The organism is Bdellovibrio sp. BIS2, from assembly GCF_055398295.1.
This window is the reverse complement of the sequence record NZ_AP035879.1, coordinates 3,666,552-3,721,898: the sequence shown is the minus strand read 5'-3', so window position 1 is coordinate 3,721,898 and position 55,347 is coordinate 3,666,552. Positions and strand designations below refer to the sequence as shown.

57 protein-coding genes, 1 tRNA gene and 1 other RNA gene (1 of these 59 cut by a window edge) are annotated in these 55,347 nt (G+C 49.8%); 32 read left to right on the top strand and 27 right to left on the bottom strand.

What is annotated here, in order from left to right:
* Positions 1 to 107: 107 nt before the first annotated feature.
* Together ACZ520_RS17800 and tig are read right to left on the bottom strand one after the other, a co-directional pair.
* On the bottom strand, positions 108 to 1,970 hold the full coding sequence (locus tag ACZ520_RS17800; protein ID WP_464126852.1) for a tetratricopeptide repeat-containing diguanylate cyclase: 1,863 nt from the start codon (positions 1,968 to 1,970) through the stop codon (positions 108 to 110).
* Positions 1,971 to 2,099: 129 nt separating this feature from the next.
* Entirely contained in the window at positions 2,100 to 3,413 is a 1,314-nt protein-coding gene (tig, locus tag ACZ520_RS17795; RefSeq protein WP_088563873.1) for a trigger factor, read from the bottom strand.
* A 128-nt stretch (positions 3,414 to 3,541) separates the two neighbouring features.
* Between tig and ACZ520_RS17790 the strand changes: the two genes are divergently transcribed.
* The 4 genes from ACZ520_RS17790 to gshA are packed head-to-tail and all read left to right on the top strand — an operon-like array spanning position 3,542 to position 7,877.
* Entirely contained in the window at positions 3,542 to 4,411 is an 870-nt protein-coding gene (locus tag ACZ520_RS17790) for an ArsA family ATPase (protein WP_374034354.1), read from the top strand.
* Positions 4,408 to 5,481: an ArsA family ATPase gene (locus ACZ520_RS17785; RefSeq protein WP_464126849.1), complete on the top strand. Its 1,074-nt coding sequence runs from the start codon at positions 4,408 to 4,410 to the stop codon at positions 5,479 to 5,481. Before ACZ520_RS17790 ends, ACZ520_RS17785 begins: the two co-directional genes overlap by 4 nt.
* A complete protein-coding gene (locus ACZ520_RS17780) occupies positions 5,478 to 6,590 on the top strand; it encodes a tetratricopeptide repeat protein (protein ID WP_464126847.1) in 1,113 nt (370 codons plus the stop codon). The genes ACZ520_RS17785 and ACZ520_RS17780 overlap by 4 nt, the downstream gene beginning before the upstream one ends.
* 30 nt (positions 6,591 to 6,620) lie before the next feature.
* A complete protein-coding gene (gshA, locus tag ACZ520_RS17775) occupies positions 6,621 to 7,877 on the top strand; it encodes a glutamate--cysteine ligase (protein ID WP_416479776.1) in 1,257 nt (418 codons plus the stop codon).
* 74 nt (positions 7,878 to 7,951) lie between these two features.
* Here the strand turns inward: gshA and ACZ520_RS17770 are convergent, their stop codons facing one another.
* The gene (locus ACZ520_RS17770) at positions 7,952 to 9,196 is read right to left on the bottom strand and encodes a hypothetical protein (RefSeq protein WP_464126845.1); all 1,245 of its coding nucleotides are present in this window, start codon (positions 9,194 to 9,196) and stop codon (positions 7,952 to 7,954) included.
* Positions 9,193 to 9,942, bottom strand: coding sequence for a TIGR02147 family protein (locus ACZ520_RS17765; protein ID WP_011166063.1), 750 nt, complete (start codon positions 9,940 to 9,942; stop codon positions 9,193 to 9,195). The genes ACZ520_RS17770 and ACZ520_RS17765 overlap by 4 nt, the downstream gene beginning before the upstream one ends.
* Before the next feature lie 269 nt (positions 9,943 to 10,211).
* Here ACZ520_RS17765 and ACZ520_RS17760 point away from each other — a divergent pair, with 269 nt between their 5' ends.
* On the top strand, positions 10,212 to 10,844 hold the full coding sequence (locus ACZ520_RS17760) for a hypothetical protein (protein WP_232468957.1): 633 nt from the start codon (positions 10,212 to 10,214) through the stop codon (positions 10,842 to 10,844).
* A 28-nt stretch (positions 10,845 to 10,872) separates the two neighbouring features.
* Here ACZ520_RS17760 and ACZ520_RS17755 read toward each other — a convergent pair whose 3' ends face one another.
* Positions 10,873 to 11,508 carry a hypothetical protein gene (locus ACZ520_RS17755; RefSeq protein WP_464126842.1) on the bottom strand — a complete coding sequence of 212 codons (636 nt, stop codon included), beginning with the start codon at positions 11,506 to 11,508 and terminating at the stop codon, positions 10,873 to 10,875.
* Between the two features lie 229 nt (positions 11,509 to 11,737).
* On the bottom strand, positions 11,738 to 13,240 hold the full coding sequence (locus ACZ520_RS17750; protein WP_416479777.1) for a leucyl aminopeptidase: 1,503 nt from the start codon (positions 13,238 to 13,240) through the stop codon (positions 11,738 to 11,740).
* A gap of 117 nt (positions 13,241 to 13,357) precedes the next feature.
* Here ACZ520_RS17750 and ACZ520_RS17745 point away from each other — a divergent pair, with 117 nt between their 5' ends.
* The 3 genes from ACZ520_RS17745 (at position 13,358) to ACZ520_RS17735 (ending at position 16,234) form a co-directional block, all read left to right on the top strand.
* A complete protein-coding gene (locus tag ACZ520_RS17745) occupies positions 13,358 to 13,996 on the top strand; it encodes an ATP-dependent Clp protease proteolytic subunit (RefSeq protein ID WP_011166059.1) in 639 nt (212 codons plus the stop codon).
* 6 nt (positions 13,997 to 14,002) lie between these two features.
* Entirely contained in the window at positions 14,003 to 15,298 is a 1,296-nt protein-coding gene (gene clpX / locus ACZ520_RS17740; RefSeq protein WP_088563881.1) for an ATP-dependent Clp protease ATP-binding subunit ClpX, read from the top strand.
* A gap of 78 nt (positions 15,299 to 15,376) precedes the next feature.
* Positions 15,377 to 16,234, top strand: coding sequence for a hypothetical protein (locus tag ACZ520_RS17735; RefSeq protein ID WP_464126839.1), 858 nt, complete (start codon positions 15,377 to 15,379; stop codon positions 16,232 to 16,234).
* Here the strand turns inward: ACZ520_RS17735 and ACZ520_RS17730 are convergent.
* Together ACZ520_RS17730 and ACZ520_RS17725 are read right to left on the bottom strand one after the other, a co-directional pair.
* A complete protein-coding gene (locus tag ACZ520_RS17730) occupies positions 16,223 to 16,621 on the bottom strand; it encodes a response regulator (protein WP_374034346.1) in 399 nt (132 codons plus the stop codon). The two genes, ACZ520_RS17735 and ACZ520_RS17730, sit on opposite strands and share 12 nt — an antisense overlap.
* Entirely contained in the window at positions 16,618 to 18,027 is a 1,410-nt protein-coding gene (locus tag ACZ520_RS17725; protein ID WP_464126837.1) for a sensor histidine kinase, read from the bottom strand. The genes ACZ520_RS17730 and ACZ520_RS17725 overlap by 4 nt, the downstream gene beginning before the upstream one ends.
* Before the next feature lie 457 nt (positions 18,028 to 18,484).
* Between ACZ520_RS17725 and lon the strand changes: the two genes are divergently transcribed.
* Positions 18,485 to 20,980: an endopeptidase La gene (gene lon / locus ACZ520_RS17720; protein ID WP_416479779.1), complete on the top strand. Its 2,496-nt coding sequence runs from the start codon at positions 18,485 to 18,487 to the stop codon at positions 20,978 to 20,980.
* 93 nt (positions 20,981 to 21,073) lie between these two features.
* Here lon and ACZ520_RS17715 read toward each other — a convergent pair whose 3' ends face one another.
* On the bottom strand, positions 21,074 to 21,883 hold the full coding sequence (locus ACZ520_RS17715) for a hypothetical protein (RefSeq protein ID WP_464126835.1): 810 nt from the start codon (positions 21,881 to 21,883) through the stop codon (positions 21,074 to 21,076).
* Between the two features lie 145 nt (positions 21,884 to 22,028).
* Positions 22,029 to 22,856: an SUMF1/EgtB/PvdO family nonheme iron enzyme gene (locus ACZ520_RS17710; protein ID WP_464126833.1), complete on the bottom strand. Its 828-nt coding sequence runs from the start codon at positions 22,854 to 22,856 to the stop codon at positions 22,029 to 22,031.
* A 20-nt stretch (positions 22,857 to 22,876) separates the two neighbouring features.
* On the opposite strand from ACZ520_RS17710, the gene ACZ520_RS17705 reads away from it, so the two are divergent.
* The 7 genes from ACZ520_RS17705 (at position 22,877) to ACZ520_RS17675 (ending at position 27,418) form a co-directional block, all read left to right on the top strand.
* Entirely contained in the window at positions 22,877 to 23,167 is a 291-nt protein-coding gene (locus ACZ520_RS17705) for a hypothetical protein (protein WP_464126831.1), read from the top strand.
* 233 nt (positions 23,168 to 23,400) lie between these two features.
* Entirely contained in the window at positions 23,401 to 23,664 is a 264-nt protein-coding gene (locus ACZ520_RS17700) for a YheU family protein (protein ID WP_416479782.1), read from the top strand.
* Positions 23,665 to 23,871: 207 nt separating this feature from the next.
* A complete protein-coding gene (locus ACZ520_RS17695) occupies positions 23,872 to 24,975 on the top strand; it encodes a winged helix-turn-helix domain-containing protein (RefSeq protein ID WP_011166050.1) in 1,104 nt (367 codons plus the stop codon).
* Between the two features lie 9 nt (positions 24,976 to 24,984).
* Positions 24,985 to 25,557 (top strand): hypothetical protein, encoded by a 573-nt coding sequence (locus ACZ520_RS17690; RefSeq protein ID WP_374034339.1) that lies wholly within the window; start codon positions 24,985 to 24,987, stop codon positions 25,555 to 25,557.
* Between the two features lie 62 nt (positions 25,558 to 25,619).
* A tRNA-Val gene (locus ACZ520_RS17685) sits at positions 25,620 to 25,695 on the top strand.
* 230 nt (positions 25,696 to 25,925) lie between these two features.
* Complete coding sequence (locus tag ACZ520_RS17680) at positions 25,926 to 26,663, top strand: L,D-transpeptidase (RefSeq protein ID WP_088563890.1); 738 nt, start codon at positions 25,926 to 25,928, stop codon at positions 26,661 to 26,663.
* Positions 26,664 to 26,782: 119 nt separating this feature from the next.
* A complete protein-coding gene (locus ACZ520_RS17675; RefSeq protein ID WP_464126828.1) occupies positions 26,783 to 27,418 on the top strand; it encodes a hypothetical protein in 636 nt (211 codons plus the stop codon).
* A gap of 81 nt (positions 27,419 to 27,499) precedes the next feature.
* On the opposite strand, the gene ACZ520_RS17670 is transcribed toward ACZ520_RS17675, so the two are convergent.
* The 10 genes from ACZ520_RS17670 to ffs form a co-directional block, all read right to left on the bottom strand.
* Positions 27,500 to 27,988 (bottom strand): hypothetical protein, encoded by a 489-nt coding sequence (locus ACZ520_RS17670; protein ID WP_416479783.1) that lies wholly within the window; start codon positions 27,986 to 27,988, stop codon positions 27,500 to 27,502.
* Positions 27,989 to 28,106: 118 nt separating this feature from the next.
* Positions 28,107 to 28,856 carry a hypothetical protein gene (locus ACZ520_RS17665; protein WP_464126826.1) on the bottom strand — a complete coding sequence of 250 codons (750 nt, stop codon included), beginning with the start codon at positions 28,854 to 28,856 and terminating at the stop codon, positions 28,107 to 28,109.
* Between the two features lie 118 nt (positions 28,857 to 28,974).
* A complete protein-coding gene (locus ACZ520_RS17660) occupies positions 28,975 to 29,367 on the bottom strand; it encodes a hypothetical protein (RefSeq protein WP_088563894.1) in 393 nt (130 codons plus the stop codon).
* 70 nt (positions 29,368 to 29,437) lie between these two features.
* Positions 29,438 to 29,974 (bottom strand): 4'-phosphopantetheinyl transferase family protein, encoded by a 537-nt coding sequence (locus ACZ520_RS17655; RefSeq protein WP_464126823.1) that lies wholly within the window; start codon positions 29,972 to 29,974, stop codon positions 29,438 to 29,440.
* Between the two features lie 6 nt (positions 29,975 to 29,980).
* Complete coding sequence (gene nadA, locus ACZ520_RS17650; RefSeq protein ID WP_011166042.1) at positions 29,981 to 30,946, bottom strand: quinolinate synthase NadA; 966 nt, start codon at positions 30,944 to 30,946, stop codon at positions 29,981 to 29,983.
* Between the two features lie 105 nt (positions 30,947 to 31,051).
* Positions 31,052 to 31,645, bottom strand: a complete 594-nt coding sequence (gene mglA, locus ACZ520_RS17645) for a GTPase MglA (RefSeq protein ID WP_011166041.1) — start codon at positions 31,643 to 31,645, stop codon at positions 31,052 to 31,054.
* Positions 31,645 to 32,259, bottom strand: coding sequence for a recombination mediator RecR (gene recR, locus ACZ520_RS17640; protein ID WP_088563896.1), 615 nt, complete (start codon positions 32,257 to 32,259; stop codon positions 31,645 to 31,647). The genes mglA and recR overlap by 1 nt, the downstream gene beginning before the upstream one ends.
* 5 nt (positions 32,260 to 32,264) lie before the next feature.
* The gene (locus ACZ520_RS17635) at positions 32,265 to 32,588 is read right to left on the bottom strand and encodes a YbaB/EbfC family nucleoid-associated protein (protein WP_011166039.1); all 324 of its coding nucleotides are present in this window, start codon (positions 32,586 to 32,588) and stop codon (positions 32,265 to 32,267) included.
* Between the two features lie 13 nt (positions 32,589 to 32,601).
* Positions 32,602 to 34,419, bottom strand: coding sequence for a DNA polymerase III subunit gamma/tau (gene dnaX / locus ACZ520_RS17630; protein ID WP_464126820.1), 1,818 nt, complete (start codon positions 34,417 to 34,419; stop codon positions 32,602 to 32,604).
* Positions 34,420 to 34,449: 30 nt separating this feature from the next.
* An RNA gene (gene ffs / locus ACZ520_RS17625) (signal recognition particle sRNA small type) lies at positions 34,450 to 34,548 on the bottom strand.
* Positions 34,549 to 34,996: 448 nt separating this feature from the next.
* On the opposite strand from ffs, the gene ACZ520_RS17620 reads away from it, so the two are divergent.
* Positions 34,997 to 35,362: a hypothetical protein gene (locus ACZ520_RS17620; protein ID WP_038450262.1), complete on the top strand. Its 366-nt coding sequence runs from the start codon at positions 34,997 to 34,999 to the stop codon at positions 35,360 to 35,362.
* A gap of 56 nt (positions 35,363 to 35,418) precedes the next feature.
* A complete protein-coding gene (locus ACZ520_RS17615; RefSeq protein ID WP_464126818.1) occupies positions 35,419 to 36,357 on the top strand; it encodes a hypothetical protein in 939 nt (312 codons plus the stop codon).
* Here the strand turns inward: ACZ520_RS17615 and ACZ520_RS17610 are convergent.
* On the bottom strand, positions 36,326 to 36,895 hold the full coding sequence (locus tag ACZ520_RS17610; RefSeq protein WP_088563899.1) for a lipocalin family protein: 570 nt from the start codon (positions 36,893 to 36,895) through the stop codon (positions 36,326 to 36,328). The genes ACZ520_RS17615 and ACZ520_RS17610 overlap by 32 nt on opposite strands.
* A gap of 228 nt (positions 36,896 to 37,123) precedes the next feature.
* Between ACZ520_RS17610 and ACZ520_RS17605 the strand changes: the two genes are divergently transcribed.
* From ACZ520_RS17605 to ACZ520_RS17590, 4 genes are all read left to right on the top strand, one after another.
* Entirely contained in the window at positions 37,124 to 37,879 is a 756-nt protein-coding gene (locus ACZ520_RS17605) for a hypothetical protein (protein ID WP_088563900.1), read from the top strand.
* Positions 37,880 to 38,025: 146 nt separating this feature from the next.
* Positions 38,026 to 39,243, top strand: coding sequence for a hypothetical protein (locus tag ACZ520_RS17600; protein WP_464126816.1), 1,218 nt, complete (start codon positions 38,026 to 38,028; stop codon positions 39,241 to 39,243).
* Positions 39,243 to 40,568 carry a hypothetical protein gene (locus ACZ520_RS17595; protein WP_464126814.1) on the top strand — a complete coding sequence of 442 codons (1,326 nt, stop codon included), beginning with the start codon at positions 39,243 to 39,245 and terminating at the stop codon, positions 40,566 to 40,568. Before ACZ520_RS17600 ends, ACZ520_RS17595 begins: the two co-directional genes overlap by 1 nt.
* The gene (locus tag ACZ520_RS17590) at positions 40,453 to 41,964 is read left to right on the top strand and encodes a hypothetical protein (RefSeq protein ID WP_464126812.1); all 1,512 of its coding nucleotides are present in this window, start codon (positions 40,453 to 40,455) and stop codon (positions 41,962 to 41,964) included. The genes ACZ520_RS17595 and ACZ520_RS17590 overlap by 116 nt, the downstream gene beginning before the upstream one ends.
* 55 nt (positions 41,965 to 42,019) lie before the next feature.
* Here the strand turns inward: ACZ520_RS17590 and ACZ520_RS17585 are convergent, their stop codons facing one another.
* On the bottom strand, positions 42,020 to 43,249 hold the full coding sequence (locus ACZ520_RS17585) for an NADP-dependent isocitrate dehydrogenase (protein ID WP_011166031.1): 1,230 nt from the start codon (positions 43,247 to 43,249) through the stop codon (positions 42,020 to 42,022).
* A 222-nt stretch (positions 43,250 to 43,471) separates the two neighbouring features.
* A complete protein-coding gene (locus tag ACZ520_RS17580; protein WP_464126810.1) occupies positions 43,472 to 44,074 on the bottom strand; it encodes a TetR/AcrR family transcriptional regulator in 603 nt (200 codons plus the stop codon).
* 64 nt (positions 44,075 to 44,138) lie between these two features.
* Between ACZ520_RS17580 and ACZ520_RS17575 the strand changes: the two genes are divergently transcribed.
* Together ACZ520_RS17575 and ACZ520_RS17570 are read left to right on the top strand one after the other, a co-directional pair.
* Positions 44,139 to 44,585: a DoxX family protein gene (locus tag ACZ520_RS17575; protein WP_464126808.1), complete on the top strand. Its 447-nt coding sequence runs from the start codon at positions 44,139 to 44,141 to the stop codon at positions 44,583 to 44,585.
* Complete coding sequence (locus tag ACZ520_RS17570) at positions 44,582 to 45,160, top strand: NAD(P)H-dependent oxidoreductase (protein WP_464126806.1); 579 nt, start codon at positions 44,582 to 44,584, stop codon at positions 45,158 to 45,160. The genes ACZ520_RS17575 and ACZ520_RS17570 overlap by 4 nt, the downstream gene beginning before the upstream one ends.
* 15 nt (positions 45,161 to 45,175) lie before the next feature.
* On the opposite strand, the gene ACZ520_RS17565 is transcribed toward ACZ520_RS17570, so the two are convergent.
* Together ACZ520_RS17565 and ACZ520_RS17560 are read right to left on the bottom strand one after the other, a co-directional pair.
* Positions 45,176 to 45,478 carry a hypothetical protein gene (locus tag ACZ520_RS17565; RefSeq protein WP_088563906.1) on the bottom strand — a complete coding sequence of 101 codons (303 nt, stop codon included), beginning with the start codon at positions 45,476 to 45,478 and terminating at the stop codon, positions 45,176 to 45,178.
* A gap of 431 nt (positions 45,479 to 45,909) precedes the next feature.
* Positions 45,910 to 46,782, bottom strand: a complete 873-nt coding sequence (locus tag ACZ520_RS17560; protein ID WP_417868058.1) for a LysR family transcriptional regulator — start codon at positions 46,780 to 46,782, stop codon at positions 45,910 to 45,912.
* A gap of 86 nt (positions 46,783 to 46,868) precedes the next feature.
* On the opposite strand from ACZ520_RS17560, the gene ACZ520_RS17555 reads away from it, so the two are divergent.
* The 4 genes from ACZ520_RS17555 (at position 46,869) to ACZ520_RS17540 (ending at position 50,011) form a co-directional block, all read left to right on the top strand.
* On the top strand, positions 46,869 to 47,363 hold the full coding sequence (locus ACZ520_RS17555) for a hypothetical protein (protein WP_416479797.1): 495 nt from the start codon (positions 46,869 to 46,871) through the stop codon (positions 47,361 to 47,363).
* Positions 47,364 to 47,534: 171 nt separating this feature from the next.
* Complete coding sequence (locus ACZ520_RS17550) at positions 47,535 to 48,350, top strand: extracellular medium-chain-length polyhydroxyalkanoate depolymerase (protein ID WP_464126803.1); 816 nt, start codon at positions 47,535 to 47,537, stop codon at positions 48,348 to 48,350.
* A gap of 218 nt (positions 48,351 to 48,568) precedes the next feature.
* Positions 48,569 to 49,087, top strand: a complete 519-nt coding sequence (locus ACZ520_RS17545; RefSeq protein WP_464126801.1) for a hypothetical protein — start codon at positions 48,569 to 48,571, stop codon at positions 49,085 to 49,087.
* Between the two features lie 135 nt (positions 49,088 to 49,222).
* The gene (locus ACZ520_RS17540; RefSeq protein WP_464126799.1) at positions 49,223 to 50,011 is read left to right on the top strand and encodes a hypothetical protein; all 789 of its coding nucleotides are present in this window, start codon (positions 49,223 to 49,225) and stop codon (positions 50,009 to 50,011) included.
* A gap of 54 nt (positions 50,012 to 50,065) precedes the next feature.
* On the opposite strand, the gene ACZ520_RS17535 is transcribed toward ACZ520_RS17540, so the two are convergent.
* The gene (locus ACZ520_RS17535) at positions 50,066 to 51,040 is read right to left on the bottom strand and encodes a serine/threonine protein kinase (RefSeq protein ID WP_374031471.1); all 975 of its coding nucleotides are present in this window, start codon (positions 51,038 to 51,040) and stop codon (positions 50,066 to 50,068) included.
* Between the two features lie 45 nt (positions 51,041 to 51,085).
* Between ACZ520_RS17535 and ACZ520_RS17530 the strand changes: the two genes are divergently transcribed.
* Complete coding sequence (locus ACZ520_RS17530; RefSeq protein ID WP_088563913.1) at positions 51,086 to 51,838, top strand: M48 family metallopeptidase; 753 nt, start codon at positions 51,086 to 51,088, stop codon at positions 51,836 to 51,838.
* Here the strand turns inward: ACZ520_RS17530 and ACZ520_RS17525 are convergent, their stop codons facing one another.
* Positions 51,839 to 52,531: a phosphatase PAP2 family protein gene (locus tag ACZ520_RS17525; protein WP_416479799.1), complete on the bottom strand. Its 693-nt coding sequence runs from the start codon at positions 52,529 to 52,531 to the stop codon at positions 51,839 to 51,841.
* A gap of 138 nt (positions 52,532 to 52,669) precedes the next feature.
* Here ACZ520_RS17525 and ACZ520_RS17520 point away from each other — a divergent pair, with 138 nt between their 5' ends.
* From ACZ520_RS17520 to ACZ520_RS17510, 3 genes are all read left to right on the top strand, one after another.
* Positions 52,670 to 54,031 carry a hypothetical protein gene (locus ACZ520_RS17520; protein ID WP_232468964.1) on the top strand — a complete coding sequence of 454 codons (1,362 nt, stop codon included), beginning with the start codon at positions 52,670 to 52,672 and terminating at the stop codon, positions 54,029 to 54,031.
* A 167-nt stretch (positions 54,032 to 54,198) separates the two neighbouring features.
* The gene (locus ACZ520_RS17515) at positions 54,199 to 55,095 is read left to right on the top strand and encodes a hypothetical protein (protein ID WP_464126796.1); all 897 of its coding nucleotides are present in this window, start codon (positions 54,199 to 54,201) and stop codon (positions 55,093 to 55,095) included.
* 157 nt (positions 55,096 to 55,252) lie between these two features.
* On the top strand, positions 55,253 to 55,347 hold the start of the coding sequence (locus ACZ520_RS17510; RefSeq protein WP_464126794.1) for a DUF4423 domain-containing protein. Its footprint extends 1,048 nt past the window's final position; the window shows 95 of its 1,143 coding nt (coding positions 1–95); it begins with the start codon at positions 55,253 to 55,255; its stop codon lies off the right edge, out of view.

Sequence of the window (55,347 nt, the reverse complement as noted above, 5' to 3'; positions counted from 1 at the left end):
GAGTGCATTATCAATTCCCGGGCCACCCCTGCTGGGGCTGGTTTGCAGCTCGGGGGTGGTGGGCCTGTACTTATTTCAGGGGTGTTAGGGCGATTGTCAGTAAATAACTAAGATACCAACCGCAAGCTCACACCGTTACGGCCATTCTGTTTGACGGAATAAAGGGCTTCGTCGGCCTGTTGAATCAGGCTGTCGATACTGTTTTGTTTGTCGGTGGCGGTATAACAGGAAACTCCCGCACTGACCGTCACAGTCAGGTTTGGCGCCAGATCTGTAAAGTCACAAAGGGAAATCTCGCGACGAATGCGTTCGGCGACTTCTTTTGCCGGCAGCGGATCGGTGAATGGTAAAATCGACAGAAACTCTTCGCCGCCAATGCGTCCGATCATGTCGCCCTTGCGCAAAGCTTTCTTGCCAATATCAGCAACACGTTTGATCACCTCATCACCCACGGCATGTCCGAAGGTGTCGTTGATGCGTTTGAAGTGATCGATATCAAAGATAATCACCGACATGCCTTTGCCCTGTCGTTGCGAGGTGCTGAGGCTTTGTGCGCCGTATTCCAGCACATGACGACGGTTCGGGATGCGGGTCAGCTCGTCCGTCATCGCCAGTTCGCGCATGCGACGGGCGGTGCGCACCTGACGGATGGTGAAGATCGCCGTCACACTGAGCAGCAACACCACCAGACTAAGAGACATCAGTTGCAGGCGTTGAATGCGATGAGCATCCTTTAGCTGTCTTTCCTGGGACTGGTTCTGCGCCTTCAAAATCCTGTTAGCCTCTTCCTTTTTGCTCAGATCAAATTTGAAATTCAACTGGCGCAGTTGCTCATCGGCGCGGATCAAGTGCATCTGGTCTGAATACTTTTTAAAGCCTTCCAAAGCTGCATAGGCCTGCTTCCACTGACCCGAGCTTTGATAGATGCGGCTTTCTTCCGAGAAAATATCCGCCGCCAACTGCACTGAATTAGGGTTGCTGTTCAGGCCGTGGGCCTTTTTCAAATTCAACAATGCTTGTTTGTTGTCGCCCAGCTTTGCATAAGTTCGACCCAACTCAAAATACAACTGCCCCAGAGATTTGGGCAGGTTCATGCCTTCCAGAGTAGTCACCGCTGTCTTCAGATGCTCCAGCGCCTTCAGCGGCTGGTTCATGCTGTTGTAAAGGCTTCCCAGGGCGCGCTCGACAACGGCGATGGACTTGGTATTGCCAAGTTCGCGATGAATCTTCAGGGACTCTGTGAAGTGCTCGCGTGATTTTTCAAACTGGTTCAGGTCTTCATAGCGGCGGCCCATGTTGTAAAGAACGACGGCGACGTTGCGGGTTTTGTTCAGGTCGCGATTTTTTTGCAGAACTTCAGCGAAGTATTCCAAAGCGCGTTCGTGTTCCCCCATGCGTCCGTAAAGCACCGCGATCGAGTTCAAAGTGATGCGCTCTTCGTTTGAGTCCTGCAGCTTTTTGAAGATTTCTTTGGCTTGCAACAGATGCTTCAGACTTTCCGAAAACTGATTTTGATAGGATAGCAACTGACCCATGTTCAGGTGTGCCTTGCCTTGCTGGGCGGGCAGGTTCAGCTTGCGGCTTTTTTCCAGCAGATAGGTCAGGCCTTCCATCGCCTTGGTCGCCTGGCCCGAGGCCTCCAGCGCTGAAAAATGACAAAGCTCCAGATTCATCAGCACATTAGGTGGCAAAGAAGCGTGACCCAGATAAGGGCTGGTGGATTTTAATGCTTCTTTCGGATCGTCATTGTCGACCAGGATCTCGCATTTCAGCAGATCCTTTTCGGCCAGCAGCAGGGGTTCGTTTTTCGCAGCCGAGTTTTCAATCAGTGAAAGCAAATGCAGCGCTTTGCGAGGATCAGTCCCCGCAAGGGATTTGGCTTCGTCGATCAAAGATGTCGTCGAAGTTGCAAAAACGGAGGAACTGAAGAGCAGTCCCAGAATGATACAGCCGGCTGCCAGTACGTGCATACTTCCAGATTCATCGGACAAAGCCGGGCTGGACTAAAGTGTTTGCCGGTTCGGGAATAAAAAAAGCCCGTCAAGAATCAGCCTGACGGGCTTTGGAAGTTTTAAACTTCAGTTCTGAGGTTCAGCAGACTAGTGGTTTTCTTCTTTCAAAGAACCCGCTGGAACTTCTTTCACTTTCACGGACTTGTTCAGGAAAGCGATCACTTTCTCTTCAGTCAGCATGTAAGTCAGGCGGGAAGCCTGCTCTGGACGACCGTAGAATTCCTTGATGCGGGATTCTTCGATACCAGTTTGTTGAGCGTACTCAGCAAATTTAGCATCCAGGTCTTCTTTTTTGCAGAACAAATCATGTTTCTTGGCAATAGCATCAACCAGGAAAGAAGACTGAATCATTTCAGCAGCCGTCTTTTCGAAATCGCCATCCCATTTTTCAACGTAAGAAGCGAAGTCATCTGGACCCATGCCTTGTTCAGACATGCGTTTTTTGAAGTCTTCAACCAAAGACGCTTTTTGTTCTTTCATCAAAGATGGAGGAACTTCAACCGGGTTTTCTTTAACCAAAGTTTTCAAAAGACGGTTTTTGAAAGCGTCTTCGATGCGTTTGGTTTCAGTTTGCTCAAGGTCTTCCTGGATGGACTTTTTCAAAGTCTCTAGATCAGAAGGACCGCCCAGAGTCGCCAGGAATTCGTTAGTCAGTTCCGGCAAAACTTTGGCTTTGATCTGGTTCAAAGTCACTTTGAACTCTACTGGTTTACCAGCAAGCTCTGCAGAGTGGTATGGATCCGGGAATTTCAAAGAAAGAGTTTTAGTCTCGCCTTTTTTCATGCCCACGATACCGTCTTCGAAACCTTCGATGAATTGTTTCGCGCCCAGTTCAAGGTGGTGATCTGTGCCGGAACCGTTTTCAAGAGGCTGGCCGCCCATGAAACCTTCAAAGTTGATAACAGCGATATCGCCCATTTTTACGGCGCGGTCTTCAGCAACAACTTCGAAAGTTGCGCGGGAAGCACGGATGTTTTCAAGAACCTGATCGATCTTCTTTGGATCGAATTCAGCTTTTTCTTTTTCAACTTCCAGGCCTTCGTATTTTTTCAGAGTGATCTCTGGACGAACATCGAATGCTGCAGAGAAAGAGAAGTCTTTGTTCTCTGTTGGATCTGCAAATTCGAATTCTGGGTAGCTGATAGGCTCAAGCTTGTGCTCATTCAATGCTTCAGCGTAGTGCTTCTGGATAAGATCCTGAACCACGTCTTGTTTTACACGGTCACCGTAAAGGCTTTTTACAGTCGCCAAAGGAGCTTTACCTTTGCGGAAGCCTTTGATGGTCACTTCTTTTTGGATGCCATTGAAGATCTTTTGGAAAGCTGTCTGAACTGCCGCAGCAGGAACTTCGATGTTCAACTTTCTGGAAAGGTTAGAGACCTTTTCTACGTTTGATTTCATGTCTATTTCTCCTAGATTACGCCAACGCGTTATAAACTGGTGGATACTAAAAGACGGGCCGACTTTAGGCAACTGTAATGCTATGCGTAATGCCTATAAATCAGAGGTCAGCGACACTCTTAGAACCTATGAAGCAAGAGATTCACTTTGTGACCGGAAAAGGGGGCGTGGGGAAGTCGGTTTTAGCCGCAGCCCTGGCGCTTAAAAAGAGCCAAGAGGGTAAAAACACCCTCCTTGTCGAGCTTGGAGATCAAAGTTTCTTTAAGGATTTCTTTAATTTACCTCAAGTTGGATTCCAGCCAGTTTCTATCAGACCCAACCTTTCCCTTGCGCTTTGGACGGGGGAGGCCTGTTTACAGGAATACGCCCGCCATTTCATCAAGGTGGAAAGTCTGGCGAAGCTCTTCTTTGAAAATGCTGTGATGAAGGCCTTTATCAACGTGGCTCCGGCACTGCCGGAACTTGCGATCCTGGGAAAAGTCACCAGCGGCCCCCGCAAACACGGTCCGCCGCTGCCGTTTGATTGCATCGTGGTGGATGCCTTCGCCACAGGGCACTTCATTGCTTTGCTTGAAGCCCCAAAGGGCATGGCCGAGGCGGTGCAGTTTGGTCCGATGGGGGAGCAAAGCCGCAGCATTGATGCTCATATTCGCAATCCTGAAATCTGCAAGTACCACGTGGTCACGCTTCCGGAAGAGCTTCCGCTGAAAGAAGCCTCCGAACTGATCGCGCGATTGAAAAATGAATTCGGTGTCACCGCAGAGTTGATCATGAACAAGATGATCGAAGCCCCGGTGTCCGAGCAGACTCTGCAGGAAGTGCAGGCGGAAAATTCCGATCTTTCAAAATTTGCCGAGTATCTGGACGGTCACATTCGCCGCCAGAATCAGATGTGGCATCAGGCGCAAGGTTTAAGTTCGCAGGTCACACGCGTGCCTTTGTATTTTGAATCCAGCGCTTGGGCCCTGGTGGAAAAAACGGCGGAGGTGTTGAAGTGAGCCTGTTTAAAGACACCAAAGTTTTAGTCTGCGTGGGAAGTGGCGGCGTCGGGAAGACCACGATTGCAGCATCATTGGCCGTGCTTGCAGCCCAGGAAGGCAAACGCGTCTTGGTACTGACCATCGATCCGGCGAAGCGTCTGGCGCAAACCCTAGGGATCGAAGGCACCAAAGACATCACCAAAGTTCCGGGACAGAATTTCAAGGGCGAACTTTATGCCTCGGTGATTGATCATAAGAAAACTTTTGATGACTTCGTGGCCCGCGCGGCAAAAAAGACCGAATCCGCACAGAAGATTTTCAACAACAGTCTGTACAAGCAGCTTTCAACCAATCTTAGCGGATCACAAGAGTTCACAGCGCTGGAAAAACTGTATTCTTGTTACGAATCCGGGCAGTTTGACCTGATCGTGCTGGATACGCCGCCGACAAAGCATGCGATTGATTTTTTGAATGCTCCCCAAAAGCTTTCAGCCTTGTTCAATGAAGGCGTGGCGAAGTGGTTCCGCGATCCGGAAGGAAAAAAAGGGGGCTTCTTCGGTCACCTGTTGCAGACCGGAACCCGTCAGGTTTTGAAAGTTCTGGAGTCATTGACTGGCTCGAACTTCATTCGTGAACTGGGTGACTTTTTCATCAATATTGAACAGTGGCAGGGAAAACTTCAGGCCCGCACTATTGATGTGCACCGAATGCTGGTGGCGCCTACCACGCAGTTTTGTCTGGTGACGGCCTTTGATCAGGCCAAGCTGAAGGAAGCAGAGTATTTCTCAAGGGAAATCAATAAAGGCGGCTACCATCTCGGAACGGTGGTTTTGAACCGCGTCTTCCCTTACTGGCTGGACCTCCGTTCGGCTCAAGAGGTTGGAAAAGGTCATGAGGATCTTGTGAAGTTGTATTCTCAGATGAGGTCCTACTACAATCAAAGGGATCAACTGTATCAGCAGTTTGAGTCGGGCATGAAGAGTCAGGCCCGCATCTTCCGCATCCCTGATCTGGTGAAGGATATTTCCGACCTCGGGGGGCTTGAAGAGCTCAGCGCCCTGATCGTCGAAGGAGAAAAGAAAGCATGAGACTGATTCTGTCCGCCGCCCTGGTTCTGCTTTCAGGATGTTCCTTGCTGGGTCAACGAAGTCAGCCGGATGAAACTCAAGCGGTGCGAGCTACCGAGCTTGCGCAGATCACCAATGCGGAAAAAGTTCTGAACAACGGAAGCTTTGATCAGTCATTGATTCTGTATAAGGAATTTCAGGGCCTGCATCCCCAGTCCACCTTCTTCCAGGCGGCCCGCCTTGGGGAAGCGCAGTCTTTGGCCGGTCTTGAGCGCTGGCAGGAGGCTTTGGAGCTTTATCGCGACATCACAGTGAAAACGCGCAACTATCAGCCCGAAATTGCTGCCCAGGCTCTGTATCGGATGTCTTTTGCTTATGAGGCCCAAGGTGATGATCTGCGCACGGTTTCAACCTTGCTGGATGCAAAGAAACTGGGTCAGTATCTGCCGCTTGAAACTGCACTGGCAGAAATTCCAGCCCGTCTGGCCATCGTTTATGGTCGTCAGGATCGAGAAGACGACGCCGTGGCGTATTTGAACGAGGCCGAGCGTGGAATTGAAAAAGTTCAGACGGAAAAAGGCACCGAACTTCCGAAAGAGTGGCTGGCAAAAACTTATGTGCAGATGGGTGGAGTTTCCACCAATCAGCTGGGTGTTCAGAACTTTTCAGCCTTCGTGCGCGGACAGAAGCTGGTGCAGATTTATTTGTTCCGCGCTGTGCGTTTGAATGACACGAACTGGTCCACTCGGGCAAAAACCCGTTTGCAGGAAACCTACCGAGATCTGTTCACCGTGGTGGAATCCCAGCGTGAGCAGCGTCGCTTGCAGTCTGCTTTGGGTGCCGAACTTTTGGGTTTGATTGATCAGGCTGAATTGTACCGGCCACCCACGGGTCAGAAAATGAATTCTCATGAAACAGAATTCTTCGCGTTTCTGGCTGATGTAAGAAAGAAAACTGAGAATATTGTATATACCAACGATGAAGTCATGGGGTTGACCGAGGAATCCCAGCGACTGAACAGTCTGCGCAGGTCCGGTCGAGTCAAAGCCGACTCGCTCTTGCCTGCTGAAGAGAAAGCCACTATACCTCTTCCTCCCAAAGTGGTTCCCTCGGAAGATCCTAATCTGTAATTTCTGTCGCTTTGGCCTTAAGGAGATACTATGGCGAAACTTATTCTGCACAAACAAACCCTCGCCAACATGAACGAGATCTGTGCCTGGTTTGCTTCCAAAACCGCAAACATGTCTTACCCGATCTATTCCAGCTATGACATCCGTGATTCGGGCTACAAGATTTCCAATGTGGATGCGAATATTTTTCCGGCAGGCTTTAACAATATCTGCCCAACCGACAAAGATTCAGCGCCGGCTCTGGTCGACAAGTACCTCACCAAACACTATGGCGCTGGCATCAAGAACATCATGCTGGTGACCGAAGAGCATACCAACAACGCTTTTTACTGGGAAAACGTTCACACCATCCGCAAGCTGATTGAAGCCACCGGTCGCGTGGTGAAGGTCGCGATCCCTCGCGATCTGCCAGAGCCCTTGAAACTGACCAGTTCTGCTGGCAACGAAGTGATCGTTCATTCCGCCTTGAAGGGTGGAGAGCTTTTGAAAAGCTTCACTCCGGATCTGATCATCAGTAACAACGACTTTTCTGAAGCTTACGAGGAATGGGCGCCGACCATGAGCGAATTCCCGATGAATCCACCAAGGGAGCTTGGCTGGTATCAGCGCAAGAAAAGCACATACTTCAAATATTACAACCAGTTGGCCAGCGAATTTGCGGAAGTGGCCCAAATCGACCCGTTCCTGCTCAGAGTTGAAACCGAACTGTTTGAACACTTCGATATCGGAGACGAAAACAGCCGCAATGCCTTGGCGGAAAAAGTCGATCAGATGCTCGCGCGTCTGCGTGAAGACTATAAAAAACGCGGCATCAACCAAGAGCCCTTCGTGTTTGTGAAAAACAATGCCGGCACTTATGGTTTGGCGGTGATTCGTGTGGGTTCGGGCGAAGAAGTGAAAGCCTGGTCTTACAAGTCCCGCAAAAAAATGAAAGCGGCCAAGGGCGGTCGTGATGTGGAAGAAGTTATCATCCAGGAAGGCATTCCTTCCATCGTGGAAGCCGACGGGGCCAGCGCCGAGCCGGTGATCTATATGGTGGGCTGCGAGCTTGTTGGGGGCTTCCTGCGCACGCATGCCGAGAAAAGCTCCACCGAAAGCCTGAACAGTCCGGGAGCGGTTTATAAGCGTTTGTGTGTGTCAGACCTGGCAATCAATACTCCGGGCTGCCCGCAGGAAAACGTGTACGGCTGGACTGCTAAATTGGGTCTTTTGGCGATTGCCATGGAGGCGCAGGAAATGGGTGCGGTCTTTAAGGGCTACACACCGGTTGGTTGCGGCAAGCAATAATTTGATTCTCTGAAAAACAAAAAAGGCCCCTCTGAAAAGAGTGGGCCTTTTTCTTTTGTCGTACCGAAGTCAGACTAGCGACAGGCGGGAAGTTCCTGTGGATTTCCAGAGGCGGAAATGGCCACGGTGCCGTCACCATTGGCAAGGTTCTGGATAAACTGAACGTTGCCGTCATCGTTCATGCAAGGGGTGCCCCCCAAGCCCACTTCGATCAGGTTCATTTTTTTGTCGAATGTGAACGTCGTGTTGTAAACGCCTGTTTTGAACAGATCCGGAACCAGTTCGTAGGTGACGCCTTTGTAGTTCAGCTCAGTTTTCTTGTTCACAGTCCCATCAACGCGAATCACATTTTTGGCACGGTCAAAGAACCACAGATTGCCAAACACAGCGTATCCGTTGCTTTCCGGAATAATCAGCATAGGCAGGTTGCAGGCCCCCTCACGGGCAAAGTCAGCGTTCACTCGCAAGGTACGGATGTTTCCTTCATCCAGGGTCACACGGCCCATTTCGGCCACTTTGCTGTCGACACAAGCGTATTCCATGCCGCCGTGACCGAAGTACTGGTTGGCAGAAAGGGAGGCGGACAGAATGCGGCCCAATTGATCTATGAACAATTCGGAATTCGTCCAGAAACCTTCCGGCGTGGTGTATCCCAAAGAAAGCTTCAGGCCGTTTTCCTCGTAAGTGGTCAGATGCAGTTCCTGCAGCATTTTCAGATAATCTTTTTTCAGAAGGCTGCGCACGTGCTGGGCATGAATAACGCCGTTGAAGATGCGCACGCGTTCAGAGAACATCTCATTTGCAGGGCTGTTTATGACTTCGCGGTAGATAGCCTCGTGAAGGATCAAAGCGGCCTGATTGTCGGCATCAAGTTGATTCCACAAGTTGGCGTTTACCACGTAGCGGGCTTTGTTCAGAATGGACGGATTTCTTTGGAAGATGACCTGCTCAAGAGCGCAGTCCTGCGGCACTGTCACCAGGCCCAGGTCCGGAGTCTGGCGAATTCCCAGATCAGTCACAAATTGCGCCGAGTTCATGAAGTCCAAAGCGCTTTCTTTGTACTGGCGCATGCGAGCCGGATCCACAACTTCCAGGCGGGAAGCAAGATCCACGGCTTTATCCACAGCCGTGTCTGCCTTGGAGTATTTCACGACACCCAGATCACGAGTGGTGACTTCGTAAAGATCCAGCACGATCGGCGCTTTGCCGGTGCAGAACAGGGCAAAGCCGGCGTTGCCACGGTCATACCAGTTGTTGGCGTGAGCAGACACCGCGATCAGGGACAGCAGGGATGTGATGACTAGTTGGCTGAATCTCATTTTTGCACCTTCGTTACCGGGAACAGTTGCACGTTCAGATTGTAAACATCCGTTTTTGGTCCCTGAGTCATCAGGGTGGCCATTTTGCGGCGGAAGTTTCTGATCAGGCGTTTTGCTTCAGGGATTTTCTTGCGGTTCATTGGGAATGTGATTGAAGTCACATCACGCAAATCCAGCGGCACGCGGTCCATGTTGTCCAGAACCTGAACCAGAGATTGTTTGTGAGAGCGGCGCAGGGATTCAGAAGGGATGTTGTGGCTGGTTTCCAGTTGTTTGTGAGTGACGATGAATTTTCCGTCTTCGATCTGCAAAAGACCCAGACGGCACAGGCGTTCAATGGCGGCCTGGGCGACTTCAACCGGGATGTTCAGACGGTCGGCAATCCAGTTGGCGTTGGGCTGGAATGTTTTTACTGGCACCAGTGCCAAAATCGCAAAGTGGTACCAGTCGCAGATAACACCGAATTCGTCTTCTTTAAGTTGAACTTCCGGCAGCAGAGTTTTGACTTTGCGTTTGTCGAATTCGATCAGGTTTTTCAAATGGATGAAGTCATTTTCACCCATACCCAGGCCCTTGATAACCTGTTTCCCCACGGACATGGTCATGATCCGGCGGCCGTTGATATAGTCACTGAGGCGGCTGGATGGAATGCCCAGAATCTTGGCGAATTGGGCATTGGTCAGTTGAGGCGCTGAAGAGCGTCGTCTTTGATACTCGTTTAATAGAAATTCGGACGTCTTATTCATAAGGATTGGGTTTATTGCATGCTTTTTCAGAGACTAAAAGGGGAAAAACCCAGAGGGAAAATAGAGGTAAAATCAGATTGGTAATTACCGCGTTTTAAGGGGATGACAGGTGTTCCAGCCCCGGAACACCGGAAAATATTTCAGGTAATCTTACGAGAATTTCATCTCGACCTTGGTAGGCAAATCCTGCGACCTACGGCCAGCCGCTCACAAAGTAGGATATGTCGGAAAAACGCCGTGCTATCCTAAACAAAAGAGGGATCGCAAATATGAGAAAATTCTACGGAGTGGTCGGTCTGTTCACCGTGTGTTTTGTGGCAGGCTTTGCTTTCTTAAAATCCAACACTGACGAATATCAAATCAACCGTGATCCCGCGGCCGTCAGAAACAACTTCGACTTCTCTCACCTGCGTGGTGAACAACTGCAAGAGGCTGTCCGTCAAAGACTGCTGGCGGGTTTGGAAATCAGAAAAAACACTCAAGGGGCTGGCATCGGACTGGGGCACTTTGTCTTTATCGATGAAAGCGGCAGCAAAAAACTGGCTTGTCAGGAATTCCAGAAGGTCTTCCTGAGCTTTGAGGCCGAGGGTGTTTCCATTGGTGGTGACAAGCCTCAGATGGAAGTCGAAGGTCGTTGTGATGTTTCTTCCGACATGTCCCGCATCAACGCCTTGTATGTCCCTGTTCAAAAAATTCTGGGCGAGCATCCGGGCGACGGGGAGTTTCAGTTCAATGAAGGTCCGAAAGTGACCGTGCGTTTTACGAATCTGCCGGAAGAATGGCCGCGCACATGGTTGTTGAAGTCCGTGAAACTGGTCAATGAAAGCGCTTCTGAGGCGCTGGTCGTGGAAAGCGACGAGGTGGCCAAAACTCTGGGCCACCCGGTCGTCTTTAGCTGGTAATCTGCTTCGTCATCGGCAGATTGCAGGATTATTTTCCTGAAACCGCAGAGTGTTCAATTCCGTCCATCGTGATGGCTTTGAACGCTTTGGCTTTATTATAGTGCGCCAGAACCACGCGGGTCGCACACATCACACCTTCACATTTATGAATCACCAGATCGCAGTCTTCGGCTTCCACCGCGCCGGTGCGATGATCGATGTGGGTCAGACGACCTTTCATTTTCACTTCTTCTGTCAGTTCCTTGCTGGCAATCACGGAATTGTCGCGATCCACAGCACTAGAAACTTCTTTTTCCATGGTGATGATCACATCTTCCAGGCCGTCATTAGAGTTGGACCGAACCCCTTTCAGATATTCAGGCATGAACTCCAAAGCGCTCATTTCTTGTTTTGTAAAGGTCTGCTTGTCGGTGCGACCGGAAGAAATCAGTTTTCCTGAGTAAGATCCTTTTTTCATGTGGATCATATTGCCATAGTTCATGGTGAACTTGTCTTTGGCGAAGGTCACAAAGCCGAAGTTCTTGTCGCAGGTGTACTGGATAGCCACCGTGGTTTTGATCATCTTTTCTGTTTCCTGCAGCTCACGCAGGTAAGAGTTCACATCGGCCAGAGAGGTTGAAGAAAAGGCCAAAAGAGCCATCAGGGAAAGTACCGGTTTTTTCATAATCTGTCCTTTTTGGTTGATAGCCCCTAAAGAGCAAAGCCCTTGCCAGTCAGGCATTACCAAAAAAGCCGGGTACGGGGCCATGGGAGCCCATTTTAGAGGATTTGGCGCAGACGAGTGAACGGGATAAAAAAGAGGGGATGTCGCGGATTCAGTCAGTGGTGACAAAAAAAATCCCCTCGCAGCCAGGGCTGGAGGGGATGAAAGCTCTCAGATTGTGCCTGAAAAACTATGTGTACTGCTTCGCGATTTCAACGAAGGTACGGATCATCGCGCCGGAAGCGCCTTTCTTAGGGCAATAAGGCAAACGGTTGCCCACAGCCCAGCCAGTGCCCGCGATATCGAAGTGCGCCCAAGGGATGCCTTCGCCCACGAACTGCTCAAGGAAGGCAGCGGCTGTTGCAGAACCTGCACCTTTGCCGGAAGAGATGTTGGAAAGGTCAGCATAAGTGCCCTTCATGTCTTTCACATGGAAGTCTGTCAAAGGCATGTTCCAAACCCATTCGCCGGATTCAGCAGCCGCTTTTTCAACTTTCGTTTTCAAAGCAGAGTTGCGAGTGAAGTAACCCGTGTGAGTGTTACCCAAAGCGATAACCATTGCACCAGTCAAAGTCGCTGCATCCACGATCATTTGTGGTTGCAATTCAGTCGCGTAAGAAAGAGCGTCTGCAAGGATCAAACGACCTTCAGCGTCTGTGTTGTTCACTTCGAATGTTTTACCATTGCGAGCTGTGTGCACATCGCCTGGTTTTGTCGCAGAACCATTGATCAGGTTTTCAGTGGAAGCAACAAGGCCGACAGCGTTCACTTTCAGTTTCAATTTTGCGATCGCCAGCAATGTGCCGATAACGTTCGCGCCACCGCACATGTCGTATTTCATCTCTTCCATGCCAGCACCTGGCTTAATGGAGATACCACCGCAGTCAAAGGTCAGGCCTTTACCCACGAAGCAAACCGGCTTTTTGGAAGCGGCTGCGCCTTTGTATTCCATGATAATGAAACGTGGTTCCTGGTCAGAACCGTTGGAAACGCCCAGAAGGCCGCCCATTTTCTCTTTTTTGATGCGCGCTTTATCCCAAACAGTCACTTTCAGGTTGGCGATGCCTTTGGCACCTTCAACTGCAGAGTTTGCAAGAATGGTTGGAGTCATCAGGTTGCCTGGCAAATCGCCCAGACGGCGGGAGAAGTTCACAACAGAGCCCAGGATCGCGCCTTCGTTGAAAGCAGCCTTCACAGCTTTGTCGTTACCCATCTTGGAAACAACGTGAACGTTGATTTCTTTGGCTTCTTTTTTACCGGACATCAATTCGTTGAACACGTATGAAGTCAGGATCAGACCTTCTGCAGTTGCTTTTGCAAAGTCAGCAGCGTCTTTTTTGCCAGCAGTGATGCCGTCGAAGTGAACGGCAGCTTCAGTCACGTTCAAAGCCTTGATCGCCTCGTAAGCGGAAGCCATGGATTGACGAACGGATTCGTGAGTGATTTCGTTTTCTTTACCAAGACCCACCACGATTACGTGACGGAAACCTTTGAAACTGAATTCACGGAAAACAACAGTTTCCTGATGCTTGCCGGAGATCGTTTTTTCTTCCAAAGATGGCAGCAAAGCTTTGTGAAGCTCAGAATGAGTCACTTTTGCGAGCTTGTCTTTTTGAGAAGAAGACTTGGAAAACACGACCAAAGCCGGGCAGGTCAGTGTGTCGATGTCTTTGTTAAGTAAGTTGAAAGCCATAAAAACCCCTTAATATTATTCGGTTTTGTTGTGCGTTAATAGATGTAGCACAGCAGTTTTGGGGGTCAAAGGCTTTTTGATAAAGTCCTGCCATAGTATTCCGATAGGTAGCACAGTATGACACCTCAATCACAACCACAGGAGACAGCAGTGGCCCTCATACCTTACGTCATCGAGCAGACCTCAAAGGGTGAAAGATCTTACGATATTTACTCCCGACTACTAAAAGACCGCATTATCATTCTTGGTACTGCCGTTACTGATGAGGTGGCGAACTCTATCATTGCCCAGATGTTGTTCCTTGAAGTGGACAATCCTGAAAAACCGATTCATTTGTACATCAACTCTCCAGGCGGCAGCGTGTCTGCGGGTCTGGCGATCTACGACTTTATGCAGTTCGTAAAGTGCGACGTGGCGACCTATTGTATGGGTATGGCTGCGAGCATGGGTTCGTTGCTGCTGACCGCGGGTACGAAGGGCATGCGTTACAGTCTGCCGAACACTCGTATCATGATTCACCAGCCGCTTTTGTCCGGCGGGGGTCTATCCGGTCAGGTGACGGACATTGAAATCCACGCCAAAGAACTGGTGAAGACAAAAGAGAAATTGACTCGCATCTACGAGACACACACTGGCAGAGACTATGACACCTTGAGAGCGGCCATGGAACGCGATAACTTCATGGATCCTTATCAGGCGAAAGAGTTCGGTTTGCTTGATCATGTGGTTGAATCCCGTAAGGCAAAAAAAGGATAAGAGCCGATGACTACTAAAGATACCAATGGTGCTTTGAGATGCAGCTTCTGTGGCAAGGGCCAAAAAGAGGTCAAGAAATTGATCGCCGGTCCTGGCGTTTACATCTGCGACGAGTGTATCGATCTTTGCAATGACATCATTGACGAGGAAAAAGAGCGCGAGACGGCAGTCAAGGGCACGTTCAAAGTTCCCAAACCTTCCGATATCAAAACTTATCTTGATGACTATGTGATTGGTCAGACGCAAGCCAAGAAAACCCTGGCGGTTGCGGTTCACAATCACTACAAGCGTGTGAATGCAATGTCTCAGGGTAAAAAATCCGCTGACGTTGAAATGCAAAAATCCAACATCCTTCTGATCGGTCCGACAGGTTCCGGTAAGACATTGTTGGCTCAGACAATTGCCAAGGTTCTGAATGTGCCATTTGCGATGGCCGATGCGACAACTTTGACGGAAGCCGGTTATGTCGGTGAAGACGTTGAAAACGTGGTGTTGAACCTGCTTCAGGCTTCTGACTATGACGTGGAAAAAGCGCAAAAAGGCGTGATCTATGTGGATGAGATCGACAAGATCTCCCGTAAGTCTGAAAACCCGTCCATCACGCGTGACGTGAGTGGTGAGGGTGTGCAGCAGGCGTTGCTGAAAATCCTTGAGGGTACTGTGGCGAACCTGCCTCCAAAGGGCGGTCGTAAGCATCCTCAGCAGGAATTCATCCAGGTTGATACGACGAACATCCTCTTCATCGTGGGTGGTGCGTTCGTGGGTCTGGATAAGATCATCGAACAAAGAACGACGAACAAAACCATGGGTATCGCGGCGGACATCCGCACATCCGAGGAAGTTGAAAAGAGCGCGAATCTGCTTTCCAAAGTGGAGCCGGACGATCTTTCCAAATTCGGTCTGATCCCAGAGTTCATCGGTCGTCTTCCGGCGATTGCGGTTCTGGCACCATTGGATGAAGAAGCTTTGCTCGACATCCTGGTTCGTCCAAAGAACGCCATCACGAAGCAGTACCAGAAGCTGTTCAGCTTCGAGGGTGTGGAACTGAAGTTTACGGAAAAAGCCCTGCGTGCCGTGGCCCAGATGGCTTTGAAGCGTAAAACCGGTGCCCGCGGCTTGCGTGGAGTTCTGGAAACAGCGATGCTGGATGTGATGTACGACATTCCTTCCAAAAACAATGTGAAGGAAGTTGTGATCGATGAAAACGTGATCAACGAAGGCGCCCAGCCGATGCTCGTTTACAAAACCGATGAGGAAATCCGAGCTGAGGAAGAAGAAGCGAAAAAGAAAAGCTCCGCTTAGTCGGGGAGCTTTTCAAGAAAAACACAAGAATCAGTAACTGTTTTGACGATCCGAAGGCCACGCTGTTTAATTTAAACGATGGCATTCGGATCGTTTCTTTTTGTCTTTCTGCTGGTTTTCTTTGCTGTTCAGTCCGTTTTCGCGGCTGAGACAGTGAAGGTGGGCCTGAATGCAGACATTCTGCGCGACTATAGATCCTTTGTGAAAAATCGCGATCCGTTAAAAATCACTAAATTTGGCGGCCCCTATTCTAGGCGCGATGTCGTCGAGGTTGTCCTGTTCATGCAGGCCTTGTCGCGTGGAAAATTCCAGGGTGTTGTGGAGTTGGTGCCTTTGCCTTCCACGGGCCGCATTCTTGAGCAGGTGCGCCTCGGGAAAGTCACTGCCCTGGCTAATTCAGTGTGGTCCGAGAGTCTGGCTGACGGGGATGTTTACAAGACAAAGCCTTTGATTCATGACGGGGAGTTTGTGGTTGGAATATACACCCGGCCTGAAAATGCCAAATTATTGAAGGCGAAATTCCCTGAGGACTTTGTAAAGTTTTCGGCCGTCACAAGTCCTGAGTGGCACCCGGATGTGAAGGCGCTCAAAGGCCTTCAGGTGGGCCATGTTTTCGAGGTTAGCCAGTGGGAACTGATGGTAAAGATGGTGTCTTCAGGGCGGGTGGATTTCACTCTGGCTCCCTTTAGGAATTCACAAGATAAACGTTTTACGGATGGCAGCGCAGTCTTTGTTCCAGTTCGCAACTACAAGGTCAACTTGAAGGGAACTCGTCACTGGGTTTCTTCAAAAAAGCACCCGGCTGGACTGCAAATGCACGAGATTTTGGAAAAAGGGCGGCAGATCCTTGCGCAAGAAGGCACCATTCGCCGGGCCTATCGGGAATCGGGCTTTTTCCAAGATGATATCGCAGATTGGAAGCTGTTAAATCCCTGAGTCGGAAAGCTTCAGATCCTGGCGAACGGCATCGCCCAGACGGCTAAAATCCACCGGCTTACTTAAGAAACGTGTCGCCCCCAAAGATTCCGCTTTGTTGCGGAACTCAGAGGATTCATAGGCGCTGACCATATAAAAAGGCACATGAATTTGCTGACCCTTCACGGCCTGCAAAAGTTCGAATCCATCCATGCCTGGCATGTTGATGTCAGAAAGAATCAAGTCGACGTTGGCTCCTTCCGGGCCCTTTAGAAAGTCCAGGCAGTCAGGTGCATTCAGGAAAGAGGTCAGATGGAGCTCTCCCCAGTGCGCAAACAGCTTTTTGAACTTCAATTTATAAAGCAGGTGTGTGTCTGCTTCATCATCGACTATCACAATGTGAATCATGAATTCGGTCTTTCGTGTGTAAGGGGCAGGGACATCGAAAACTCTGTCCATTGCCCGAACTCGCTGTTGTATTTTAATGTGCCACCGTGTTTCTGGGCAATATTAAATGCAACTGTTAGTCCGAGTCCAGCTCCTTCACCCGCAGATTTTGTTGTCAGGAACGGATCAAATATTTTTTCACCAAGAATCGTCGGGATGCCCACACCATTGTCGCGGATGGTGATTTCGACCATGTCCCCGCGCACGGCTGTGGACAAAATGAGTTCTGGTTCAAAGTTCTTATTTGCACGCACTTTCTTTTCTAGGGCGTGGATCGCATTGTCGACGATGTTGGATAAAGCCCGCAGTAACGACGTGGTATAAACCGGTGCTTTCACTGATTCACCCAGGCGGTAGGTCACCTTTGGCGGCACATAGCTTGACCCCAAAGAGCGGGTTGAAATCGTATCCTGGTAGGATTTTTTCACGATCTCATTGATGTCTGCAACCTCCAGCACGTCGCTGTCGTAACCAGAAAGGATCTGCATGGAACGAACGATCTGATCGATGCGCTGGCTGTGCTTCAAGATCACGCGGCTGATTTCTTTGATCTCTTCCAGATTTTCAGAATCAGTCAAAAGTTCCGAGAAATTCAGAACGAAGTTCAGTGGATTGCGGATTTCATGCGCCACGCTGGCAGTCAGGCTTCCCAAAGAGGCCAGACGTTCCTGGGCCACCAGCGTCGCTTGCATGCGTTTGATCTGCATCATCGCCTTTTCCAGGCTTTCATTTTTCGTGGTCAACTGGCGCGTGCGTTCAGCGACTTTTTGTTCTAGGGCCTGATTCAGGCTTTCCAGTTTCTGATTGGCTTCCAGAAGCTCAGAGCGGAACTGGTTGATGGATTCAACCAGAACATCCAGTTCATCCTGTCCCTTGTGGGCCCGGCGTTTCAGCTCAAGATCCTTGGCGTCGCGGCCGCGGTTTTCAGCCAGATAGCGGGCGATGTGCTGAATGTGAACCACCAGAATGCGATTGAAGATGAAATACAGGAAGAACACCACGACCGCCGTTTTGGCAGCCTGACGAATGAAGATCCAAATGGCTTCCTGGAAGTATTTTTCGCGCAGATTTTTGACATCAAGCTCGACATCCAGTGCGCCCAGGATTTCGTTGGTGTTCTTGTGATAGATGTCGAAGCGCTTGTGGCTTTCTTCGGTCGGGTCGGATTTCCCGGTTTCGTAGATGGTTTTGTTGTCAGCCACCAAACGCAGATAACTTACACCCTGCAAACGACCCAGACCATCGAGCTGAATTTCCAAAAGTCTTGTGTCATATGACCACAGATGTTCGGCCATGGAATCAAGGTAAGAGTTCTTGATGATGGTAAAGTTGTTCTGCAACTTATCAAAATCTCTTTGATAGTCCATGATGAGTTGAAATGCGGTAAGAATCAGTGTCGCAAACGAGCTTACAGCCCAAGTCGCTATGAGCAGCTTGAGTGATAGCGAGTTGGTGCGGAACCATCTTTTGCTGTCTCTGGGTGTCACATAGCACTTATCGAACAAAATGGGCTAAAAGGGCATAAAAATGTTAGGACCTGGAATTACAATTAGGAAAGATTCTCAATTTCCGACACTTATTAGAATTATTTTCGGTTAGCATTAGGGCTCATTATGATGCCTAAATTTAGGGCAAATTGGACTCGCTGCTAGGACCAGAAGTCTTTTTCACTGCAATATATTTACTTCCCAGTAATCGTTCACATAGTTAGACTGAGTATAAGAATTTGCTCAGGGTTGAGATGGATTTTTTAACCTAAGCAGATTTGGTTCGGTTCTAAGTAGGAACGAGCCTGCTCGTTAACCCACAGGGAGGGATAGGATTATGAGCGAGGGAAAAGTACAACAACTACCACTTTTGCCCCTAAGAGACCTCATCATTTTTCCGCATATGATGATGCCTTTGTTTGTCGGTCGTGAAAAGAGCATCAACGCTCTTGAAGAGGCGATGAGCAAACAAACCGACATCGTTTTGGCCGCTCAAAAGGACGCCAAAACCAACAATCCCGAACCTAAAGATATCTTTGCAATCGGCACGGTTGGAACAATCATCCAATTGCTTCGTTTGCCGGATGGAACTGTGAAGGTTCTGGTTGAAGGTAAACGTCGCGTAAAGATTAAGAATTTCGTAAACAACGATAACTTCTTCACAGTGGCTGTTGAGGCTCTGGATGAAGATCCGACAAACATCGTTGAAGCGCAGGCTTTGGTTCGCTCCGTAAAAGGAACGTTCGAGACCTACGTGAAGCTGAACAAGCGTATCCCGCCAGAGATTCTGATGCGTGTATCCACCATCGAAAATCCAGGGGAGCTTGCAGACATTATCGTGGCTCAACTGAACCTGAAACTTGAAGACAAACAGACTGTTTTGGAGATCATCGATCCTTCCAAGCGTCTGGAACACCTTCTGAACCTGATGACCGGCGAGATCGAAATCCTTGAAGTGGAAAAGAAGATCCGCACGCGCGTGAAGAAACAGATGGAGCGCTCTCAGAAAGAGTACTATCTGAATGAACAGATGCAGGCCATCCAGAAGGAGCTTGGTGAGAAAGACGATTACCAGGCAGAACTTCAGGATCTTGAGATCAAGACCAAGAACAAAAAAATGAGCCAGGAAGCCAAAGACAAGGTCATGAAAGAGATTAAAAAGCTCAAAATGATGTCACCTATGTCTGCGGAAGCGACAGTCGTTCGCAACTACATCGACTGGGTTCTGTCTTTGCCTTGGGCTGATTACACAGAAGAAAAACACGACATCAAAAATGCCCAGCGCATTCTTGATGACGATCACTGGGGTCTGGAAAAAGTCAAAGACCGTATCCTGGAGTACCTGGCAGTGTTGTCCATCTCCAAAGATATGAAAGGCCCTATCTTGTGTCTGGCGGGTCCTCCGGGGGTGGGTAAAACTTCCCTGGCTAGATCCATCGCGGAATCTTTGAATCGTCCATTTGCGCGTATCTCTTTGGGTGGCGTGCGTGATGAGGCGGAGATTCGCGGTCACAGAAAAACATACGTAGGTGCGATGCCAGGTAAAATCCTGCAGGCGCTTCGTAAGGTGGACAAAGGTAATCCACTGGTTCTTCTGGATGAAATCGACAAAATGGCCAATGACTTCAGAGGTGACCCGGCTGCTGCGATGCTTGAGGTTTTGGACCCTGAGCAGAACAACAACTTCCAGGATCACTACCTGGAGCTTGAATATGACCTGTCCAAAGTGATGTTTATCGCGACAGCGAACTCCTTGCACACGATTCCAAGACCTCTTTTGGATCGTATGGAGATCATCAACCTTGAAGGTTATATCGAGCAGGAAAAATTCCACATTGCGAAGAACTACCTAGTTCCGAAGCAGTTGGAAAACCACGGCTTGAAAGACTACAAAGTCACCATCAAGGATGAAACTATCCGTGATGTGATCCGCTACTACACTCGTGAAGCGGGCGTTCGTAACCTGGAAAGACAGTTTGCAAACGTGGCTCGTAAGGTCGCCAAAGACATCGTGATGAACGAAACTTTGGAAAACTTCAAAGCCGAAGCTAAAACCGAGAAAAAAGCTGTGGCTGCGAAAAAAGGCGCGAAAACAGCGAAGACCTCCACGAAGAAGAACGAAGGTTATGTGGTTACTCCGCAGAAACTGGTCGAGCTTCTGGGTCCGCACAAGTACAAGTTCGGTATGATCGAGACTGAAAACGAAATCGGTCTGACGAACGGTATGGCTTGGACGGAAGTGGGCGGTGACCTTCTGGCTGTCGAGGTGAGCGTGGTGCCTGGTAAAGGCAAGTTCACTGTGACCGGTCAGTTGGGTGATGTGATGAAAGAATCCTGTGCGGCGGCGATGAGCTATGTTCGATCCAGAGGTCCTTTGTTCGGTTTGGACAAAGAATACTTCTCTAACATCGACGTGCACATCCACTTGCCAGAGGGTGCAGTTCCTAAGGACGGTCCTTCTGCAGGTATCGCACTGACGACTTCCATCGTATCAGCGATCATGAAAGTCCCTGTGAAGCGCACAGTGGCGATGACGGGTGAAGTGTCCCTTCGCGGTCGTGTGATGGCCATCGGTGGTCTGAAAGAGAAGATCCTTGCTGCTCACCGCGGTGGCATCAAGCTGATCATCTGCCCTAAGGAGAACGAAAAGGATCTGAAGGACATCCCTAAGGATGTAATGAAGGATCTGAAAGTGATCCTGGTGGACCATGTGGATCAGGTTCTGATCAATGCTCTGGACATCAAGTCTCCAAAAGAATTGTTCAAGATTCAAAAGGAGCGCGAGTTCGGAATCAAAGCTCAGTACACGGGTCAGTCGGTACACCACCACTAAGAGTGGTTGGAAATTAGAGATTGGAAATTTGATTTAGGTCGAATTGGAAAGGCCGGTAGAAATACCGGCCTTTTTGTTTTTGCAATTTGGGTTCTATCTCTTGCTGCGGGATGCGCGCAGGTCTTTGGCGGTGAAGCCGCGTTTGCAGAAGTTTTTGAGTGCTGTTTCATAGGAGGCATAGTCCATCATGTTGCGGCTGGTGTAGGGAACTGCTTGATAATCTGAAAGCTGAGTCATGCCGTCACTATACACAACATTGTAGGTGCCTTTGTAATTGCTGTCGTGAACTGTCAGGATGTAGCCATTCGCGGTTCTTTTCATGTCTACCACCAGCCAGGCGTGCGCCGTGATGCCTTCAATCTGCAGCATTTGGTAAGGGATGATCCCTTTACTGACTTCCGCATACAACTCATCCATGCGTTTTTTCATTTCCGCTGCGGGAATGCTGTAATTCCCGGTGACACCGCGAACCCAACCGAACATCAGGCCGCCGTCGACGATTTGGCCTTCCTCTAAAGACTGCTGAATTTCATTGCGGTAAGCGTAAGAAAACTCGGACAGATTTTTAAAGCCCGGAATTTCAACAACGCCTCGGTTGGCGGAAATGTCCATGATGATCTGGCGGACCTCCGCACGGTTCGGGCGAGCTTCTTCGGGACGATAGATGGCCAGATAGTTGGCGTTTCGGGTGAACATAGAATGCCACCAGCAAACGCCAGCATCGCCCAGGCCGCCATGATTGGTGAAAGAAAGCTGGTTTTCCGTATCAGCAAGAAGAGCCCGCATAGTGGCCGGCTTGTGGGCCATTTCGCAGAATTCGGCCTTTGTGGTAGGGGCTTTGGCGTGGGCCCAGGCTGCGATTAAACTGGTGGCGGCAAAGGCGGTAAAAGCTTTCCATTTCATGGCGGACTCCTTGTTCCTGTAAGGCTAGGGCAAGGCAGGTGCCAAAATAAAAGGGATTCAGATATCTCTGACTCCCTCCCTGAGTTTCCGCGAAGTACCTCGGCTGCCACAGGGCCAACAGGTGTCTATTCTTTAGACGCCTCTTTTACCGGGGCTTGGTCACGCATCGGAAGCCGACGTTATTCATCTTCAGAATCCAGGACGCCGGGGCCTGCATCTCATCGGCGGTAATATCCCCGATGTTGGCGGTGAAGATTCCCGTAACACCTTTGGAATGAATGCAAAGGGCGCCTCCGCGAATGACTTTGCCAGAGCTTCCTCCGAACAAATTCCCCATCGAAGTGTCTTTCTTTCCGGCATCTGCAAGACCCGTGAAATCAAACAGCGCTTTTGAGCCCGGTTTCACGTCCCAGTTGTTGTTGTGATACTGGCGTCCATAGAAACTTGAAAGATCCGGATTGTACGAGTTGCCATAAATGGTGTCGCTGACCCACTCCCAGGCATTGCCACCGAAATCCCAGATCACTTTGCCGCTGGCAAGAACAAACGTTCGGCGCTCGCTGCCACTGGTTTTGCCGGTGCTGTCGTAAGGGTTGGTGACATCTTTGATTTCCACGGGCTCACTCCATCCGGAATAGTAGCCGGTGTACAGGGTGTCTTTCTTGTTTTTATCAATCCAGTTTTCCTGGGTGTTGTAAATTTCCAAAGCTGCCGCATTCCACTCGGAATTTGTTGGCAGGCGGTAACCCGCACCCAGCGCGGCACACGCGTCGGTGGCTGTGGCTTTGGTGGCCAGCCAAGGTTTGTTAGCCGCCGTGGACACTGCTTTGCCGCCCACTTTTTTCATTTCAAATTTCGCAATACAGAATGCTTCGGTTTTCACCGTGCTGTTGGCAGCAACAAGTTCATAGTTTTCTGGACAACCACTGATCGGAGTCGGCACAGGCTCAGGAACTGGTGCGGGTTCAGGCACAGGCACCGGAGTCGGAGTTGGTGTCGGCGTCGGCTCTGGTGTTGGCTCCGGAGCGGGTTCTGGCGCCGGCGTGGGAGTCGGTGCTGGAGTTGGCTCGGGTGCTGGTTCTGGAGCCGGTTGTGGAGCCGGCGCAGGGCTTGGTTCCGGCGCAGGTGCCGGCTCTTCCGGTGCTGGAGTCGGAACCGGCTCTGGGCTTGGAGTTGGTGAAGGTGAAGGAGCTGGCGCCGGTGCCTGACTTGGGGGCTGCGTTGGACTTGATTGTGGCGGGTTTTCGGAAGCTTGATCTTCCTGACCTGCTTTCTTGCCGCTAAAACTTCCTGAACACGCAGAAAGAGTTGTCGTCAGGCTCAAACACAAAATAATCCGTGGCAGGTTCCTCATGCAGAATCCTTCGTTTGGGGGGCTTTGGTTATTTTCACTGATTTTTGACTAACTTCGGAAAATTCCTTATGTTAGCAGTCAAAACTCGCCTTAAGCCTTTCGCCTGAAAGGACTACTCATTTTTTCTGCCGGCCTTTGGGCGGGTCGTGGTAAAGGATGTGTTATGAACGACAACAACCCGGAAAACGCCACCCCTATTGAAATCCCGAAGGAAGCCTTGAGCGAACAGGCTTTGCGCGGAGTGATTGATAATTTCATCCAGCGTGAAGGCACCGACTATGGAGTGAATGAAGTTTCTTACGAAACCAAGATGCAGCAGGTGCAAAAGCAGATCGACAAAGGGCACGTGCGCATCGTGTTTGATCCCAATACCGAAAGCGTCAGCCTGATGCCCGAGCTGGAGTGGAAGAAGTTTCAGAAGCGCTGAAAAGCGCTCTCCTAGCGATTTTTTCGCCTCACACACCGCAATAATCGAGGGTGCTTCATTACGTGGGCATTACATTCCTGAAATCAATTCTCAGTATGCTTAATTTGTGAGCAACTGTCCGCGTCTTACATTGACGTATTCCTGACAATCTGTAAAAACCTGTCCCTCGCGAGTAATTTGTTTTTTGTTTTGGAGTTTTAAGACCTTATGAGCCCTACTGATCGTGCTTTCGAGCTCGGCAAGCTTTACTACGACCGGGGAGAGTTCACGCCTGCCGTGGACAATCTTCAGGAAGCGACGAAAGCTTTCTTTGCCGAGAAGAATTTCTCTCAATACTTGAAGTGCATCAATTTGCTTCTGCGTATCTTTGCAGAGCGTGAGCAATTTGAAGAAGTGAATCTGACAAAAGAAAAACTCCAGGATTTGGTTCTGAAAGAGGGCTTCGAACTGAATTCCAAGACGTACTACACGCTCGCGGTGTGTGCGTCGTACAAAGGTCAAATCGACACAGCCATGGACTATCTCCAAAAGGCCCTGGCTATCGCGCTTGCTTCTGACAACAAGGAAGACATCTGTCACGCCATCTTCGGTCTTGCGATGGTGTACTCTCATCCGTCTTCCGCTCGCTATTCTGATGCTTTGAAAGAGATCTACAATCTTCAGGTCTTCTTCCAGGTTTATCAGATGCCGGATCTGCAGGCGTCCTCCCTGTTCCTGAATGCAGACATCCTGAAACAGATGAAAAAGTATGACGAAGCTATTGAGGTTCTGTGGAAGGCCTACGATATCGTTCGTGAAACCCGCAACGTGGTTATGTCCAACTATCTGATGGGCGCCCTGGCGGACACATACTTTGAAATCGGCGACAAGGACATGGCCCGCACTTACATCACTCTGGCACAAAGATCTGTGGACACTGAAAACCACAAACGTCTGGCGCGCATGGTGAAAAACCTGGCGGAAAAAATCGGTGGCGAAACCCAGAGCAACTTCGACCTTATCTTTGATGAGGCCAACCACTCTGTGATCGAAAAGAAACTGGGTCGCATTGATTTTAAAAACCAGTTCATATTATTGGATCTTCTGCGCCTGTTCGTTCAGAACCAGGGTCAGATTTATTCCAAAGAATTCCTGGTTGAGAATGTCTGGAAGCAGCCTTATGATCCTGCCATCCACGACAATAAGATTTACGTGACGATCAAACGTCTGCGTAAACTGATTGAACCGGATTACGAAAAACCTAAATATATCTTTAGAGCCAAAAACGGATATTACATGAATAAAGCGGCTCGAGTTCATTTCGAGCACTAAGGGGGATTCATGTTGAGCAAAATTTTGATCGCAACTTTGGTGACTCTATCGGGACTGACGTTCTCTGCAACTGCCTTTGCGAAGGATGAAGAGCACATCATGCCAGCCAGCGACGACCGCTGGGTCCCATGGCCAATGCACCTGGCGCAGCCATTCCCATGGCAGGACATCCAGGGTCTTTGGAAAGCCCAACAGGGTGAATTCACATCTTACTTTGCACTGAAAGTGGTTCGTCAGAAATCCACCGGTGTTCGCCAGCTTCAGGTGAAGCAGTTCGACGGCGAAACCTGCCGTGTGATCGCGACGGGTGTGGGTATTGAAAGAAACAAAAAGGTTCTTTCTCAGATGACCAGCAAGGGCGGAACAACCTTCCGTGTTCAGCTGACGGCCTTTGATCAGAAAGATTCTCCACTTCCACCGTTGCGCGGGAACCTGCCGACGGAGGCTGTGATGCTTCTTTCCTTCGGGGCGCTGGAGCAGCGTGGGACCGAAGAGCTGATTCATATGCAAATTATGAAGATTTCAGCGACTTTGACCCAGAAAACGTGCATGGACGACCTGAAGGCACTAAAAAAGTACTAAAATTAAAAAAAGATATTGATTAAGGGACGGACCGTTGTTAGAAATGGTCCTCTCAAGACGATAGGGAATTAGCTCAGTTGGTAGAGCGCCACCCTTACAAGGTGGATGTCGTCGGTTCGAATCCGGCATTCCCTACCAAACTTCTTCTAAGAAGTTTAAATCAACCACCGCCAAGGTGGTTTTTTTATGCCTAAAATCTGCCGCCGCATATTTAGCCCTCCTTTGCTTGAACAAAATTCCTGAATACACAATTGTTACACAATGCACAAATTTTGTACGGGCTATGTAATCTTTCTGCTAGAAGCTCTCCATCTTGAAACGACGAATTTCGTCCCTGAGGCGGAATAATTTTCTAAAGAGGAGAGATCATGAATCGTCTACTGACTGTATTTGGCCTTCTGCTGGTGGCAACTTTGGCCTCCTTTAATGCTTTTGCTCAATCTTCCGCTCTGGAGCGCAAACTGATGGTAGAGGATTCTTACGAAGCTCCTCGTGGCCGTTTGTTCAATGAGCAGGCTTATCTGCGTGGTGAAACTTACCTGAGCCAGTACACGAACGTGATCGTCATCAATAAAGCGGCATCCGGCTCCCAGGCTCAGACTCTGCGCTTGTACACAAACCGTCAGTTGATGCTTTCCACATATGTTTCCACCGGCCGTGAAGACGTTGAATACATCAGCAAAGTGCGCGGTGTTGTGAACAAGATTTTCAAAGGCACGACGTCTTCCCACTGGAGACATACTACTCGCGGCTTCTATACTATTAAGCGCGTTCACGGTTACAACTACCGTTCTGGCGAATCCAAATTCCAGATGCCATTTGCGATGTTCTTCAATGAACAGCGCGGCTTGGCAGTTCACCAGGTGCCGCCGGATCTTTCCGGCGGTGAAGCAGCTGGTGAGGCGATGCTGGGTAAACGTGCGTCCTCTGGTTGCGTGCGCGTTCATAAATCTCAAATTCAAACCATCCACCGTGCTGTGACTGCAGCGGACCGTGGCATTGTTCCAGTGCTGGATACTCGCACTGGTAAGCCTAAGTACGATCAGAACGGCAAAATCCGTTACGAAAGCGGTTACAAAACTATCGTTATCGTAGAGGAGTATTAAGAGCGGGGCTTTAATAAGCCCGATCTCTCGCGACACGCTCTGGTGGCTTGTTGACCTCGCCCCGAAAGGGGCATAAAAAGGCTGGGTTTCCCCGGCCTTTTTGTATTTTAGGAGTGACTATGAACCTGATTGAAATCGTAAACACCCCCGATGAACAACGTGACCATCAGTGGGAGATCGACTTTTTCATGGCGGTCACTCAAGGCAACGTCAAGCTGATCCATGAAGTCCCTCAACAAGGTCCGGATGGCTGGCCTTACCTGCTGGTGGAAACCGGCGCAGAGGCGACAGAGCCCGCAAACAAAATCATGCAATGGGCCGCCACCAAAGGTGTGGGCTTGGTTGTGAATCCCATGAAGTCCTATCCCGACTATGTATTCACTTACGGCATGCTTTGGAACTTCAAAGAAACCGGCCGATTCTATCAAGAGGCTGCTCAGTCTCCGGTAGGCACCGTGGAAATGGAAAAAGGTCAGGGTCTGCACGCAGGTCCTCCGGCGCCACACTATCTGCCTCAGTATGTTCGCAACATCCTGAAAGAATTCTTCCGCGATCAGGGCGTTCTGCGCCCGCGCATTCTGGTGATGAGCCAGGACCGCAAACACTACGACCTGGCATTCTCCCTGGAGTCTTTGGGGAACCCACCAACCAAAGAACACCAGGGCATCGCCGAAGCCCTGAGCTGGTTCCTGCCACCGCACTATTCCGTAGTGCTGGTTTCAGAAATCGGATTGCCACCATTCTCAGATCTATAAAAAGAAAAACCCCGCCAACAAAGCGGGGTTTTTTATTTCATTCCTAAATCCAATTCCCAATCTCAAATTTCCAATCGCCACCTAGTATTCAACCACCACAGTTTTCACTTCAATAGTCTTCGTGCTCTGAGAGCCATCCTCATTGGTCACCAGAACCTGGCGCTGATAGCCTTGAGTCGACATCTTGGGAATCATCGTTGTGCTCGGAGTGATGTAGGCGGTTTGCAAAGGCTCAAGCACTTTGCCGCCAGAGCGAAGCTCCAGATTCATTTTGTCTTCGGAAGTCCAATTCAGTTCAAAGTTCACAACACCTTTTTGCGAGCGCACGGAAGTGATCAGTTGGCGATTGATGTAAACATCCACCACCGCACCGTCTCTGGCTTCTGTCAGAATGCTCAGGGCTTTGATATCGCGAAGCTGGGAAGGCTCGCTGGTGACGTCGGAGGAAAGGCGGCCAGCTTCCACGATAGTCAGGCTCACTCCGATAGTCCCGCTGGTCATGCCCGCAGAGGCGGAAAACGCACTAAGAAGCAAAGAACAAAACAGCAGGGAAGTGGCGGCGATCTTCATGGAACAGACTCCTTGGTTGATTTCAAGCTTCTGTCTAAAGCAAGGCCTGTACCTGTTTTAAATAATGCTGCTTCGATTTGACCAAACGGAGCTGTCTAAAGTTAAGACACCTGATGCCTTAAAGAGGGCGATACCAGCAAGCGGGGCGTTCTTGCAAAAGCGCACTGGCGCGGAACGTGTCCAGTCGGCATTGCGGGCTTGGGTAGCCTAACAACGTGGCTGGCGGCAGATTTATTTCTTCGGCATCCAAAGCCGGGACCGGCTGATTATTTGAAAACACATTCCACTGCAAGCGAGCCATCAGGGCGCCGGACTGCAAAGCGCGACGGCAGACGGTGGGTTTGGCGGAATTAGCACAAGTCTGCTCAAGCAAAGCTTCATCGCGTTCTGACAGGCGCACTGTCGGGGTTTTCATCATTGAAGCTATGCGGGTGAAGCAGCCACGAATGGAATAATAGTCCGCCGCGCCTTCGGCCGAAGCCCACGTGTCTTTGCCGTCGCCGTCCGGGAAGTAGGGTTTGCCGCCTTTGTGGTGGCCGACCTCATGGCAGATCATCAGGGCCAGGCTGTCTGGGGTGGTGGTGGGCTCGCGCACCAATCCGCCATAGACGATGATCAGCTTGGATTCATCAAACCGCAGGGCCTGGGCATTGATGGTGTTGTTAAACCAGCTCGATTGAAAGTCGATGTCGGGATAGATTTTTTGGAAAAGCGTCAGCAGTTGATTCAGTTGGTCTTCAGAAAGGCCTTGGTCAACATCGGTGCTGGCATTGACCGGCAGCAGGGCCGGGCACAGCACACGTTGCACGGCCACCTGGGAAGGGGCCAGCACGGCAAGAAGAAGAAGGGTGAACAGCAGCACTTTCATCAGGCCGGGATCATAAACCCGGGTCCGAAGGGGCTCCACTCAAATGGCGGCCAACTGAAAAGATTGCAAAAAAATCGCGGGATCTTTCGACCCCGCGACTGGTGGTTTTCGTGGTGTTTTAATCAAGCTCGCCCGGGCGGGGCAGCAGATCCATCAGGCACTCACGCCAGTACTCCGGCGCCTCGTCGCTGTAGTCCACAGCCACATAGAAACCTTTTTTGCCCAGAAGCTGCGTGCGCGTAATCACGCCAGAAACTTCAAGATTCATTTCCTCCAGATGCATGAACACGCGGTCGCCAATCAGGCAATCCAGGGTCAGCGTCTTGCGCAGGGCTGATGGAATCAGATCCTCGCGCTTCACCAGAAGCAAAAGTCCGGTGGAAGAGGCTTCGACGATCTCACTGTTCTTTGCGATCTTTGCAAAGTCATCCAGTGATGTGAGATACGAAATATGAATGGGAGAGACTTCGGTCCTTGGAGCCACTCTGCGGTTGTATTTTGAACTTCCCATTTTTCACCTACCTTAAAAACAAACTGCATTAGCGTCGGTTAATAAACTCTTCGGCAGGACTCGACCAAAGTTAAGAGGGAAAAATAAAAAAGGCCAAACTCCAGGTGGAAATTTTCTTCACGACACCCCTGTTTTCAGAGGAGGAATTAAACGTTTCATAGTTTGAAAGACGGAATGTCTCAGTCTGAGAATCTATATTTTCCCACGACCCTATAGAAATTTTAGAGATCACCGAGGGCTGATCATAGGAACGAAGTGCTTTAAAACAAGCCTCTTTCGCACACCACAAAGCCGCCGCACTTGGCGCCGCTGCCAGTTCTTCTTGTGATGACACGCGAGCCACGGTTTTGTCGCTCACACGTTCGGTGACTTCAACATCCACACCAATCGGATGGGGGGAAAGCACGATGACACCCAATCCTTCCGTGTGGGAAGTGGATGAATGCCAGTTTTCAGGAAGAAGTTTTTGAATTTCCGTACGGATCAGATCGCGATGTGCGGGATTGTGGCTTCCCCATTCCGGGCGGGCATGAACTTGCAAGCCCGGTGATTGAAGAAGCTTTTGCGCGGACTCTGTCAGTTGTTCGGAAAGAACCAAAGAGTCCATAAAGAATTAAACCGTGAATTCCGCAGGCCAGCTGACGGGTTTGCCGCTGGTGATGTCCATCATGCGATCCAAAGACACCTTGGCTTTCAGGCGCAATGCCTCATCCAGGCCCACTTGAGGCTGGAATGTTTCCAAAGCGTGTTTGATTTTTTCCATGTTGTTCATCTTCATGTACGGGCAGTTGTTGCAAGAACAGCCTGCATCCAGAACCGGTGCCTGAATCAGCGTCACGTCCGGACGAAGTTTCTGCATTTGGTGGAAGATGCCGGTTTCAGTCGCCACGATGAACTTCTTCGCCGGGTTCTTTTGAACTTCTTCCAGCAAACGGGAAGTGGAGCCTGCCACCGAAGCATATTGCAAAACGGATTCATCGCACTCAGGGTGCGCAATCACCACGGCGTCCGGGTGCTGGGCAATCAGTTCGTGAAGTTTGCGGGCATTGAACAGCACGTGCACTTCGCACGCCCCTGGCCACAGGACAAATTCACGATTCAGTTTTTTCATCAACCAACGACCCAGATGCTGATCCGGTCCGAACAAAATCTTGCGGTCTTTCGGAATGGATTCCACGATCTGCTGAGCATTGGAAGAAGTGATGATCACATCAGAAATGGATTTCACTTCCGCACTGGAGTTAATGTAAGTCACCGCAATCCCGTCCGGGTGCTGACGGCGCCAAGCCAGGTACTGATCGTAAGGCGCGCCTTTAACAAGAGAACAACTGGCTTCCATGTCCGGAACCAAAACTGTTTTGGTGGGATTTAGGATCTTCACGCTTTCAGCCATGAACACAACACCGGCAAGCAGGATGGTGTCTTGCTGAACTTGTTGGCCCATTTTCGCCAGATAGAAGCTGTCACCGACATAATCGGCGATATCCTGGATATCACCATCTTCATAATAGTGAGCCAGAATGACGGCGTTTTTTTCTTTTTTCAGGCGCTGAATATCAGCAGCAATATCATAAGACATATCTACCTCGGGCCTATTGTAACCCAAATGAATACAGATGGGCCTCATATAGCACGAAGAGAACGAAATGCAACCCCACAAAAGCCCAGCCCTGACGGCCAAACTCTATAGAGTGGTGCCACCTTTCAACACGTTGATAATGGATTTAGAAACGGTTTTAAGCGATTCAAAGACGCCACGGCCTTCAGAAGCGCAGCCTTCGATTTCAGGGGCGTTATAAGGGTTCAGAGCGCTTCTAAGCTCTGCCAGGGACGCCACGTTCGGCAAATCACGCTTGTTGTACTGCATGATCAGCGGGATTTCGCGGATGTCATAGCCTTGTTGTTCCAGGTTTCTTTCCAGATTGCGCAGGGACTCTAAGTTTTCATCCATACGCTCAATTTGAGAGTCCGCCACGAAGATCACGCCGTCCAGTCCTTTCAGGATCAGCTTGCGGGAAGCATCGTAAACAACCTGACCCGGAACGGTGTACAGGTGGAAGCGGGTTTTAAAACCACGGATGTCACCGACGTTCAGTGGCAGGAAGTCAAAGAACAAGGTGCGCTCAATGTCCGTATTCAATGCCACCAGCTTGGATTTTTGGTCCTCTGCTGTTTTTTGATAAACCCACTGGATGTTCGTGGTTTTACCGCCCAAGGAGGGGCCGTAGTACACGACTTTGCAGTGAATTTCTTTGGCATTGTAGTTAATAAAGGACATTACAGCTCCACGCGGTTTTGCAGGGCGCGACCCATCGTTCTATCATCTACGAAATCGATGTCGCTGCCAATAGGAACTCCATGGGCAATGCGAGAAAGTTTCAAGCCTTTGCCCTGCAGTTGCTTCGCCAGGTACAAAATGGTGGTGTCGCCCTCAAGGTCCGCATCCAATGCAAGGATGATTTCCTTGATCGCAGGACCCGTGCCGTTCAAACCGTCTTCAACTCGGTCGATCAGCTCTTTGATTTTCAATTCTTTAGGACCGATGCCTTCCAGTGGAGAGATCGCCCCATGCAAAACATGGTAGCGGCCACGGAACGCGCCCGAAGATTCAATTCTCATGATATCGGAGGGTTCTTCCACGACACAGATGGATTCGTCGGAACGGTGAGAATCCTCACAATAACGGCAGACATCGGTGTCGGTGTAGTTGAAGCAGGTCGGGCAGTCGTGAACTTCAGCCTTGACGCGCAAAAGCGCCTCACTCAAACGTTCCGGGTATTCGTTCCCGGTGCGCAGAATGTAATAAGCCAGACGCTGAGCAGTCTTTGGCCCGATACCAGGCAGACGGCTCAACTCGTGGACTAATTTTTCAAGGGCGCTAATGTGTAACATCTAAATTAAAACATTCCTGGGATATTCAGGCCGCCAGTGATTTTTTCCATTTCTTTAGCGGAAGTATCACGGGCTGTTTTAACTGCTTCGTTGGTTGCAGACAGGATCATGTCCTGAAGCATCTCAACATCGCCAGCTTTCAAAACTTCAGGGTCGATGGTCAAAGCAGTGATCAAGTGGTCGCCGTTCACTTTTACTTTTACAGCGCCGCCACCGGAAGTCGCTTCGTACTCAACTTTTGCAAGTTCTTCCTGGGCTTTCTTCATTTTCATCTGCATTTGGTTGGCTTGCTTCATCAGCTGGGCCATTCCGCCGGGCATACCCTTCATAAAATCTCCTTTTTTAGTGGCCGCGCTTGTTCAGTTCAACGATGGACTTGATTTGTCCCTTGAACACGGTTTGAGCGGCTTTAACCATCGGGTTTTCAATGATCTTGTTGCGCAGATCCTCTTCGGCCATCTGCACTTTTTTCTGCTGGATGGCTTGGGCGGATTCGCCGACCTGATCACGACTCATCAATACTTCAAAAGAATACCCAGCACCCCAGTACGAATCAATAAATCCCTGTAGTTTTTTGCGCACTTGGGCGTCAGCCATTTGGTCTTTCAGGAAGGCCAATTTCACAGGAACGCCAAGGCTGATCAGCTTTCCCTCTTCCTTAACAAACAGTAAATTTTCCACTTTTGCTGCAAACAAAGCGTCGTCCTGGCGAAGCATTTCGACAAAGTTCACCCAGCGCTCTTTAGAGGTGGAACCAGAGGCAATTTTCGGTTTGCTTTCAACAACCGGAGTTGGTTGAGCTGCCGGAACCGGAGCGGCCGGTGCGGTCGCCGCAGGCTTTGCCACTGGTGCGGGATTTGATTTCAGGGAAGAGGCCGCGGAAGAAGCTTTGTTCAGCGCTGCCTTCATCGCCTCAAGGCCGGTCGGGCCATCTAGAACCTTCTGGGATTCCTCGATGCGATCATGTCCTTTTACGGGAAGGCTTACCGGCGGAACGTAGGGCCTGGCCCCACCTGCGCTGTGAGTGGGAATAGATCCGCCTTGCAACAAAGTCTTCAGATCCACAAGTTTGGGAGCTGAAGCCATGCGCAGCAAAGTCACTTCAAGCACAATGCGAGGATCCTGGGCGCGAGGAATGTCCGAACCGCCTTTTAAAGCCATGTCGAAGAGCATGTGGATGTCTTCTTCCGGCAGACGCTGAGCCATTTCGCTCAAAGCCTGCAGTTCAGAATCCGGCATTTCCAGAATCTGACTGGCTTGCGCTTCAGACACCTTGATCAGAAGCAGGTTGCGGATCATTTCCAAAAGATCCTGAGAATACAAGTGCGGCTCAAAACCGGCCGCAGCGATTTTCTCAATCACTTTCAAAATCGCCTGAGAGTTGCGATCAATCAGGGCGTTCAGAGTTTCAAAAAGCAAAGCCCGGTCGGTCAGACCCAGGATTTCAACCACACTGGCGCGGGTTAAAGGACCGTTGGCAAAAGTGATCACCTGATCCAGCAAACTTTGCGAGTCACGCATGGATCCGTCACCCTGACGAGCCACCACCCACAAAGCTTCATCATCCGCAGTCACGCCTTCACGATCACAGATCAGTTTCAGGCGCTCGGTGATAGAGCGGGTGGAGATACGGCGGAAATCAAAACGCTGACAGCGGGACAGAATCGTCTGCGGGATCTTGTGCACTTCGGTGGTGGCCATGATGAACACCACGTGGGAAGGCGGCTCTTCCAATGTCTTCAACAGGGCGTTGAAGGCGCTGGTGGAAAGCATGTGCACTTCGTCGATGATATAGATTTTGTATTTTCCACTGGAAGGCATGAAAGCCACAGTGTCGCGAAGCTCACGGATCGCATCCACACCGTTGTTGGAAGCTCCATCGATTTCGATCACGTCGATGCTGGAACCCCCTGCGATTTCTTTGCAGGAATCACACTCGTTGCACGGAACAAAGTTCTGGGCATTCGGGCAGCGAAGGGCTTTGGCAAGGATACGAGCGGAAGAGGTTTTTCCTGTACCACGCGGACCTGTGAAAAGCAGGGCGTGAGGCAAGCGACCGTTTTTAAGGGCATTGGAAAGTGTTTGGGTAATATGATTTTGCCCGACAACGTCGGTAAATGATTGGGGACGCCATTTGCGTGCAATCACCTGATAAGACAAAACCCACCCCTCATCACAAACAGGAAAAAAAGTGGCCGAGCACCCCATATCACATAGTCCCTCGAGTGCCGTTGCTTCCTTCCGGACCTAGCGGGATTCGTCAAGAGAGCTATTGTATGGGACCCGGCCACCGCTGGATGTATCCCATTGGTGGGGGGATTACATTCGATAACTCGCCGCGCATTTCAGTTAGTTTGGGAGGGGAACCCCGCTTCGTCGGGCACGCCGTCCGGGCTCTGCTGGCGCCGGGGCGGGGCCCCGGTTCGGGCCATCGTGGCCCCGCCAGAGGCCCTCCTTCGGGGGTTCCCCTCCCAAACTAACTGAAATACCCGAAGCTATCGAAAATACTGGGGAATGGGATAACTGGGCGGTGGTGCTTGGGGGATTTCTGGCTGGCCCTGCGGGCGCCGCGGTTTTTCTGGCTGGCCTTCGGCGCCGCCTTTTTGGGGCTTTGCCCCTTGCCCCCGGGGAGGGGTGGGGAGGTTGGAGGTGTTAACTGGGAATTGTTGGGGTGGGTCGTTGCTTGCTGTTCCTCATTCCTTGCGCGAGGATTATTCAACTTACCGAGGTGAATCCTATGATGAAATTGATCCTTTCCCTGTCCCTGATCAGCTCCTTTGCTTTTGCTCAATCCGTCGGCGTGAAAGACATCCCGGCTGATGGCGACACCACCATCGAAATCAAAAAAGGCTCTAAAACTCAAAACGAGTACGAAGTTATCCAAAGCGAAGACGAAATCGAAGGCGATGCAGCTCCACTCCTGAAAGAAGCCCGTGTGAATTGGAAAAAAGCCTGCGCTGATTGGAAAGCTGAAACCAAAGACCTGAACAAAGAAAACCGTGTCTTGACCCTGAGCTGCGGAAAAATGGAGTGCTCCACCGTTGCGATGGAATCCACTTGCCGCTCCAAAACCAACGCCAAGATTAAAGTTAAGGTAAAATAGGGTAATTCTTTCCACGCCTATTTCGAATAAAGCTCAACGTGTCTATATTTCCAGGCATGTTGAGCTTTTTTATTTCCCTTCTTCTTTCTTCCGTTTCTCCGGTTCAAGCGGCCACTGTGGGTTCCTGCAAAGGCGTAAACGGTGCAGTTCGTGAAGTGATCTTTCTCGAGCACCAGGACTGTGAACTGGCGGCAAGTCTGTCTGACATCTTCAATGAAATGGCTCAGACCTTTCAATCCACCGCTTCCGTGAATCTTGTGATCGGGGGGCCTTCTGATAATGCCAGCTTTGACAATGGCTCTATCGTGCAGGTGCCTTATCGTATGGTGTTTTACGGAAAGTACGGGCGCAGTTACGAAGTGCCGCTTTCAAATTTGTACGTCAGTGCGGCTCACGAATATGGTCATGCGATTTTCCACGAGGCTCTTCGCAAGTCGGCCGGGGATGAGTATAAAAATCTTTTTGCAAAGCTGGATGATCTTTCGGCACGCAAGCTGGCAATTCTAAAAGGAGCTTCGGATGTGAATTTTGTCGGGGATTCGACGGCGCTTTACTATTCGCCCGAGTTTCGTCACATCAGTTCGCGCATGGGAGCGTATTCGGAATTCTTTGCTGATGTGCTGGCTGTGTATCACTTCAATGACCGCCGGGCGATGGTGAAAGCGCTTTATCACGATGGTCTTGATGACTTTCAATATAACTATATTCGGATGCGTGATTTTTCTTCTGATCCTGATCCCAAGTGGCAACATCTTATGACCGAAGATCACGCCAAGCTCGCGCCCACCAGGGCTTTCGTGGGTCGGCACCTGTGGCCCGAAACTTCGGTTCAGGCCGGGGAGCTGGCGGACTGGATTTTATTTTCGGTGCTTCGTATGCTGACCGAAGACCTGATGGATGACGAAGAACCGGAATGGGAACTCGCCAACCAGAATCTGATTCGCGAGCTTGAAAGTTTACCGCCTACAGTTGGCAAAGCGGCTTCTGTTCGGTAAGTCCACCGTCTTGCGGGGTTGTCAGGAACTTGCAGGGATCATATCCCTTGTCCTGCAAAAATATCGTCAGGTCCTTCAGTGTCGCTGCGGGCAGATCCGGAGTGCGTGACAGAATCCAGCCGTAATCGCGGCTTGGGTGGCCCACCACCGCGAACTGATAGTTTTCATCCAGGCGGATGATCCAGTACTTTCCTCCAAAAATGTAAATCCAGCGGTCGCCAATTTTTACGAACGTCACTTTCAGTTTGGCGTTCGTCGTGGGATCCACGACTTTGCCACGGCCCTCAGACTGACTGCGATCGCCGCTGGCGGTCTGACACGAATTCAGAACTTTCACTTCGTTGGTGTCGGTCAGTAGTTCGTACTCTGCGGTGGTGTTACTCACACATTGTTTTTGAAAAGATTGAGGGATCGAGGCGATCTCGTGCCACTTTCCCATATAGCGGGGAATGTCCACTTGATCCACCACCGGCAGATCTGCGGCAAAGGCGAAGCTCGTGGACGAGAACAACAGTAAGCACAACAGCAGTGGCTTCATGAAAACTCCTTGGTGTTTGAACTTTATACCTCTTTTGGTCTTGAAGGGGTTGGTCCTGTGCTAAAAGACAAATCTTCTTTCAGAGTATTCTCTGAACTGGATGCGCTTATTTAAAGCTGCCTCGCTTTTTACTAACCCTTCCTCCAGAACGAGGGGGTCCTGTCTATGAAAAATATGTAAGCATTGTAGGCTGACACTTCCTTGCGAAAACGCAATGAAGGAGATCAGATGAAAATTAAGAATCACGCTATCACTATGATCGTCGCTCTGGGCTTGCCTCTTATCGGATGTCAGGGTGGATCAGAAGACTTCCAGAACTATTCCAGCACTTCTTCAGCACAAAACGATTCCCAAAATATCACCGACCCCACAGACACCACGGTCGAAGATAGTCACGATATCGCCGACCACATTCACAACGACATTACGGAAGCCATCAGCGAAGACATTCAGGCGCTGGGTTGTGTGAAAGCCTCCACGTCACAAAAAAAGCAAGTGAACCTGGGGCTGTCCAAAAAAGAAGAGTTCCTTGCAAAATGCTCCAAAGAGACCAACGGCTCTTCCTGGTGTGATGAGCTGGTTCGTCCGAATCCACGCAGTGTGAACACATTCCGTTGCACCTACGGTTCGTCCCAGGCGCACAACCTGATTCACCCGGATGAAAGCACCTGGAAATATCCAATCGCGGGTGTGCGCATCCTTCAGGATCTTTCTGCGAAAGGCCTTAAAATCAGCCAGATCTACAACTGGTGGAGACCTGAGCCCTACAACAAAAACGTCGGCGGGGCCGCCGGTCGCCATCCGTACGGAACTTCCATCGACGTTCGTTTCGCCAGCAACAGTGAAGCGGACCGCGCCTTCCGCGAGCTTTGCAAAATGCGTAAAGCCAAACGCCTGCGTGCGATTGGTCACTATGGCAGCGCCTCTTTGCACATTGGTGTGGGTGATAGAACTGCCAACACCTGGGGCAAAAGCTGCAACTGATTTTAATCTAATATCCAAGATTGTCCGTCCCTGAATCTGGACGGACCGGACGCCGAAGACCCTCTTCGGCGTTTCTATTTGAGTTGGCGGGGCCGCGAGTCTGGCCCGGGACTTGATATCTCCTACTTCCGAAAATAGGAGATGCTATGAAATCACTTTTTACCGTCCTTCCGCTTGCTCTGGTTCTGGCGGCTTGTCAGCCGGGTTCTGACTCCAACGGCGACCGTCCCCAAGAAGTCGTTCAGCCTGCAAATCCCGACGATCCTCAGAATCCGGACTCGAAGTCCACTTCAGAGCCCTCCGTCACAGTATCTTTAGATCGTGAAGCAGAGCCCGGTGCAGTTATGGTTCGTATCACCAAAGATAACAGTTCTTTCGGCATCGAGACGGTCGAAAGACTCGAAGTGAGCTCGGGCACTTCGGTCAGTGTTCCGGTCAACGGGGTGGATGTTGTTGATCGTCTTACCACCTCACGCAATGACCTGCGCCCTTGGCACTATAAATATGTCATTCACACAAATCACGGCCAGTTGGTTAAAGAGGTTCGGGTTTTAAAGGATTGGACCTTGGCAGAATCTGTTCGTATCTCTGATTTCAAAATCGAATCCAATCGTATTGAGCTTCGCAAACTGATTCTGAAAGAGGGAGCTGTCCTGATCACTGAGGGGCGTGACCTGCAGATTGACGCCGATGAACTTCGCAGTGACGCTTACACAAGCCTTCAAACCTTCACCGCTAAAGACATTGAAATGTCCAACACCACAAAGGTTCCTGGTCAGGGTGGCGGACGTCTGATTCTGAATTTTAAATATGCGACCGGCCTGTTGAAAATTGAAATGCGCGGACATCGCGGTTCTCGTGGTGAAAAAGGCATTGATGCGACTCAAGAGCGTCCGGCCCAGGCCGCCAGTGGCACTGCGGGCGCATTTCATCCGGGTTTTCCGGGTGGCCTTGATAACGGTGGCGAGCGTCCGAGCTGTGTCAGACAGCCTACCGACGGTCAGAGAGGTGCGAATGGCGTAGCGGGTGCCGACGGCTTCAATGGCTTCCAAGGAGGTTCTTCCGGTTCACTTTATCTGACGCTGCAATCAGCAAGGTTCTTTGACTACGAAGTCGTCTTTGTTCCTGGTGAAGGAGGCGAGGGTGGTGAGGGCGGCAAAGGCCAGCCGGGAGGCTTGGGTGGTCCGGCAGGAGCTTCTGCGCCTCTTTGCAGAAAAGCGAAAGCTGGAGCAGATGGTGCCAGCGGAGCTACCGGCCTTAAAGGCCAACAAGGTGCTGTGGGTATTTTGGGTGAATTCTGTCTAACGGTGGGGAGCAAAGGCACTTCTTGTGTGACCCGCGATCGATTCTCTGGAGGTTTATAATGAAAAACAAACTTATTCCCCTGACGGTAAGTGTGGTGCTGACCTTGTCTGCCTGTGCCCCTCAGAAAGAGACAGTGCGGGAGATCGTTCGTACAGGGGACAGCGCCGACATTCTCGATAACACATCATTATTTCCATTCTGGGAACAGGTGGCGGCGGGCAGAAGCCCGAACCCAGCCCTGGCCGAGCTGTTGATCCCGTATTTGTCAGAGCAGGATCGCTCCAAGTATCTGACAGCCAATGCGGCTGATGACACTGTTCTTGCGGCACTTGAAAGTGACCGTCAGATGGCTAAAAACATTTATCTGCTACAAACCCTGGGCTTCCGAAATGATCCCTCGGTTTTGAATTTTACTTTGAACTATAAATACAACCAGATGTCCTTTAGTGCGAAGGGCCTCAGGGATGATTTTAATTTGAAATTGCAGATTCAGAGGCAGAATCAGGCCATGGACAGTCTGTTGAAGACTTACTCTGAAAGAGCGCAGAAGCTGGCAATCGAACTGATGCCAGCCTACATTCAGCAGCTAAGCCCCGAGGATCAGAAAAAACTTTCTGCAGCTGTTAAGGGTCCTCGCGCTGAGGCCATTGAAAATACAGTTGAGATCCTGAAACGTTACGACAAAATTCTTGCCGCTTATAGTTTCCACGACGAAGACAACACCAAGCTGGTTGTTATCGGGCTTGTGGCCGGGGCTGTGGTGGATCACCTGGCAAAGCAACCCAGCATCCAAGAGCTGATTAAGAAAGCCCGTGAGGTCGGAGATATTGCTGCAAAGGTGCGTGAAGCCGCGTCCTTGGTTCAGCTGATCCAGGACAGTCGTCAAAAGATGGGCGACGACTGGAAGTCGGCCAAAGGCGCCATGGAAGCAATCCTTCAGGAAATCAAAAAAAGCAAATGGGAGCTTGAGTTCCGCCCAGAGACCCGTGTGGAATCTCTGCGCTTGATGAGCGACGCCCTGACCGGGAATCTGCAGTCCGCCGAGGGGCAAGGGCCTTTAAGTGAACCACAGGCCATCAATAAGAATATTGAAACATTTGTTAACAGTGCAGCTTCGGCGGCCGGTCGTCTGGACACGATCTTGAATGCGACGGAAAAACTGGCGGTCACGCTGGGAATCAAAATTGATCCGGGTGTGCAAAAGGCTATTGATACGGCTCGCACGGTGGCCTCGGTAGTAAATCTGACTCAGTCGGTGATGAGCGCTTATGCCTCTGGGGGGATTGATCGGTGCGATGAGCATGGTGGCTGGTGGTCCGGGGCCGGCATTGATGGGGGCTGTTTCCGGAGCGGCGATGCAGGCAGAAATGGCGGCCGACCTTAAGGCCATCCGTCGTGAGCTTGCAGAAATCAAACAACTGCAAAAGCAGATGATCGAAATTCAGCTTGAAACCATGAAAATGATCCGCGAACTCGCAGTTGTTGTTGAAGCTTATCACAAGATAGAAATGCGCAAGCTTCAAGAAATCAAGTCCATGATTGTGATGGATATCGAGGCGCAAAGACTTCTCACGCACTCAGAAATTAATTCTTGCGAAAAGATGATTCAATACGGTGTCAGCATGAATGCCGATCGTTCCCAGCCGTATCGCTTGGGCAGTGTTCGTACCGTTGAGGCCACAAGGCAGCTTCTGAAAACCTCTTTGCAGGAAAAAGGAGCGCTGGTGCGATTTGCCCGTTCCTCGGGAGAGTCTAACTATGAAACCTGCCAGCGAAGCATGACCAAAGCTTTTGGCAGCAAAAACGCCAACGAAAATCCGGTTCAGTTCGTGGCAAACTTCCGCAATGACGAGCTGGCGACTTTTCACAAAGATATTTACCAGCCTCTGGTGGAAGCTCTTCAAAGCAAAAAGATTATTTCTTATCCGGTCATGCTGACGGGTTTGCATCTTCCGGCGGTCAACGCAGATTCTTTAAGACGTAAGGTTGAATATGCAATCCGTGGTGAAGGAGCTGTTCACGGTGTTGAACAGTATGACCTGATCAATCTGATTTCAACGGAGGGGCTTGAACGCTACGTGGAAAATCTGCTGGTGCTTCATCCAATTCTTTCTTATGACAAGGCTGATTGGCTGGCGGCAGAAAAAGACGTCAACACTCTGAAAGAGCGCTACAATATCAGCTGGGCCAGATCTAATTATTGGCTTGAAAATGCGCTGTCTCTGGTGCAGTCCGCGATTGCCCAGGAAAGTCTGATGGCTGGAGAGCCCTTGATGCCGGGTTTGGCGGATCAGTTTGGCAGCTTGAGTGAAGTCACAGAATGCAGGGAAGACAATCTTCCCAGCCAGCGTTTGGCGTGTGCCGTCCGTCGCAATGGGATTTTGAACAAGAACCTTCTTGGTTTCGTGATCAGACAGCGTATTCCGGTCGAAGGGTTGCGAACTCACTATCAGAAGGCGCTTTCCGGCCTTAAGACTCAGGCCCTTGAGCAGGCTTTGGGGTTGGACTTTGCTGGTAAAATCAAAGTGAAAGAGCCTAAAGAAAAGGAGGAGGGCAAGGAAAAGTATCTGGTCTTTTCCTGGCTGGATAAAGACGGGCTTTACGAAACCCGTTTGCCATCTCCTGATGAAGTCATTCGTGGGGAAATTGTATATACCAGCAACATGAAGCGCCTGCTGGTACTTCAGGATAAGCTGATTGAAGCCTATCTTGAGGTGACTCCAATGGCGGTGGATGAAAGCGTGCAAAAACAAGTGCGCCGGATGATTCTGCAGAAATAAAAAAAGAGGAGCCTTGCGGGGCTCCTCTTTCATTTTGTCTTTTAGGACAAATCAATTACATGGAAAGAGCTTTTTTCAAGTTCTCATCCAACTTCGCCAGGAACGGCTCAGTGTTCATGTACTTGTCAGCTGGAACTTTGTCGCCATAGATGCAAACGGCAAGGTCTTTGGTCATGAAACCAGCTTCAACAGTCTCAACGCAGACTTTTTCCAAAGTCTGAGCGAACTTCACAAGCTCCTGGTTGTTATCCAGGTTACCACGGTGCTCAAGACCGCGAGTCCATGCAAAGATGGAAGCGATTGGATTCGTGGAAGTTGGCTTGCCTTGCTGGTGCTGACGGTAGTGACGAGTCACTGTGCCGTGCGCTGCTTCAGATTCCATGGTTTTACCGTCTGGAGTGACCAATACGGAAGTCATCAGACCCAAAGAACCGAAACCTTGAGCCACGGTATCGGACTGAACGTCACCGTCGTAGTTCTTACATGCCCATACGAAGTTACCATTCCATTTCAATGCGGAAGCAACCATGTCGTCGATCAGACGGTGCTCGTAAGTGATGCCAGCAGCATCGAACTTCGCTTTGAATTCTTTTTGATAGATCTCTTCGAAGATGTCTTTGAAGCGACCATCGTATTTTTTCAGGATGGTGTTTTTAGTGGAAAGGTACAGCGGCCATTTCTTGGTCAACGCCTGGTTGAAGCAAGAACGTGCGAAACCAGTGATGGATTCGTCAGTGTTGTACATAGTCAATGCAACGCCATCACCTTTGAAGTTGTAAACTTCGTGAGTGATCGTTTCGCCGCCGTTTTCAGGCTGGAAAGTCACAGTCAGCTTACCTTTGCCTTTGGTAACGAAATCAGTTGCACGGTATTGGTCACCGAAAGCGTGACGACCGATGCAGATAGGAGCTGTCCAGTTAGGAACCAAACGAGGAACGTTTTTGCAGATGATGGGTTCACGGAATACAGTACCATCCAAAATGTTACGGATAGTGCCGTTCGGGGACTTCCACATTTGTTTCAGGTTGAATTCTTTTACGCGAGCTTCGTCCGGAGTGATCGTCGCGCATTTGATACCCACGTTGTACTTTTTGATCGCTTCTGCAGCGTCAACAGTCACTTGGTCGTTGGTAGCATCACGATGCTCCATGCCCAGGTCATAGTACTTAATGTCGATATCAAGGTAAGGAAGGATCAATTGTTGTTTGATGAATTTCCAGATGATTCTTGTCATTTCATCGCCGTCGAGTTCAACGACGGGATTGGCAACTTTGATTTTTTTCATAAGTCGGTGTCCTTTGTGATTGGATTATAGAAGCCCTGAAAATATAGAATGCCCCTGCCGCGATGACAAAGAAAAACAGGGCATCAAAACCTTCGGACAGCGCCTGAAAGGCTGTTTAAGCCGGAAAACTGAAGCGAAAGCACTATTAACGCAAAGTATTGAAATCTCAAAAGAGTTCAAAAACTGAATGGAGGGATTAAAGAATGACTGTGAGGTGTCTTTCTATTTCAAAAGGGCCCGTTCCAAAAAGGCCAGATGGATGTCGATAGCTTCGTTCAAAGCGGCCTTATTGGTCAGGCTTTGAAACTGTCCATCGATCATCAAAACCGAGAAACCATGAATGCCGGACCAGACCGACCTGCCAGCCTCTTCGGGGTTGGACTTTCTAAACACCTGGGACTTCATTCCGTCTTGCAGGCAGTCGGCCAGAATCGCAAAGGCCTTGTAGCCGGCCACCTCAAGTTCCGGGCGCTGATCTTTCGCGCAGCGAAGTTCCTGATGAAACATCGCTCGATAGTGCCCTGAATGGCTCAAGGCAAACTCGATATAACTTCTTCCCAAGGCGACCAGGCGTTGGCGGGGGCTGCGAAGTCCGGATGAGGACTTTTCAAAGGCGGCGATCAGACTATGAAAACCTTCTTCGGCGATATGTGAAAGCAGATCCTGCTTGGATTTAAAATGGCGGTAAACAGCGGTGTGGCTCACTTTGAGGCTTTGGGCGATCTCACGCAAAGTAAAATCGGCTTCGCCTTTTTTTTGAATGATTTCAACCGTCTTTTTAATGGCGGCCGTTTTAAGGTCGCCATGATGATATGTCTTCGCCATGAAATAAAGACTAGCACCCCTTTTCTATGTTTACAATGGTCACATTAATGTTAACATTGTAAACATGAAAAAGCTCAATGCCTTTTACCGTATGTTGATCGTGTTTTCTTTGTTGGCGCTGGCGGCCAAGGCCGGCGGACTGCTGGCCACCTGGAGGGAGGTCCCTCTGTGGATCATGATTCAGGTCTTTTTCTTTGCCGGGGTCAGTCACTTTACGCCGCTTCGTCATGAGTTCGTGAAAATGATTCCGCCGGTGTTGCCGGCGAAAATGCTTTTGGTCTATGTGACCGGGGCGCTGGAAATTCTGGGCGCCGTGGATCTGGCAGATCCGGTCACGCGTCCTTTTGCCGCCAAGGCGCTGATTGTGTTTTTGATTCTGGTTTTCCCGGCCAATTACTATGCCGCCAAGCATAACATCCGCTTCCGGGGTGCCAAGCCATTGTCAGTGCTCCAGCGCGGTTTGGTGCAGGCCGCTTTCATTGCCGCTTTGTATGTGGGGGGTGTCGCATGAAAAAGATTTTGATCCTGAACGGTCATCCGAACGAAGCAGCACTTTGCGGGTCCTTGGCGCAAAAATACTTTGATGGTGCGAAGGATGCCGGATTTGACGTGAAGTTGGTGCATCTGTCGCGTTTGCAGTTTGATCCGATCCTGCACAAAGGCTATTTGCAGATTCAGGAGCTAGAGCCAGATCTTGTGCAAATTCAAAAAGACATCCTGTGGTCAGAGCACATCGTGATCGTTTATCCCATCTGGTGGGGAACAGTGCCGGCTTTGTTAAAAGGATTGCTGGATCGGGTGCTGCTTCCGGGTTTTGCATTTAAGTATCGCAAGGACAATCCGTTCTGGGATCGTCTATTAAAAGGCCGCACCGGCAGACTGATCATCACGACGGATGCACCGTGGTGGTGGAACAAATTTGTGAACTGGAATCCGGCGATTCATATGATGAAAACCACTGTTTTGGAATTCTGTGGCGTGAAACCGGTGAAGGTCACACAGTTTGATGAAGTGAAAAACAGAAAGGCCCCCCAGATAGAGGCCTTCCTGCAAAAAACTTACGAATTGGGAAAGAAGGGGATTTAAGCCCCCTTCCACCGATTACCTTTGCAGACTGAAAGGGTTTTGTAAGCGGGTTTCCAGCAGCTTGGTTTCTGTCTCCAAAGTCTCGAAAGACTTTTCTGGATTTGAATAGCGCACCAGTTTCGGTCCATTGATCGTCCAAGACGCCAATGCAAGCATCATCCTTGTGGATTTGTACGCGAGGTACAGAAGGAAGCTTGTTACTTGACCGGCCTTTTTCACGCTTTCAACAGAAACATCAGCTGAGGTTTCGACGAGACTCATAAAGTATCGTTCGTTTTGGAATTCCCATTCTTTCTTCTTACGCATTAGAGCGTTCATAGCTTCCTCCTCAGGATTAATGATGCTTGCAAGGCGCGGTGGCAAAAGGCCGTTTTGACCGTGCGGATGCAAGAGTTGAAATTTCAGACCGCCAGGCGAAATCGCCCCATGCGAACACGCCTGAGGGACTGAAAAAAATAAAATTGTTTTTGGGTTAAGATCCAAGAATCAGACGCAGCAAAGCGTTTTAATTCTTAGAATAGCAGTTCAATTGTCGTGGGATTGAATCTGAGTACCTATGATTGGATATCAGAGGCCATCCCGATGACTGCGGATCCGTGGTGATTGGATTTTTTAATGTTCATCAATTTCATTGATGGCCTCCTTTCAATAGAGTGATTTCAAATATCGGCGAAGATGCTGAAAAAGTAAACTGAATTTTTTGAAATCATTGATCAGAGCCAGTTCCAAGTTGGAACTTGAATGCGTAATTACGTTTTCTTTGTCAGAGATTCGACAAGTTGTTTGAAATACGGCGGCATTTCTGTACGTGGATACCATGCAAGCGCTACGGAATAATCCAGATGCAAATCACTCGCAAGAAGACAAAGACTGCCCTCTTTAATATAAGGCCGCGCGAATTCTTCCGTCAGAGTCGAATAACCCAGTCCCTGTTGCAGCATGTAGGTCAGCGCATCGATGTTGTTGGCATAGTTACGTAATTTTTGCGCTTTTCCGGCAAGTTTGTACTTCTTTAGCAGATCCAACGTCACCGTGTCTTGAGGATCAAAATCAATAATCGGTTCGTTGGTTAAAATATCATCGAGCGTTCTTTTCTTCCACGCAGAAGCTCCCACCAGAACATATCGTTCCGGGGCGAGCGTCTTGGAATCCAGCTCCAGCCCCACTTGATTGGCCGGCAACGCCCCAATCTGGGCAAAGCCGGTTTTTAGTTTTCCTAAAACACTGTCGGTGTCGGTGATATCAAAGCGCACGCGCAGCTTCGGATTCTTTTTCATCACCAAGCTGGCTTTAGGGATGATCCGCGAACGCATCAGTGTGGAAGTTCCACTGATGCAGACTTCAAAGAAGCTGGATTCTTTTTTGCCGGAAATTTTAGACAGGGTGTCCCCTTCGAGATCGCGGGCCGCCTGGACATAGCGCAGAAGGGATTCCCCTTCCTGGGTCAGACGCATGCCTTTACGGGAGCGGGTGAACAGCGTCACACCCAGTTGCTTTTCCAGGCTCCGGATTCGTTGGGTCACCCCTGTCTGGGTGAGATTTACCATTTTAGCAGCTTCCAGGACCGTGCCCTTTTGGACGACGGCCCAGAAAGCTTCAAGGGAAGGGCTCAGTAAACTCATTTAAAATCATAGTAAAATGAAATATATGAATTATACAAATACTTTGTTTGAAAATAATTTCGCCTCCAACAACGTAGGAGGTTGTCATGAAATTTAAGTCTTTGATGGTTCTTTCCGGTTTGATTCTTTCCACCACAGCGGCGCAGGCGGATTGTTTCCTTGATCGTGCCAGCAGCTATCAGTGTTCTTTCCCGAAGCAGATCACCTGCACGAAAGAAGCGGACCCTGCCACTAGCGGTAACACGCAGCAATTGTCTGTAACTTTCGATGACCAAGGGAAAGTGACTTACGATCTTTCAACTTGGGTTGCTGGGAAATGTCCAAGCCGTAACTGCGGCAGCGAAGTTCAATACACGAACGAAGGTTCCAGCGCAGAGCCAGGAAAAACCGGCGGCGTGAACAACTACAATGATCACCAGTTGGTTTTGAATGTTGCAAACGGCAATGGCCTTGAGTTCCTGATGATCCTGGAACACAAAATGCCACAGGCTTTGCAGTCCTTTGTTCCGATGACTGTGAAGACTTTGCAGGTTCAAGGCACAGAGCTGACAGGAAAAGGCACAAAGTGGGTCTGCCACTAGTCTGCTGACCGGATTATCCCACGACAAAGTGGTATTTCGGGGCTTCTGAGTCGCGGTTTAAAGGGTCTTTTTGACAAAAGACTTGGAAAACCGTCAACTGATTCAGGGGACAAACTAAGGCCGATGCCTTTATAGTGGCCTCGGGTTTTAGTTTGGACAAAGGAGTCCCGGATGAAAAAACTTTTAGCAGGTGTCTTTGGTATTGTGGCGATGAGCATGTCGGCACAAGCGGCAAAAAAGGCATCGAACTGTGAAGTCACGGGACTTGTGGATCGCATGACCTGCCCTTACTTGGAAAAGCTGGTGTCCGGTCCGCACCTGACTCGTCATGTGAAATACTCCCTGCCTAAGGGAAAAACGCCGAAAGCGGGATGGCCCACGGTCATTCTGTATCAGGGCAGCCTTTTCCCGGTGGAGTTTTCCCGCAGCAGTCTGATGATTGCCGGGGGTTATAACGAAATTCGTCTGATCCAGACGCTGCTTGATTCCGGTTTCGCGGTGATTGCGCCGCCAGCAATTGAAGGCGTGGCCTGGATGACGAATATCGTGGGCATTGACTATGACACTTCTGAAGATCGCTATTTCGTGGAAGAGCTATTAGTAGCCATGGGGAATGGGGAATTCGGGAAGTTGAACATGGATCGTCTGTATGCCACAGGGATCTCCAGCGGTGGATATCATTCCAGCCGTATGGCGGTGGCCTTCCCAGGGGTGTTTAAAGCCCTTGCGGTTCACTCGGCGTCTTATGCTGATTGCGGGGGGCCGATGTGTTTTGTTCCGGCACAAGTTCCGGAAAATCATCCACCAACAATCTTTCTGCACGGCCGATTGGATCCGGTGGTTCCAGTGCGCACGATGTATCCATATCACGAGACTTTGAAAAATCAGGGTGTTGAAACCGAGATGTTCGTCAGCCCTTGGGCTCGTCACGAATGGCTGGAAGAAGCTCCCGAGCTGATCACTAACTGGTTCATCAACCATAAATAGTTGAAATAGATATCGTTCAATTAACAAAAGCCAGGCGTCACAACCTGGCTTTTTTCATTTCTTAACTGATCAATCACAAGCAGATTGACGTCCTCTTGTGCCTTGCGGGTCTTGGTGGGTGTAAGGTTGCAACTATCTCAGAAAAAAGACGACCGAACTTTTTCTTCAGTTCAACCTAGGCTTCCAAATTCAAACCAAACCAAGACGAGGAGGTCTTTATGAAAGTAAGAAATATTATTGCGGGCTTAGTATTCCTGGCAGCGAACTACGCGGTGGCGTATCCGATGGTGGGGGATAAAGTGGAATGGAAAGGCACAGTTGTTGGATCCGATGGCACATCCACAGAAGTGCTGGGTTCTAAGGAAGTTCTTGAGCAGGATCCAACCACAATGAAGTGGCTGGTGAAAACCTGGTACAAAATGGGCAAGTGGGAAAAAATGGAAACGAAGTACGCTAAAAAAATGTGGACTCCGGAAAAGTGGACCACTGTCCAGACAAACTGCGTGGCAAGGGGAGGAATGCTTGAGGACGTGACTGTTCCAGCGGGCACCTTCAGCACTTGTAAGTTTACGAAGTCTGACGAAGACTTTGTAGGCCTTGGCAAGCATGATGATGACGATGATGGAACCATGACAATGTGGATGGGGGATGTTCCATTTGGCGTGGTGAAAGTCATGCACACAGGGGACAAAGGAACAAAGACGATCGAGTTGAATACCGTTACTTTGGGCCAGTAAGAGCCTGACTTTCGATTTCAAGAGCCGCTTTGTGCGGCTCTTGTTTTATAACAGCAAGGACATGATTTTAAAGGCCACTCGGACAGAGTTCTCTAAACTAGAGTCAGCAACATCACTCTAACCGAGGAGCCAGTTATGAGAGACGAACTACAGACTGCTCGCCGCAATTTCCCACGGGCAGAATACCAACTTGTTAAAGACAGTTTCCCGGAAACCCTTCATCATCTTTCGCCGGCAAGATTGAACGAACACATCGAACGCTGCCAAAAGCTGATTCAAAGCTATCGCGTGCGCCTGAGCGATAAAGAAAGCCTGCAACACGCCTGGAGAGGCCCGGATGAAAAGATCGGCAGTGCGCGATTGATTCGTTATCGCATGAATGAGCTGAACGCCTGTCTTAGAAAATTCCGCTCCCAATTGAAAAGATCCAAAAAATCCGCGGCAGGAAGTGGCAAGTCCGCGAAAGCCGCCATTTCTGCAAAACCCGTTAGAAAAGCTGTTTCCGCTAAACCAACCAGAAAGACGACAAGTAAACGAATCAGTGCCCGTAAATCGGTTTCGGCCAAAAAAGCCAAGTCTTCTTCACCAACTCGTTCCGCAAAAGCCAAACGCACGATGAGTGCGAAGATGAAGTCCAAACCATCGATCCGCACGAAAAAAGCGGGAACATCCAAAACCATCAAAGCCAGTGGCGTTAGAAAAAGACCGGCATCAACAAACGGCAAACAACGTCGCGAGGCCACTATAGATGAGTTGAGCTTTGCACCCAAATCAGAAGAGCAGTTCTCAAGAGCCATGACTCAGCAGCCGAAAATGCGTCTGCCAAGAAAGAGCCTGAAAAAAGGCGGTCAGGCCCTGCATGGTCGTGAGGCCAGCGAAATCCTGCCTTCAAATTCCATCAACCCGGCACTTCGTCGACGTTGATTCTTTCAGCAGAATGGCTGAAATGAAAAGACCCGCTGTTACGCGGGTCTTTCTTTATCCGATCTTCCAGGCGATCTTTTCCAGGGCTTCAACTTCTTCCGCCCAATAGGTGTATTTGTTAAATTCCGGGAACAGGCGCGGGAAGCTTGGATCTGTCCAGCGTTTTGCAATCCATCCGGCATAGGAAACAATCCGCAAACCCCGAAGCATCGGGATCCAGGACCACTGATGATCCGGGAATTCGCGCAGTTCTTCATAGCCTTGAATGATCTGCATGCGCTCGTCATCCAGACTGTCTTCATCACCTGACAACAGCATCCAGAAATCCTGAATGACCGGGCCGTTGACGAAATCATCAAAATCGACCAGGAAGAATTCTTTGCCGTTATTCAGTAAATTGCCTTTATGGCAGTCGCCGTGAATGCGGATAAATTCGGACGTATCAAAGCTGTCGTCAATGGCGTACAGAATATCTTCTGCGGCGATGTTGTAGCGTTCACGCAGTTCCGGGGTGATCCAGTCTTGCAAGAAATCCAATGTGTCCCAACCACCATAATAGCTGGTATCCAAAGTCGGACGGTGCGGGGCGGGCTTTCTTGCGCCCACGTTGTGAACTTGTGCCATCAGGCGACCGACTTTCTGCAGTTCGCCGGACAAAAACTCCTGTGGCATACGGCCCAGAACCTTTGGGAAGAAAGCGACGTACATGCCATCGACTTCCTGGATGGTGGAGTCATGTCCCTGGAACAGGGGTGCCACCGCCGGGATGCCTTCGGCTTTCAGAGATAGCAGAAATTCATGTTCTTCCAGGATGGCGTCTTTGCTCCAGCGCTGGGGGCGATAGAATTTGGCGATGACATTGTTGCTTTGGGCGCCGGGAAAGCTCGGCTGTTCCAGCTTGATATCAAAAACGCGGTTTTCATAGGAATTTAGCTGCGTGAATTCGCCCGTAGGATAAAAGCCCGCGTGTTCTGCTGCCAGCAGCACTTTTTCAGGGTCTAGACTGTAAAAAGAAGAGCTTTTATCCATTATCAGATCTTGCCAGTTTTTAAGGCTTAAGTCATTCTCTGACTGATGAGCGGCAAAGAAACTTTTCTCTTCGCAAAATGGCCTGTAGAGGTGCATCGACGGAATTTTCGTCGCTCGGTTTCCATTTATCTTTATCCCAATAAACCCATCAAGGTTGTTGCGGCGAAAAGCACGCCTCAGAAGGTCATCGTTGATTTTCTGATGGCGAAAAAAGACTGGATCGAAAAGAACTTTGAAAAGTTCCAGGAAATCGCCGAAAAGTTCCCGGATAAAAAGATCAAAGCCTATGAAAACTTCCCGTTCAAAGGCAAAGAACGAAAACTAAAAGTCGTCATCACTCTTCACAAAAAAACCTTTGTGTCGGTGACCGATGAACATCTGCTGCTTCACATTCCAAGAAACGACTGGAGTGCCAATTCCCTGATCGAAGAGCATCCGACCGCATTAAAAGAAATCCGCCACTTCTACAAACGTGAAGCCGTGGATTTTTTAAGTGAGCGTGTGAAGTTCTGGGCGGGTGAAATGAACCTGCATCCTTCACAGGTGAAATTCCGCGAACAAAAGACCCGCTGGGGCAGTTGTTCTTCGCGCAAGGTGATCAATTTGAACTGGCGCCTGATTGTGTTTACCCAGGAAATCATCGACTACGTGATCGTGCATGAGCTTGCGCACTTGCAGCACATGAATCATTCCAGCCACTTCTGGAGTCTGGTCGAAAAGTACGTGGAAAACTATAAAGACATCGTCAAAACAATGAAGGAATCCCAGTATCTGGTGGAATTCCTTTCTGAAACCTAGCTAGTAAATGCCGTTGCTGGTTTTCTTGCGCATCAGTTGCAGGGCCAGCAAAGTGCCGACATAACCCACACAGGCACCAAAGATAATATCGCTGACAAAGTGGTCATGCACCACCACGCGGGTCAGGCAAATCAGCATCGCAAACGGAATCCAGAACCATTTGAATCTTGGGAATGCCACGCTCAGCATGGTTGCCACGGTGAAGATCACCTGCGAATGGCCGGAAGAAAACGAATGCCAGTGCCAATGCGTCGTAAAATGATCAAAGACGTAGGGATCGAAATCCGGTGTTTTGTGCGGACGCTGACGGCCGACGTTGAATTTGATGATATGGGTGATGGCACCAGAAACCAGCAGCGCCACAAAGAAATTCAAAGCCCAGCGGCGATAGTAGTCCACGCGGTCCAGATGTGTTTGCAGGAAGCTTAAACGGGGGCCGATCCATTTACAGAAGATCCACACCAGCAAAGAGCCCACGAAGTAGTACTCGGATAAAGCGATGTCCGTCAGGATGCGGGCAGGGGCGCGGATCAGGCCTTTGACTTCTTGTTCAGCAAAATACAAAGAAGCCTGTTGATCCACGAACACCAAGGCCAAGCCAGCCAAGGCCAGGGCAATCAGGGTGACTTTAAGAATATGTCGAATCAGTTTTTTTGGGTCGCTCAGAAGCTCGCCGAATTGTTGTACAGGCATGTAATTCCTTCTAAAAGCCAGTCTAAAACCTATCTGTATTGAAATACAAGGCCTGATGAGGGGTGACGAAATCTGGCCCGAGCCTTGCTAAAGGTCCTTTCTGAATTGGTTTATAGAAAGAATACTTGGAGGTTTCTCATGTTACCAATGCTTCACAAGCATACAATCATTACGGCCGCTTTGTTGGCTTCTTTGTCTCTTACTGCGTGTGGTAAGAAAAAAGACGTATTCAGTGAGCCTAAAAAAGAGGCGACTCAAACAGACTCTAATAAGACGAGCGATACCAACGATAAATTAGGTGGCGGTCTTCCTGACCCTGCAGATCCTAATGCGGGCTCTAAGCCTCAACCACTTCCGGGTAAACAGCCGTCAACTCCGACGCCTCCTCCTCCACCAAAAACTCCAGAGGCGCCTCAGACTTCCAATCCAACACCTCCACCGGCACCAGTTCCAACGACTCCGCCGCCAGTGGTGGGCACTCGTCCCGCTCCGGCTCCAGGCACGAATGTGATTCCTGGGGACTATAACGAAAAAGACCCGAACAGTCTGAATCGTGACAATCTGACAAAACGTATGACTGGTGGCGTGACTGAAGACGGTCTGGTTTATACTTCGTCATCTACCGATGAGCTTTTGAACTATCTAAGAGCTCGTAACGAAAAAGTTAGCTATGAAACTCGTCGTTTGAACAACGAAGCGGCGGCTTCTGTTCAGTCTGCGAAAATGTCTGTGGATGGTTTGTCCGGTGACGTGATCATCACTTTGAAAATCAAAGAAGGTAATGACATTAAAGTGTACAACGTAGCGGGTTCTTCCGGTGAAGGTGCTGCTTCTCCGGTAAGATCTGTGCGCGCTGGTAATGGTGAACGTTCCACAGGCACTCGCGCTTTGGAAGGCACTGTGAAATGTGTGGACCTGGATGGTCTTTGCGAAACAACTTTCGCGCGCTTGAAAATCGGTTCCAGCCCCACTTCTGCGATCATCAATATCGTATTCAGAAACTCTTCTGCTGACTTGTTCTTCAAACTTCCAGGCAACTACTCTGACAACCCAGAGTATCTGGTTCTGCGTGAGTTCATGAGAAACACTTACTTGAATGAAAACACTCAAGATAAAGTGAAGTCCGTGAAAATGTCTTCTTTCGAAGTTGTAAACGGTCGTTCCGGTTTCACAGTTCTGATGAAAGGTGGCAACAGCGAATTGCTGGCTTTTGCCGGTCCGTTGCTGGCTCCTGAAGCGGGTACGGGTGTGAACATTCCTCTTTCCCGTATCGCGAAAGATCAGGAAGACACTTTGGATTTGATCTCTTTGAACAACACCAAACTGACTTATGCTAACTGGATCGGCGAAGCTCGTCTTGTGGCGAACAACGGTTTGGGTCAGATTCGTTTGGCTTTGAAAATGAGAAAACGCGCAACTTATGCCCAAGATCAGTTTGCGATCACGTTCATGCGTAAGATCAAACCTATCGTTGATCTTACTGATGACAACTTGAAATAGTCCCTAAAAGAACCCTTTCGAGGGTGGTTAATGTGTTGAGGGTCACTGATACTCCAAGGTCAGTGGCCCTTTTTTCGTTTTTCAGGGTCATTTTGGCCTCCAAAGGGTTGGTACGCGGGTTGCTTTAAGGGTCGGTGGGGGAACTTTCTAACCACTTGGGGGACATAATGACTCTAAAAAACAGCCTTTTACTCTCTTTTGCCGCAATTACTTTATTCACCGCTGCTGCTGAAGCCTATATCGTGCCGGGTGGTTCTCGTCCGGGCCCAGCTCCGATTCCAGATGTCGGCCCTGGCTTCCCAGGTGATTTCGGACCGGGCGGTGATTTTGGACCAGTTCCGGGTTATCCGGGGGACGACTTCGGTAATGGCGGTGGTTATGGCCGTCAGGAACGTAAGGTCATCTATTTGAACCGTCGTGTGAACAACGAAACTTTGCACCTTCGCCAGTTGGCTGGCATCGGTGAAAACTACCGTGGTTATGTTGTCGAGTCCGTCGAAGCGGAATTCCGCAGCAGCGGTTACAACACGGAAGTCATTTTGCTGACTGATGGCCGTCGTGAGGAAAGTGTTTATTCTCCTCAAGGGTCTGTTCTGCTTCGCCCGCAGTATCGTGCCGTCTTGGGTGAAGACATCCGCACTTTGCAGCTAGAAATCCGTGGCAATGCCCAGCTTGAATCCGTCACTGTAAACTTGCGTGAACAGGATTCATACAATCCTCCAGGTCGTCCTGAGCGCACAATCGACGTGCCGTTGTATGTGAACCGTCGTTTGTACGGGAATGACCGTTTGGATCTGGGCATGTACCTGGATATGAACCGCTACCGTGGTTACAGAATCCAGGCGATCGAAATCGAGGCCAATGCTGTTTATAACGTGGCTTTGATGGATCTTCTGATCAACGGCTTTAACCAGGGTCAAACAATCCAGGTAGATCGTTACGGTCGTCGCCAGACTGTGTACCCGCAAAATGCTGTGATCGGTCAGACGGCTTCCAGCATCGTGCTTTACACTCGCGGGGACTTGGATGTTCGCGGAGTGACTTTGAAGTTGTCCCGTCGCTAATTGCTGAACGTTTTAAAACTTAGACTAGGAAAAGGGGCTCCAATCGGGGTCCCTTTTTTTATGCCTTGCAATAAGTTAAGGATCTTTGCGCCAAATCCGCTTGTTTTGAGGATTCAAATCAGGTGAACTAGTTTGAGTGCAAAGGAGAACCATTTCTATGCAAAACCGCCAGCCAGAGTTTAGCAAAGGCAAAGAAATTTCAATGGGTTCGCTCGTTCCGCCCGTATTATCTGATTACATGAACTATCGCCA

Bases quoted from the DNA above. Each gene is read 5' to 3' on its own strand.
- ACZ520_RS17800 (WP_464126852.1), bottom strand. From the start codon at position 1,970: ATGCACGTACTGGCAGCCGGCTGTATCATTCTGGGACTGCTCTTCAGT.
- tig (WP_088563873.1), bottom strand. From the start codon at position 3,413: ATGAAATCAAACGTAGAAAAGGTCTCTAACCTTTCCAGAAAGTTGAAC.
- ACZ520_RS17790 (WP_374034354.1), top strand. From the start codon at position 3,542: ATGAAGCAAGAGATTCACTTTGTGACCGGAAAAGGGGGCGTGGGGAAG.
- ACZ520_RS17780 (WP_464126847.1), top strand. From the start codon at position 5,478: ATGAGACTGATTCTGTCCGCCGCCCTGGTTCTGCTTTCAGGATGTTCC.
- gshA (WP_416479776.1), top strand. From the start codon at position 6,621: ATGGCGAAACTTATTCTGCACAAACAAACCCTCGCCAACATGAACGAG.
- ACZ520_RS17770 (WP_464126845.1), bottom strand. From the start codon at position 9,196: ATGAGATTCAGCCAACTAGTCATCACATCCCTGCTGTCCCTGATCGCG.
- ACZ520_RS17765 (WP_011166063.1), bottom strand. From the start codon at position 9,942: ATGAATAAGACGTCCGAATTTCTATTAAACGAGTATCAAAGACGACGC.
- ACZ520_RS17760 (WP_232468957.1), top strand. From the start codon at position 10,212: ATGAGAAAATTCTACGGAGTGGTCGGTCTGTTCACCGTGTGTTTTGTG.
- ACZ520_RS17755 (WP_464126842.1), bottom strand. From the start codon at position 11,508: ATGAAAAAACCGGTACTTTCCCTGATGGCTCTTTTGGCCTTTTCTTCA.
- ACZ520_RS17750 (WP_416479777.1), bottom strand. From the start codon at position 13,240: ATGGCTTTCAACTTACTTAACAAAGACATCGACACACTGACCTGCCCG.
- ACZ520_RS17745 (WP_011166059.1), top strand. From the start codon at position 13,358: ATGACACCTCAATCACAACCACAGGAGACAGCAGTGGCCCTCATACCT.
- clpX (WP_088563881.1), top strand. From the start codon at position 14,003: ATGACTACTAAAGATACCAATGGTGCTTTGAGATGCAGCTTCTGTGGC.
- ACZ520_RS17735 (WP_464126839.1), top strand. From the start codon at position 15,377: ATGGCATTCGGATCGTTTCTTTTTGTCTTTCTGCTGGTTTTCTTTGCT.
- ACZ520_RS17730 (WP_374034346.1), bottom strand. From the start codon at position 16,621: ATGATTCACATTGTGATAGTCGATGATGAAGCAGACACACACCTGCTT.
- ACZ520_RS17725 (WP_464126837.1), bottom strand. From the start codon at position 18,027: ATGGACTATCAAAGAGATTTTGATAAGTTGCAGAACAACTTTACCATC.
- lon (WP_416479779.1), top strand. From the start codon at position 18,485: ATGAGCGAGGGAAAAGTACAACAACTACCACTTTTGCCCCTAAGAGAC.
- ACZ520_RS17715 (WP_464126835.1), bottom strand. From the start codon at position 21,883: ATGAAATGGAAAGCTTTTACCGCCTTTGCCGCCACCAGTTTAATCGCA.
- ACZ520_RS17700 (WP_416479782.1), top strand. From the start codon at position 23,401: ATGAACGACAACAACCCGGAAAACGCCACCCCTATTGAAATCCCGAAG.
- ACZ520_RS17695 (WP_011166050.1), top strand. From the start codon at position 23,872: ATGAGCCCTACTGATCGTGCTTTCGAGCTCGGCAAGCTTTACTACGAC.
- ACZ520_RS17690 (WP_374034339.1), top strand. From the start codon at position 24,985: ATGTTGAGCAAAATTTTGATCGCAACTTTGGTGACTCTATCGGGACTG.
- ACZ520_RS17680 (WP_088563890.1), top strand. From the start codon at position 25,926: ATGAATCGTCTACTGACTGTATTTGGCCTTCTGCTGGTGGCAACTTTG.
- ACZ520_RS17675 (WP_464126828.1), top strand. From the start codon at position 26,783: ATGAACCTGATTGAAATCGTAAACACCCCCGATGAACAACGTGACCAT.
- ACZ520_RS17670 (WP_416479783.1), bottom strand. From the start codon at position 27,988: ATGAAGATCGCCGCCACTTCCCTGCTGTTTTGTTCTTTGCTTCTTAGT.
- ACZ520_RS17665 (WP_464126826.1), bottom strand. From the start codon at position 28,856: ATGAAAGTGCTGCTGTTCACCCTTCTTCTTCTTGCCGTGCTGGCCCCT.
- ACZ520_RS17660 (WP_088563894.1), bottom strand. From the start codon at position 29,367: ATGGGAAGTTCAAAATACAACCGCAGAGTGGCTCCAAGGACCGAAGTC.
- ACZ520_RS17655 (WP_464126823.1), bottom strand. From the start codon at position 29,974: ATGGACTCTTTGGTTCTTTCCGAACAACTGACAGAGTCCGCGCAAAAG.
- nadA (WP_011166042.1), bottom strand. From the start codon at position 30,946: ATGTCTTATGATATTGCTGCTGATATTCAGCGCCTGAAAAAAGAAAAA.
- mglA (WP_011166041.1), bottom strand. From the start codon at position 31,645: ATGTCCTTTATTAACTACAATGCCAAAGAAATTCACTGCAAAGTCGTG.
- recR (WP_088563896.1), bottom strand. From the start codon at position 32,259: ATGTTACACATTAGCGCCCTTGAAAAATTAGTCCACGAGTTGAGCCGT.
- ACZ520_RS17635 (WP_011166039.1), bottom strand. From the start codon at position 32,588: ATGAAGGGTATGCCCGGCGGAATGGCCCAGCTGATGAAGCAAGCCAAC.
- ACZ520_RS17620 (WP_038450262.1), top strand. From the start codon at position 34,997: ATGATGAAATTGATCCTTTCCCTGTCCCTGATCAGCTCCTTTGCTTTT.
- ACZ520_RS17615 (WP_464126818.1), top strand. From the start codon at position 35,419: ATGTTGAGCTTTTTTATTTCCCTTCTTCTTTCTTCCGTTTCTCCGGTT.
- ACZ520_RS17610 (WP_088563899.1), bottom strand. From the start codon at position 36,895: ATGAAGCCACTGCTGTTGTGCTTACTGTTGTTCTCGTCCACGAGCTTC.
- ACZ520_RS17605 (WP_088563900.1), top strand. From the start codon at position 37,124: ATGAAAATTAAGAATCACGCTATCACTATGATCGTCGCTCTGGGCTTG.
- ACZ520_RS17600 (WP_464126816.1), top strand. From the start codon at position 38,026: ATGAAATCACTTTTTACCGTCCTTCCGCTTGCTCTGGTTCTGGCGGCT.
- ACZ520_RS17595 (WP_464126814.1), top strand. From the start codon at position 39,243: ATGAAAAACAAACTTATTCCCCTGACGGTAAGTGTGGTGCTGACCTTG.
- ACZ520_RS17590 (WP_464126812.1), top strand. From the start codon at position 40,453: ATGCCTCTGGGGGGATTGATCGGTGCGATGAGCATGGTGGCTGGTGGT.
- ACZ520_RS17585 (WP_011166031.1), bottom strand. From the start codon at position 43,249: ATGAAAAAAATCAAAGTTGCCAATCCCGTCGTTGAACTCGACGGCGAT.
- ACZ520_RS17580 (WP_464126810.1), bottom strand. From the start codon at position 44,074: ATGGCGAAGACATATCATCATGGCGACCTTAAAACGGCCGCCATTAAA.
- ACZ520_RS17575 (WP_464126808.1), top strand. From the start codon at position 44,139: ATGAAAAAGCTCAATGCCTTTTACCGTATGTTGATCGTGTTTTCTTTG.
- ACZ520_RS17570 (WP_464126806.1), top strand. From the start codon at position 44,582: ATGAAAAAGATTTTGATCCTGAACGGTCATCCGAACGAAGCAGCACTT.
- ACZ520_RS17565 (WP_088563906.1), bottom strand. From the start codon at position 45,478: ATGAACGCTCTAATGCGTAAGAAGAAAGAATGGGAATTCCAAAACGAA.
- ACZ520_RS17560 (WP_417868058.1), bottom strand. From the start codon at position 46,782: ATGAGTTTACTGAGCCCTTCCCTTGAAGCTTTCTGGGCCGTCGTCCAA.
- ACZ520_RS17555 (WP_416479797.1), top strand. From the start codon at position 46,869: ATGAAATTTAAGTCTTTGATGGTTCTTTCCGGTTTGATTCTTTCCACC.
- ACZ520_RS17550 (WP_464126803.1), top strand. From the start codon at position 47,535: ATGAAAAAACTTTTAGCAGGTGTCTTTGGTATTGTGGCGATGAGCATG.
- ACZ520_RS17545 (WP_464126801.1), top strand. From the start codon at position 48,569: ATGAAAGTAAGAAATATTATTGCGGGCTTAGTATTCCTGGCAGCGAAC.
- ACZ520_RS17540 (WP_464126799.1), top strand. From the start codon at position 49,223: ATGAGAGACGAACTACAGACTGCTCGCCGCAATTTCCCACGGGCAGAA.
- ACZ520_RS17535 (WP_374031471.1), bottom strand. From the start codon at position 51,040: ATGGATAAAAGCTCTTCTTTTTACAGTCTAGACCCTGAAAAAGTGCTG.
- ACZ520_RS17530 (WP_088563913.1), top strand. From the start codon at position 51,086: ATGAGCGGCAAAGAAACTTTTCTCTTCGCAAAATGGCCTGTAGAGGTG.
- ACZ520_RS17525 (WP_416479799.1), bottom strand. From the start codon at position 52,531: ATGCCTGTACAACAATTCGGCGAGCTTCTGAGCGACCCAAAAAAACTG.
- ACZ520_RS17520 (WP_232468964.1), top strand. From the start codon at position 52,670: ATGTTACCAATGCTTCACAAGCATACAATCATTACGGCCGCTTTGTTG.
- ACZ520_RS17515 (WP_464126796.1), top strand. From the start codon at position 54,199: ATGACTCTAAAAAACAGCCTTTTACTCTCTTTTGCCGCAATTACTTTA.